49 protein-coding genes and 4 tRNA genes (1 of these 53 running past the window's edge) are annotated in these 57,671 nt (G+C 53.1%); 21 read left to right on the top strand and 32 right to left on the bottom strand.

Annotated elements, in window-relative coordinates; genetic code table 11:
* Positions 1–448, top strand: the 3' portion of a protein-coding gene (locus tag ACFR81_RS09970) for a sensor histidine kinase (RefSeq protein WP_343876361.1). The gene continues 878 nt to the left of window position 1, outside the view; the window shows 448 of its 1,326 coding nt (coding positions 879–1,326); the start codon falls outside the window, past its left edge; its stop codon occupies positions 446–448.
* The gene (locus ACFR81_RS09965) at positions 441–1,460 is read left to right on the top strand and encodes a hypothetical protein (protein ID WP_068169309.1); all 1,020 of its coding nucleotides are present in this window, start codon (positions 441–443) and stop codon (positions 1,458–1,460) included. The genes ACFR81_RS09970 and ACFR81_RS09965 overlap by 8 nt, the downstream gene beginning before the upstream one ends.
* A gap of 410 nt (positions 1,461–1,870) precedes the next feature.
* Here ACFR81_RS09965 and ACFR81_RS09960 read toward each other — a convergent pair whose 3' ends face one another.
* From ACFR81_RS09960 to ACFR81_RS09945, 4 genes are all read right to left on the bottom strand, one after another.
* Positions 1,871–3,418 carry a dihydrolipoamide acetyltransferase family protein gene (locus ACFR81_RS09960; protein ID WP_343876360.1) on the bottom strand — a complete coding sequence of 516 codons (1,548 nt, stop codon included), beginning with the start codon at positions 3,416–3,418 and terminating at the stop codon, positions 1,871–1,873.
* A gap of 27 nt (positions 3,419–3,445) precedes the next feature.
* The gene (locus tag ACFR81_RS09955) at positions 3,446–4,426 is read right to left on the bottom strand and encodes an alpha-ketoacid dehydrogenase subunit beta (RefSeq protein WP_068169314.1); all 981 of its coding nucleotides are present in this window, start codon (positions 4,424–4,426) and stop codon (positions 3,446–3,448) included.
* Positions 4,427–4,429: 3 nt separating this feature from the next.
* Positions 4,430–5,620, bottom strand: coding sequence for a thiamine pyrophosphate-dependent enzyme (locus tag ACFR81_RS09950; RefSeq protein ID WP_343876359.1), 1,191 nt, complete (start codon positions 5,618–5,620; stop codon positions 4,430–4,432).
* Positions 5,621–5,811: 191 nt separating this feature from the next.
* Complete coding sequence (locus tag ACFR81_RS09945; protein ID WP_343876358.1) at positions 5,812–6,966, bottom strand: histidinol-phosphate transaminase; 1,155 nt, start codon at positions 6,964–6,966, stop codon at positions 5,812–5,814.
* A gap of 149 nt (positions 6,967–7,115) precedes the next feature.
* Between ACFR81_RS09945 and ACFR81_RS09940 the strand changes: the two genes are divergently transcribed.
* The 3 genes from ACFR81_RS09940 (at position 7,116) to ACFR81_RS09930 (ending at position 10,148) form a co-directional block, all read left to right on the top strand.
* On the top strand, positions 7,116–7,547 hold the full coding sequence (locus tag ACFR81_RS09940) for a LexA family protein (protein ID WP_190617818.1): 432 nt from the start codon (positions 7,116–7,118) through the stop codon (positions 7,545–7,547).
* Complete coding sequence (locus ACFR81_RS09935) at positions 7,537–8,943, top strand: Y-family DNA polymerase (RefSeq protein ID WP_343876357.1); 1,407 nt, start codon at positions 7,537–7,539, stop codon at positions 8,941–8,943. The genes ACFR81_RS09940 and ACFR81_RS09935 overlap by 11 nt, the downstream gene beginning before the upstream one ends.
* Positions 8,944–9,047: 104 nt before the next feature.
* Complete coding sequence (locus tag ACFR81_RS09930; RefSeq protein WP_343876356.1) at positions 9,048–10,148, top strand: glutathione S-transferase C-terminal domain-containing protein; 1,101 nt, start codon at positions 9,048–9,050, stop codon at positions 10,146–10,148.
* Between the two features lie 3 nt (positions 10,149–10,151).
* Here the strand turns inward: ACFR81_RS09930 and ACFR81_RS09925 are convergent, their stop codons facing one another.
* Entirely contained in the window at positions 10,152–11,984 is a 1,833-nt protein-coding gene (locus ACFR81_RS09925) for an alpha/beta hydrolase (RefSeq protein WP_068172073.1), read from the bottom strand.
* Positions 11,984–12,514: a hypothetical protein gene (locus ACFR81_RS09920; RefSeq protein ID WP_141669426.1), complete on the bottom strand. Its 531-nt coding sequence runs from the start codon at positions 12,512–12,514 to the stop codon at positions 11,984–11,986. Before ACFR81_RS09920 ends, ACFR81_RS09925 begins: the two co-directional genes overlap by 1 nt.
* A 205-nt stretch (positions 12,515–12,719) precedes the next feature.
* Between ACFR81_RS09920 and purB the strand changes: the two genes are divergently transcribed.
* Both purB and ACFR81_RS09910 read left to right on the top strand, forming a co-directional pair.
* Positions 12,720–14,150 (top strand): adenylosuccinate lyase, encoded by a 1,431-nt coding sequence (purB, locus tag ACFR81_RS09915; protein ID WP_068172082.1) that lies wholly within the window; start codon positions 12,720–12,722, stop codon positions 14,148–14,150.
* A gap of 112 nt (positions 14,151–14,262) precedes the next feature.
* Complete coding sequence (locus tag ACFR81_RS09910) at positions 14,263–15,255, top strand: hypothetical protein (protein ID WP_343876355.1); 993 nt, start codon at positions 14,263–14,265, stop codon at positions 15,253–15,255.
* A 230-nt stretch (positions 15,256–15,485) separates the two neighbouring features.
* Here the strand turns inward: ACFR81_RS09910 and ACFR81_RS09905 are convergent, their stop codons facing one another.
* Positions 15,486–16,268: a di- and tripeptidase gene (locus ACFR81_RS09905; protein WP_068172088.1), complete on the bottom strand. Its 783-nt coding sequence runs from the start codon at positions 16,266–16,268 to the stop codon at positions 15,486–15,488.
* Between the two features lie 162 nt (positions 16,269–16,430).
* Here ACFR81_RS09905 and ACFR81_RS09900 point away from each other — a divergent pair, with 162 nt between their 5' ends.
* A complete protein-coding gene (locus ACFR81_RS09900) occupies positions 16,431–17,489 on the top strand; it encodes an EamA family transporter (RefSeq protein ID WP_343876354.1) in 1,059 nt (352 codons plus the stop codon).
* Positions 17,490–17,496: 7 nt separating this feature from the next.
* Here the strand turns inward: ACFR81_RS09900 and ACFR81_RS09895 are convergent, their stop codons facing one another.
* From ACFR81_RS09895 to ACFR81_RS09880, 4 genes are all read right to left on the bottom strand, one after another.
* Positions 17,497–18,288, bottom strand: a complete 792-nt coding sequence (locus ACFR81_RS09895) for a spermidine synthase (protein WP_343876353.1) — start codon at positions 18,286–18,288, stop codon at positions 17,497–17,499.
* A gap of 44 nt (positions 18,289–18,332) precedes the next feature.
* The gene (locus tag ACFR81_RS09890) at positions 18,333–19,250 is read right to left on the bottom strand and encodes a cation diffusion facilitator family transporter (protein ID WP_343876352.1); all 918 of its coding nucleotides are present in this window, start codon (positions 19,248–19,250) and stop codon (positions 18,333–18,335) included.
* Between the two features lie 13 nt (positions 19,251–19,263).
* Complete coding sequence (locus ACFR81_RS09885) at positions 19,264–19,596, bottom strand: acylphosphatase (RefSeq protein ID WP_343876351.1); 333 nt, start codon at positions 19,594–19,596, stop codon at positions 19,264–19,266.
* Positions 19,597–19,759: 163 nt separating this feature from the next.
* Positions 19,760–20,434, bottom strand: a complete 675-nt coding sequence (locus tag ACFR81_RS09880) for an NAD(P)H-binding protein (protein WP_145173915.1) — start codon at positions 20,432–20,434, stop codon at positions 19,760–19,762.
* 123 nt (positions 20,435–20,557) lie between these two features.
* Between ACFR81_RS09880 and ACFR81_RS09875 the strand changes: the two genes are divergently transcribed.
* From ACFR81_RS09875 to ACFR81_RS09865, 3 genes are all read left to right on the top strand, one after another.
* On the top strand, positions 20,558–21,052 hold the full coding sequence (locus tag ACFR81_RS09875) for an HAD family hydrolase (protein ID WP_233126044.1): 495 nt from the start codon (positions 20,558–20,560) through the stop codon (positions 21,050–21,052).
* A 221-nt stretch (positions 21,053–21,273) separates the two neighbouring features.
* Positions 21,274–21,348: transfer RNA gene (locus ACFR81_RS09870), tRNA-Thr, on the top strand.
* 191 nt (positions 21,349–21,539) lie between these two features.
* Positions 21,540–21,779 carry a hypothetical protein gene (locus tag ACFR81_RS09865; protein WP_343876350.1) on the top strand — a complete coding sequence of 80 codons (240 nt, stop codon included), beginning with the start codon at positions 21,540–21,542 and terminating at the stop codon, positions 21,777–21,779.
* 82 nt (positions 21,780–21,861) lie between these two features.
* Here ACFR81_RS09865 and ACFR81_RS09860 read toward each other — a convergent pair whose 3' ends face one another.
* From ACFR81_RS09860 to ACFR81_RS09850, 3 genes are read right to left on the bottom strand one after another with little or no spacing between them, the layout of a single operon-like run.
* Complete coding sequence (locus ACFR81_RS09860; RefSeq protein WP_145173918.1) at positions 21,862–22,713, bottom strand: HpcH/HpaI aldolase/citrate lyase family protein; 852 nt, start codon at positions 22,711–22,713, stop codon at positions 21,862–21,864.
* 51 nt (positions 22,714–22,764) lie between these two features.
* Positions 22,765–23,499: an ABC transporter ATP-binding protein gene (locus ACFR81_RS09855; protein WP_343876348.1), complete on the bottom strand. Its 735-nt coding sequence runs from the start codon at positions 23,497–23,499 to the stop codon at positions 22,765–22,767.
* Positions 23,499–24,632 carry an ABC transporter permease gene (locus ACFR81_RS09850; RefSeq protein ID WP_343876347.1) on the bottom strand — a complete coding sequence of 378 codons (1,134 nt, stop codon included), beginning with the start codon at positions 24,630–24,632 and terminating at the stop codon, positions 23,499–23,501. The genes ACFR81_RS09855 and ACFR81_RS09850 overlap by 1 nt, the downstream gene beginning before the upstream one ends.
* Before the next feature lie 326 nt (positions 24,633–24,958).
* Here ACFR81_RS09850 and ACFR81_RS09845 point away from each other — a divergent pair, with 326 nt between their 5' ends.
* Both ACFR81_RS09845 and ACFR81_RS09840 read left to right on the top strand, forming a co-directional pair.
* The gene (locus ACFR81_RS09845) at positions 24,959–26,254 is read left to right on the top strand and encodes a sensor histidine kinase (RefSeq protein WP_190617797.1); all 1,296 of its coding nucleotides are present in this window, start codon (positions 24,959–24,961) and stop codon (positions 26,252–26,254) included.
* Positions 26,251–26,880 carry a response regulator gene (locus tag ACFR81_RS09840; protein ID WP_151145164.1) on the top strand — a complete coding sequence of 210 codons (630 nt, stop codon included), beginning with the start codon at positions 26,251–26,253 and terminating at the stop codon, positions 26,878–26,880. Before ACFR81_RS09845 ends, ACFR81_RS09840 begins: the two co-directional genes overlap by 4 nt.
* Before the next feature lie 66 nt (positions 26,881–26,946).
* Here the strand turns inward: ACFR81_RS09840 and ACFR81_RS09835 are convergent, their stop codons facing one another.
* The 6 genes from ACFR81_RS09835 to ACFR81_RS09810 all read right to left on the bottom strand — a co-directional run bounded on the left by ACFR81_RS09835 (position 26,947) and on the right by ACFR81_RS09810 (position 33,727).
* Entirely contained in the window at positions 26,947–28,149 is a 1,203-nt protein-coding gene (locus ACFR81_RS09835; RefSeq protein WP_343876346.1) for an acyltransferase family protein, read from the bottom strand.
* A gap of 136 nt (positions 28,150–28,285) precedes the next feature.
* Entirely contained in the window at positions 28,286–29,335 is a 1,050-nt protein-coding gene (locus ACFR81_RS09830) for a chloride channel protein (RefSeq protein WP_346843276.1), read from the bottom strand.
* A 186-nt stretch (positions 29,336–29,521) separates the two neighbouring features.
* Entirely contained in the window at positions 29,522–29,998 is a 477-nt protein-coding gene (locus ACFR81_RS09825) for a dehydrogenase (protein WP_145173934.1), read from the bottom strand.
* A gap of 151 nt (positions 29,999–30,149) precedes the next feature.
* Positions 30,150–30,341 carry a YbdD/YjiX family protein gene (locus ACFR81_RS09820; protein WP_083147317.1) on the bottom strand — a complete coding sequence of 64 codons (192 nt, stop codon included), beginning with the start codon at positions 30,339–30,341 and terminating at the stop codon, positions 30,150–30,152.
* A gap of 13 nt (positions 30,342–30,354) precedes the next feature.
* Positions 30,355–32,634, bottom strand: a complete 2,280-nt coding sequence (locus ACFR81_RS09815; protein ID WP_343876344.1) for a carbon starvation CstA family protein — start codon at positions 32,632–32,634, stop codon at positions 30,355–30,357.
* Between the two features lie 100 nt (positions 32,635–32,734).
* Entirely contained in the window at positions 32,735–33,727 is a 993-nt protein-coding gene (locus tag ACFR81_RS09810) for an NAD(P)H-quinone oxidoreductase (protein ID WP_343876343.1), read from the bottom strand.
* A 141-nt stretch (positions 33,728–33,868) separates the two neighbouring features.
* On the opposite strand from ACFR81_RS09810, the gene ACFR81_RS09805 reads away from it, so the two are divergent.
* The 3 genes from ACFR81_RS09805 to ACFR81_RS09795 all read left to right on the top strand — a co-directional run bounded on the left by ACFR81_RS09805 (position 33,869) and on the right by ACFR81_RS09795 (position 35,637).
* Positions 33,869–33,956: transfer RNA gene (locus ACFR81_RS09805), tRNA-Ser, on the top strand.
* Positions 33,957–34,135: 179 nt separating this feature from the next.
* Positions 34,136–34,227, top strand: a tRNA-Ser gene (locus tag ACFR81_RS09800).
* 306 nt (positions 34,228–34,533) lie between these two features.
* The gene (locus ACFR81_RS09795; RefSeq protein ID WP_343876342.1) at positions 34,534–35,637 is read left to right on the top strand and encodes a type I restriction endonuclease; all 1,104 of its coding nucleotides are present in this window, start codon (positions 34,534–34,536) and stop codon (positions 35,635–35,637) included.
* 238 nt (positions 35,638–35,875) lie between these two features.
* Here ACFR81_RS09795 and ACFR81_RS09790 read toward each other — a convergent pair whose 3' ends face one another.
* The 10 genes from ACFR81_RS09790 to ACFR81_RS09745 all read right to left on the bottom strand — a co-directional run bounded on the left by ACFR81_RS09790 (position 35,876) and on the right by ACFR81_RS09745 (position 46,751).
* Positions 35,876–36,403 (bottom strand): SixA phosphatase family protein, encoded by a 528-nt coding sequence (locus ACFR81_RS09790; protein WP_343876341.1) that lies wholly within the window; start codon positions 36,401–36,403, stop codon positions 35,876–35,878.
* A gap of 9 nt (positions 36,404–36,412) precedes the next feature.
* A complete protein-coding gene (locus ACFR81_RS09785) occupies positions 36,413–37,198 on the bottom strand; it encodes an alpha/beta fold hydrolase (RefSeq protein WP_068172144.1) in 786 nt (261 codons plus the stop codon).
* An 89-nt stretch (positions 37,199–37,287) separates the two neighbouring features.
* Positions 37,288–38,073, bottom strand: coding sequence for a winged helix-turn-helix domain-containing protein (locus ACFR81_RS09780; RefSeq protein WP_068172147.1), 786 nt, complete (start codon positions 38,071–38,073; stop codon positions 37,288–37,290).
* 806 nt (positions 38,074–38,879) lie between these two features.
* Positions 38,880–39,518: a uracil phosphoribosyltransferase gene (gene upp / locus ACFR81_RS09775; protein WP_068172149.1), complete on the bottom strand. Its 639-nt coding sequence runs from the start codon at positions 39,516–39,518 to the stop codon at positions 38,880–38,882.
* A 92-nt stretch (positions 39,519–39,610) separates the two neighbouring features.
* Positions 39,611–39,701 (bottom strand) — tRNA-Ser (locus ACFR81_RS09770).
* 62 nt (positions 39,702–39,763) lie between these two features.
* Positions 39,764–40,420 (bottom strand): TetR/AcrR family transcriptional regulator, encoded by a 657-nt coding sequence (locus ACFR81_RS09765; protein ID WP_343876339.1) that lies wholly within the window; start codon positions 40,418–40,420, stop codon positions 39,764–39,766.
* On the bottom strand, positions 40,420–43,023 hold the full coding sequence (locus ACFR81_RS09760) for a YhgE/Pip domain-containing protein (RefSeq protein WP_068172154.1): 2,604 nt from the start codon (positions 43,021–43,023) through the stop codon (positions 40,420–40,422). Before ACFR81_RS09760 ends, ACFR81_RS09765 begins: the two co-directional genes overlap by 1 nt.
* Positions 43,024–43,866, bottom strand: coding sequence for an ABC transporter ATP-binding protein (locus tag ACFR81_RS09755; RefSeq protein WP_068172157.1), 843 nt, complete (start codon positions 43,864–43,866; stop codon positions 43,024–43,026). It abuts the gene before it with no gap.
* 123 nt (positions 43,867–43,989) lie between these two features.
* On the bottom strand, positions 43,990–44,559 hold the full coding sequence (gene tadA / locus ACFR81_RS09750) for a tRNA adenosine(34) deaminase TadA (protein ID WP_343876338.1): 570 nt from the start codon (positions 44,557–44,559) through the stop codon (positions 43,990–43,992).
* 8 nt (positions 44,560–44,567) lie between these two features.
* Positions 44,568–46,751 (bottom strand): RecQ family ATP-dependent DNA helicase, encoded by a 2,184-nt coding sequence (locus tag ACFR81_RS09745; protein ID WP_068172159.1) that lies wholly within the window; start codon positions 46,749–46,751, stop codon positions 44,568–44,570.
* A gap of 170 nt (positions 46,752–46,921) precedes the next feature.
* Here ACFR81_RS09745 and ACFR81_RS09740 point away from each other — a divergent pair, with 170 nt between their 5' ends.
* From ACFR81_RS09740 to ACFR81_RS09720, 5 genes are all read left to right on the top strand, one after another.
* Positions 46,922–47,611: a DedA family protein gene (locus ACFR81_RS09740; protein ID WP_343876337.1), complete on the top strand. Its 690-nt coding sequence runs from the start codon at positions 46,922–46,924 to the stop codon at positions 47,609–47,611.
* Between the two features lie 247 nt (positions 47,612–47,858).
* Positions 47,859–48,551, top strand: coding sequence for an ABC transporter ATP-binding protein (locus ACFR81_RS09735; RefSeq protein WP_343876336.1), 693 nt, complete (start codon positions 47,859–47,861; stop codon positions 48,549–48,551).
* Between the two features lie 92 nt (positions 48,552–48,643).
* Entirely contained in the window at positions 48,644–49,921 is a 1,278-nt protein-coding gene (locus ACFR81_RS09730) for a hypothetical protein (RefSeq protein ID WP_343876335.1), read from the top strand.
* A gap of 256 nt (positions 49,922–50,177) precedes the next feature.
* Positions 50,178–52,658, top strand: a complete 2,481-nt coding sequence (locus ACFR81_RS09725) for an HAD-IC family P-type ATPase (protein ID WP_343876334.1) — start codon at positions 50,178–50,180, stop codon at positions 52,656–52,658.
* 385 nt (positions 52,659–53,043) lie between these two features.
* Complete coding sequence (locus tag ACFR81_RS09720; protein ID WP_343876333.1) at positions 53,044–55,203, top strand: glucose PTS transporter subunit IIA; 2,160 nt, start codon at positions 53,044–53,046, stop codon at positions 55,201–55,203.
* 91 nt (positions 55,204–55,294) lie between these two features.
* Here the strand turns inward: ACFR81_RS09720 and ACFR81_RS09715 are convergent, their stop codons facing one another.
* Positions 55,295–55,762: a GNAT family N-acetyltransferase gene (locus tag ACFR81_RS09715; RefSeq protein ID WP_343876332.1), complete on the bottom strand. Its 468-nt coding sequence runs from the start codon at positions 55,760–55,762 to the stop codon at positions 55,295–55,297.
* 80 nt (positions 55,763–55,842) lie between these two features.
* Positions 55,843–57,540 (bottom strand): hypothetical protein, encoded by a 1,698-nt coding sequence (locus ACFR81_RS09710; RefSeq protein ID WP_343876331.1) that lies wholly within the window; start codon positions 57,538–57,540, stop codon positions 55,843–55,845.
* Positions 57,541–57,671: the final 131 nt, after the last annotated feature.

Genomic DNA, 57,671 nt, shown 5'->3' with positions numbered 1-57,671 from the left:
GTTAACCGAGCAAATTGCCACCGGCGTGTACCCCTGGAACTCTCGGTTACGTTTCGTCTCCGACGACGTCGAACTTTTCCCAAAAGCCAATCCTTCCTCCCCTATTCCCCCGGAGGTAGCTCGTGCGTTTACCCATGCCGTCACAGAGGCCGTCTCGAACTCTGCCCGGCATTCAGGCACCCGCACCACCCAAATTAGCGTACGCACCGAACGACGTCGCCCCTCAGGTACCGCTCGAACGGCAGATGAAGTCTCATACATCTACTGCACCGTCACAGACCACGGTCAGGGGTTCAACATGAAAAACCTGGATATGCGGCGCATGGGTGTGCGAGTATCTATGATTCGATCGATGGAAGAGGCAGGCGGTCAGGTGACCATCAAGTCAGCGCCTTATCGAGGAACTGAGGTTACCGTACAGTGGCCAGGAGAGCAGGATAATGCTTAATCAGTATTATTCCCACCGCTTGTTCCGTACAGGAGTCGGCGTATTTTTTGCCCTGGGTCTGTTCAGTTTCTATATCTGGTATTCGCAGTTTGCACTCATGTCCCCATTGGCATGGGTTCCTCTTTTGGCGTGCATTATCCTCTCATTCACGCTCGTACTGTTTCCCACGAACACCAAACGGCTTCCATTTTTTATTACGCCGCTAATCCTCTTGATTGCTATGGTCACGCTTCAGATGATGCTCCTTCTTCTGCCGCATAACTTGACCCAGCTCAGTATTTTATTTCCGCTGCTCTACTCGCTCTCGATGTGTAGCACCCTCATCTTGCGTGACCATGCGGTTTCTCCATGGGTTCTCTTTGCCCTATCCATGTTGCTCGTGTTGAAGTGGCATCTTGACGTTTTTATTTCGTCTCTTTCTATCGCTGCAGAATTTTTGGTTCCAACCGCCATTCTGGGAGGCATGCATGTCTTCAAACACCAGATTCAGCAGGCTTCTCACAAGGCCAGGCAGTCACGCATTTTGCTCCAGCATGCAGAATTTGGCAGAGAACACGAAGAGGGTGTAAGTTCCGTAGCTGCGCATCGCGTTCAGGAAGTACGCTCTCTTACTGAGGACATGCTGCACCGGATTGCGTACAACAGGGAACCTGTTACCTCTGATGAGATTAACGAATTTCGTTTTACCGAGGCTCAGTTGCGAGATACTATTCGCGGTCGCCACATTGTGAACAAACAAATTCTTGAGGCGGCGATGGCGGCACGATGCCGGGGCGCCAAGGTAGATATTTTGGACGAACGCGGTGAGCCCCTGCCGCCCCACATCGTGGAGGTTCTGACCCCGTGCGCAGTTGATTTGCTCGATGATGCTTATGGAGGCACCATCACTATCCGTGCCTTCCCTCCCGATGATCCCACCGCAGTTATGTTGGTACACGACGGTAATTCGGAGGACGATGAGCCCTCTGCTGTTGAAATTGCCCAGCATTCCGGCGAAATTGAGAGGTTCTAAGAAACACCCACGAAGAAGCCTGGCTCATCGTATTTGAACTTTGTAGGCATAATAAGAATCTTTGTAACCGAGTATAGGGACATACAAAACCTATTGTTTTTGACAGACTTATAAGTAGTTGAGAAATGCGAGTCGGGGGACTCGTACGTTCTAGTGATGTTGGGGGACGGATCTAGAACACTTCTCAACCTAAGGTATCTAGCTGATTCCTTGCTTTTTGGATTTTATCCAAACGGTTCCTGGGCTTCTTGGGGGAGATAGTCTAGCGAACCGGACTGCAAGGTATGCGCCTTAACGTACTCGAGACCTCAGCTTTTAGCTGAGGTCTCCTACGTTTAAGGTATTTAGATACCTGCTAGGCGTCCCTTCTCATCTGAGGAGGGACGCCTAGCAGTATCTAGAGCTGATATTTACTCATCGAGAAGCAAGGCTGGCTCTTCCATAATTGCCGCTACGTCTGCCATAAAACGAGCGGAAAGATCGCCGTCCACCACACGGTGGTCGAAAGATCCTCCCAAGGTAGTAACCCAGCGGGGAATAACCTCGCCATCCACTACCCACGGTTTCTGCTTGATAGTACCGAAAGCTACGATAGCTACTTCGCCAGGATTAATAATCGGAGTTCCCGTATCAATACCTAGCGCACCAATATTCGTGATGGTTAGCGTTCCATTGCTCATCTCTGCAGGCTGAGTCTTACCTTCGCGTGCTCGCGTGGTGAGTTCATTGAGCGCAATAGCTAGCTCTCGCAGCGAAAGATCCTGGGCATCCTTAATATTAGGAACCATAAGACCGCGCGGGGTTGCCGCGGCAATACCGAGATTCATGAAGTGTTTGAGCAAAATTTCTTGGTCAGTCCAGGTGGCATTCACCTGAGGATTTCGTGCAGCCGCCCAAATAACGGCTTTTGCCAGAATCAAAAGCGGGGTCACTTTAATACCCTCAAAGTGGCGGGACTTCTTGAGGCTACGCACAAATTCCATGGTGCGGGAGGCATCGACGTCCACGAAAATTGAAACGTGGGGGGCATTGAACGCCGACTCCACCATCGCCTTCGCCGTAGCTTTACGGACACCGCGTACCTTGATGCGCTCAATACGGTCTCCCCCGGCACCCTGAGGAATCCAGAATGACTCTGGCAGAGTGTCTTCGTGGTCTTCTTCGCGCAGGTGAGCTACAAAGTTGAGAAGATCGCGCTTAGTCACCTGCCCGTCATCACCGGTAGGAGTAACCTCTGCAAGGTCCACACCCATTTCCTGTGCTGCTTTACGAACTGGCGGTTTAGCCAACGTATGACGACGCGGTATAGAGCCTACCGGCTCATTCGCCACAAGATCTTTTTCAGCAGTATTGGGGAAACGACGCAGGCCGCCCTCAATCAGAGCAGATGCCCGTTCGGTCAATCCACCAATTGACTCACCTAACGAGCCGCGCAACAGCTTACGTTCCTGTTGAACTGCATCCAGATGAGGCGAGGTCTGCTGAGGCGATTGGGAATCGGACGAGGGGGCGGAAGATGCCGCCAGCGGTGCAGGTACCACAGGGCGCTTACGGGCACGACGTTTCACTGGATCCGCTTTAGGACCGGAACCCACGAGATTTTTCGTCTCTCCCGGAGTATCAGCGGCGAGGTTATGGGGGCTAGTTTCTGCGCCTCCGGTTGCGGTGTTTGCTTCTTCAGCGTCGTCGGCAGGAGCATCGGCGTCCGCCTCAGATTGAGCGCTATCGGCAATAGTTACCAACGCCGACTCAACCTCTACCGTTTCCCCCTCTTCAGCGTGGAGAGTCTGCACTACACCTTCAAAAGGAGAGGACAGCTCTACTACTGATTTGGCAGTTTCAACCTCCGCCAAAACATCATTAATCGCGACGATGTCTCCCACCGCCACCTTCCAGCTGAGGATTTCCGCTTCGGTGAGACCTTCGCCCACGTCGGGGAGCCTAAAAATTTGAGACATAGCGTTCCTTCGTATGGTTCTTAGCTATTAGTAAGCGAATGAGCGGTCGATAGCTTCCAGAATACGGTCAATCCCAGGCACATATTCTTCTTCACTCCGAGGTACTGGATAAGGAGTATGGAATGCGCCCACGCGCAGCACCGGAGCTTCCAGCGAGTAGAAACAACGCTCAGTTACCGCCGCAGAGATTTCAGAAGCAACACTCACAAAGTTATATGCCTCCTGAGCTACGACTAACCTGCCCGTTTTAGCTACAGATGCACAGATTGTCTCGATATCCAGCGGCGAGATAGAACGCAGGTCAATCACCTCGACGTCGTGCCCGTCCTCCCGCGCCGCCTCAGCCACAGCAAGAGCGGTAGGGACCATCGGTCCGTAGGAGACCAAGGTGAGATCGCTACCTTCGCGCAATGTAGCAGCGCAGAAAGGATTAAAATCTGTATCGTTAAAATCTACTTCACCCTTAAGCCAGTAGCGGCGCTTAGGTTCCATGAAAATTACAGGATCGGGGTGTTGAATCGATGCACGAAGCATCCAATAAGCATCATGAGCCGACGACGGCGTGACCACCCGCAAACCGGGAGTATGCGCAAAGTACGCTTCAGGTGACTCCGAATGGTGCTCAATAGCTCCCACCGAACCGCCATAGGGCAGGCGAATCGTTACGGGGATTTCGTACTGTCCGTTAGTGCGCCCTCGCAAACGAGCAAGCTGAGTGGTGATTTGGTTAAAAGCGGGGAAGACAAAACCATCAAACTGGATTTCTGGCACAGGGCGGTAACCGCGAAGAGCCATACCCACCGAGGTACCGATAATCCCAGCCTCACCCAGCGGCGTATCCATCACGCGGCGGGGACCAAATTCTTTTTGAAGACCATCGGTCACGCGAAAGACTCCGCCGAGCTTACCGATGTCCTCCCCCAGCGCTAATACCTTCGGATTCTCGGTCATCTCATCATGAAGGGCACGGGTAATTGCTTTTGAAAGAGCAAGGTTCTCTGTGGTCATCTCTTACTCCTCCTCAAATCCCGCGTTGTATTCGCGGTAAAAACGGCGGTCATTTTCAGTTTGGGTGTGGGGTTTTGCGTAGGCGAAGTCGAAATTAGTCTCATACTCGGCTGGCTCTGCAACTAAAGCTACCTGGCGCACTTCGGAGGCAACCTGTTGAGCTTCCTGATCGACACCTTCGAAAAAGCTATCGTCTGCCAGCTTGTTATGACGCAAATATTTTTCCAGCCGAATCAGTGGGTCACGCTGGGCATACTCATTTTCTTCTTCACCCGTACGGTACTTCGTGGGATCGTCGGCGGTAGTGTGAGCGCCTAAGCGGTAAGTTTCCGCCTCAATGAGTACAGGACCTTCTCCCGCGCGAATCTTCTTCATGGCGTAGCGGGTAGCGGCGGCAACCGCCAAAACGTCGTTACCGTCTACACGTAATCCTTCGATACCGTAGCCAGCAGCGCGAGTAGAAAGAGGCACCCGCGACTGAGTTTTAAAGGGCACCGAAATAGCCCACTGGTTATTCTGAACAAAAAAGAGGACGGGCGCGTTATAAGAAGCGGCAAAAACCATCGACTCGTGGATTTCGCCTTCAGTCGAAGAACCATCACCAAAGTAAACCGCTACCGCAGCAGGCTGAGCATTCTCCTCCGAAGCGGAGAACTGACCTTGGCCCATCTGCTTTTCACCGGTTGTTTCCTCTAGCTCCCGGTCGAAGTTGAGCGCCATAGCGTATCCCACTGCGTGGGGAACCTGTGCCGCTAGCACCACGGTATACGGGTGAAAATTATGTTTCTTGATATCCCAAGGGCTGGTCTCGGATCCGCGGAAAAACTTCACTAAGTCGGTGAATTCCACACCGCGAGCGAAAGCCAAAGCATGTTCCCGATAGCTGGGAACCACATAGTCCTGGGGTAACAGACCCATTGCTGAGCCAACTTGGGCAGCTTCCTGCCCGCGGGAGGGCGCCCACAGGGACATCTGCCCCTGGCGCTGCAACGCAGTAGCTTCGTCGTCAAACCGGCGAGTAACCTTCATCTGACGGTAGGCCTCTTTCAGCTCAGCTTCGCCTACGTCTTGAACATAAGGGCTGAAAGTGCCGTCCTCTAAAATAGCTCCTTCTTCATCCATGATGCGAAGAAGCGGTAAAACGCCGGGATAGATTTTGCCCGAACTTTGCTCAGGTGTCAGCTCTGCTGACATGTGGCCTCCCTACTGTGTTTCTATTAGCTCTGCATTAACCCTATTCCTGTTTTCTCCTAAAGAACCCTAAATATGGTCACAGAATAATTTTCTGAGAGGCAGGGCACCCTAGTTGCCTCGGGATTAGGAGCCCTCAGTACAAATAAGATGCCCTTATGCCTCATCAGAACTTACTTTTAGCCCATATAGAGTTACGGTTTCTTCGGTCCATGTTCGAAGTTCTGGCACAGTGAAATGAAGCGGGTATTCGCTTCGTCTTCACCAATACTGACGCGTACACCCTCGGTACCAAAAGCTCGCACAGACAGTGCGACTTCCTCGGCTCGTCGAGCAAACTCAGGAGAGTGCTCGCCCAATGCCAGCCACACGAAATTAGCGCGGGTCTCAGGAATCCACCAACCTAAATCTTCAAGCGCTTTTTTGACTCGCTCTCTCTCAGAAACTAAGTGCCGCACCCGATCCATCACTACATCGTGGTGCTTTACCGAGGCGATAGCAGCCTCTTCCGCCAGAGAAGTCACTGCAAAAGGAGTAGCGGCAACGCGAAGATACTGGGTTATCTCCGGGTGAGAAATTGAATAGCCCACACGCAACCCAGCCAAGCCCTGGGCTTTAGAGAAAGTACGCAACACTACGACGTTGGTGTAGTCGGGGTAAATGTCCAAACCGTTGACCGGAGGTTCTTCACCCTCTGGAATTTCTGAGGCGGAGCAGAACTCGAAGTAAGCCTCATCAATTACTACCACCACGTGGGAAGGAACTTTCTCTAGGAAATCCCGTACCTGGGTTTCGGTAAGCGCCGGACCAGTAGGGTTGTTAGGAGTACAGAGAAGAATGACGCGGGTGTGCTCAGTGATAGCCGCCAGCATTGCTTCTAAATCATGTGAACCGTCAGCTTTATTGGGAACCTGGATACTTTCAGCACCGGCTAGCCCCACACAAATAGGATATGCCTCGAACGAGCGCCACGCGTAGATAACCTCGTCTTTCTTACCGTCGTCCTGGGCGCCAGCGAAAGTAGAAAGAATCTGGATGAGCGCGCCCAAGCTCCCACCACCAGTCACAATATCCTCTGGATCAACACCTAGCTGTTCGCCCAGAACCCCACGCAAACGAGTGGAGAGGGGATCCGGGTAGCGATGCACAGTATCAAACTGGGAAAGAATGTCAGCAACTTCTGGTACAGGTCCCCAGGGGTTCTCATTCGAAGAAAGTTTGAACTGCTCCAGCCCCTCTACCGCTACAGGAGGCTTGCCCGCTGCGTATTTAGGCAGCCGGTCAAAAACCGGGCGGGGAGAAGGATTCAGCTTACTTTCCGTTTCAAGATATGCATTTACATCAGTCATGGTTCTCATCATAGTTGTTCTAGCTCACACAGTCTCTACCCTTATATGAGTTCTCGCTTGTTGCTTTCAGTATGGCATTTCTCTTAATTTTTAGAAGCTATATTCTAATACTGATACATATTTTAGAATTTATGTTCTATTCTTAAGGCATGAAAGCAGTGATTCTCGCGCGCCTCACTTCCCCAGCGCCCGCAACTTACCCCACCGCCGACGTCCGCGTGCCCGCAGGGTTCCCCTCCCCCGCCCAGGACTATTCAGCAACCACCTTGGATTTAAACGAGGTTCTCATTCATGATCGAGCAGCAACTTTCATTCTGCGCGTTTACGGAGATTCCATGGTGGATGCAGGAATCTCAGATGGGGACGAAATTATCGTAGATCGATCCCTTGAACCTCATGAGGGCGCCATCGTCGTCGCAGCATTAGACGGGGAATTCACCGTCAAAAGATTCCGCCGCAGCCCCGACGGTCAAGGCTGGCTACTTCCCGAAAATCCCGCCTACCCCGCTATCCCCATCTCTGAATACGCAGATTTTATGATTTTTGGAGTAGTAACGAGGTGCCTTCACCATGTGGGCTAAAGCCCTCTCTGCTAAGGATTTTCAAAACCACCCTCCGCCCGCCATCCTTCACGCCCAGAACCAGAGTTCGATATCCTGCCAACCCAGCAGTCCTCCATCCTTGGTTCTCCCCGAACATAAGCCTCAGCTACTCTACTTCCACGTCGACATCAACTCTTGCTATGCCTCCTGCGAGCGCATTCTCGACCCTTCATTGAACGGCAAGCCTGTAGTAGTGCTCTCTAATAACGACGGTTGCATGGTGGCGCTCTCAGCAGAGGCAAAAGCAATGGGTTACCGGCTGGGGGAACCCTGGTTCAAGGTAAAAGAAGGAGCTGAAGCGCGAGGGGTTATTGCCCGGTCGTCGAATTATGAGTTATACGGCGACATTAGTAACCGGGTAATGGAGGTTTTGCGCGAGTATGCCCAGGGGTTTGAGCAATATAGCATTGACGAGGCGTTTCTGACGGTTCGTCTATCTACTCGCCAAGCCGCGCATATTGCCCGGTGCATCAAGGACGATATTGCAAGACGCATCGGCGTGCCGGTGTGTGTAGGGGTTGCTGCTACTAAAACTTTGGCCAAACTCAGCAATAAGACCGCTAAGAATGTTCCCCGCCTGGGCGGGGTATGTGTGTGGAATCTACTGCCCTCTGGACGCCGTGCCCATCTTTTCCACCATTTACCGGTGGATCAGCTATGGGGAGTTGCCTCAAGGACTCGCAAGAAATTAGCCAGCATGGGAATTATTTCTATCGGAGATTTAGCGACCGCCGATCTTTCTACTATTCGTAAACGGTTCTCTATAGTGCTCATGCGCACGGTATTAGAGTTGCGGGGGACGTCCTGCATCCCCTTAGAACCAGTGCGGAAATTTAAAGATCAGTTGATTTATTCAAGATCGTTCTCTTACCCCATTGTTGATCGAGAAGATATGGCTCAGGTAATGAGTGTTTATGCGCAAAGGGCTTCTAAGAGATTAGTTCGCGATGGACAGCAGGCGAAACTTTTGACTGCTTTTTGCGCTACAAGTTTTTACGGGAAGAACATGGTTTTCCCTACCTCCGCGGTCACGTTACAGGCACGAACCGCTGACCCCGCAGTGCTGACTAAAGCAGCGCTTACTCTATTAGATCGTACCGATTTTGATGGTCCCCGTTATGCAAGGGCGGGGATTATGCTGACGGATCTCGCTCCGGAGGATTCCTCTATTGCATTTGAGATGTTTCAGTACAGTCATGAAAGAAGAAACGTTGCCTCTCTGATTTCTCAGGTGGAAGAAAAATGCGGGGAGGGATCACTCGGCTTAGGCAGAGCGGGCTTCACTCGTAAACCGGTGTGGGAGATGAAGAGAGAGCTTCTCTCGCGCCGAGGAACGACACACTGGGATGAACTAGTGAGAGCTTCCGTACGCTAGCGGGGATTTCATCAACGCATCGACCTGCCAGATACCAAGAAATTACTTTTATTCGAAAGAATTTTTACTTTACACCAAAACTTTTTCAGGGAATAATGAACACCATGACATCTCAACAGAAAAAGTACGACGAACACTCCACCGCTGGTGCCTACGTACATTCTGGCGAAGAATTCGACCGCGATACTAACTACATCGAAGATCGCATCGTTGCTCATTCTGGCATGGGCCCCGGTGAAGATGACCGTGAACATGGCATCTGGCCAGTAGAGAAGAACCGCTACCGACTCGTGGCTGCACGCGCTTGCCCCTGGGCTAACCGCACTCTCATTGTGCGCCGTCTGTTAGGTCTGGAAGACGCCATTTCTGTAGGATTGCCCGGTCCTACTCACGACGCGCGCTCCTGGACTTTTGATTTAGACGAAGACGGAAAAGACCCTGTATTGGATATCGAGCGCTTGCAAGAAGCATTCTTCAACCGCTTTGCAGATTATCCACGCGGAATTACCGTTCCTGCCATTGTTGAGATTGACTCTAAAGCGGTCGTCACCAATAATTTCCCTCAGATTACAGAGGACTTTGCGAAAGAATGGAAGGAATTCCACCGCGAGGGCGCACCTGATTTATGGCCTGCTGAGCTCGAAGATGAGATGCGTCAGGTCATGCAGTACATCTACACCGAGATTAATAACGGAGTCTACCGCTGCGGGTTCGCCGGTTCGCAAGCTGCCTACAAGAGAGCTTATGACCGACTATGGTCTGCCCTGGACTGTGTAGAGGAACGACTTTCCACCCGTCGTTATCTCATGGGAGATTACATCACTGAGGCAGATGTCCGCCTGTTCACCACACTGGTACGGTTCGACGCCGTCTACTACTCCCATTTCAAGTGCAATCGTCAGCCGCTCTTTAGTATGCCGAACCTCTGGGGCTATGCCCGCGATCTTTTCCAGACCCCGGGCTTCGGAGACACAGTAGATTTTGAGCAGATTAAGCGCCATTACTACTACGTTCACGAAGACATCAATCCCACCCAAATTGTGCCCGTTGGTCCTCGTACCGACGGATGGTTGACTGCCCACGACCGCGAAGAATTAGGGGGCTCCCCTTTCGATGAGGTTACAGGAGCGACCCCTCCCGCAGAGGTACGCGACAGCGAACGTGTAGAAGCTGGTCACAACCCTCTTTACCCCGTAGCCAACTAGGCTTTAAAGAGCCGGTTTGAGTGCCGGAGTAAAAGTCGAGAACCGCTCCGCCTGGGAAGAAGCCTGGAGAGGTTCAGAATACTGGGCGGAGGGGTTTAAGACCCATGCAAGAGCAGGGCTTTCTACCCCTGTATAAAGAAAAGCCTTGGGAGACTCCCCCAGCGGATCCACATATTTATCGTAGAATTCTGTGGATGAGTAGTCTTCTGGGAGCCCTGGTAATTTTGCCCCTTTGGATGCCGTATTGTTCAAAATTTTTTCTGTGACATCGTAGGCTCCTGACCCAATTCCCAGAGCGCGGTTCAAAGAAATATCCTGCTGGGAAGTCCCCGGTGCAAACGAAGAACCGCTGACTTCATAGTTTTCAGTACTCGCCATATGATCCCGTATATCCAACAAAGATTGTTCCGGGATATGTGATTGAGGGATAGCTTCAGTAGCAGTGGTGTACTCATCATACCCGTGAACAGGCATACTCGTGACTAACTTGATGTGTTCATCGTTTTGCTCAAGATGGTCTACATCCCGTTCCTTGAATTTTTCTATGCCGTCGGGAGTGATGTCATAGTTCGTCTCGATAGTCCGAACATTTTTGCCTCGGTCTGGGTAAGTGGAAGAGCCTTGCAGATGGGGTACGGGGTCGTTCCTGTCTGCCACAATCATGGTGGGAATATTGGGGGAAACTTTCATATCGCCCGTCGGTCCGCCCTGCATATAGAGGTAATTGAGCTTGTATTTCTTCACGAATTCCTTATTCGTAGATAAGGCGCTAACGGTCGCTGCTCCTTGGCTAAAACCACCCAGGTTAACAGGCACGTCCGAAGATATGCCGGCGTCCGAAAGAGCTCGATCTACCAGCTGCATCATGGCTGTGCTTTCTTCAAGGGTATCGAGGTTATCGGCATTGATAGAGGCAACGTTCGTGCTCCAGGTGCTGATCCCACCGCTGTAGGCAGGCGAATCTGGGTCCGTTCCCGGCACATAAACATTGGCAGCAATCGTGTTACCCTCACCATCTCGGACTACTTGTACCCGTAGTCCGTCGTATTCGATGATTTCTCCATCACCGCCATCGAGTGCGTCCATCGCGTCCTCGCCTTTACCGACCAACTCCAGGTTATGAGCCCACTGATAGGGGGTTACTGGAACAGCGAACATAGGCTGGGTAGCATCTTCATACTCTTTTTTCCCCTCAAGCTTCTCCACGCGCACGCTTGAGTCATTGAGGTCTCTGACAACCCCGGTCTTGACGCCGAACTCTTTGAGGTACTTCCCCACGTCACGTCGCCATGAAGCGCTCATGCCCAGCTCACCCATTCGTTCGTCCCGGCGTTTACGAGCGAAAGATTCACCGTTCATTTTCAAATCGGCATAGTATCCCATGCCGAAAAGAGCTCGCGCTACTAGAGGGGAAACTATGCTGGCGAACGGCACTTTGTCGGCTATCTTTTCGCCTAAGACGCCGCCCGTCGCCACGCTTTTGCCTGCCAGATAGAGTAGCCCGGGCACATACCCCTCAGGACCTTGGAGAATCTCAGTGGCAAGGCGCTCTGCATCAATATAGTTATTCCGCGCAGTTTCTACCTTGGCTGAAAGGGTTTTATGCCCCTGGGAGAGAAGGAAGAATTTCGCGCCGGTGGCGGTCAGAATAGCACCGGCATGTAGGCCCTCCCCTGTGGGATCAAAAGAAAGCAGGGCTGTCACTTGGGCGGCAATCAAAGAGACGTCCACCGCTAAATCTTGGTTCGTTTCCCCCGCGGTTTTGAGTTGCTCTACAACTTCAGTCAGGCTGTCAGTATCTACTTCGATACGTGCCATGCACATGTTTTGGCTCATCAGCGTGCTCCCGCGGTTAAGGTATTTTGTACAGAGGAAATCAGAGGGCTGTGAATCAGCGATTCCAAATGAGCCTGGGCGGAACTCACCAGAGGGTTGGTCAGAATATCGGGAAGATGATCTGTTGCCCCCTCTAAGCTGCGCAATCCCTGGTCTACCGCAGCCCCAGCGCTAGTAATATTCGCCGCCAACGTTTCTAACTCTTGAGCAAGCGCCTCGCCCCCTATACGAGTTTTCGCAGCGGCGTCAGCCAGCGAACGCTGAGTGTCGCACTGTTCTTCATTAGAGGTATCCAGCGAATCCCGAAACTGAGTAGCGGCGTCCGATACCCACTTGACCGCGTACATTCCATCAAGTTGAGCTGAGACCTGCTCGCTCTCTGCCTGAAATGCTTCGATATTTTGCGCCAAAGTCTGCGAATATATACGAACTTCTTGCGCTAACGTCCATACCTCAGCAGACACCGGCCCGCTCACGCCGCTTCCTATACCCGCCGACCATGCCACGCTCATGACGGATTCCACACTCAACTGATTCCCTCCTCGAACTGTTTATTTCAGGCTAGGGTAAGGGTTCCTGAAGGAGGAGAGCATGAAAGAAATCTGTGGATAAACCCCCTCAAAAATGTCTTATAAAGTTATCCACACCCTGCTGGTACCTTATTTGCCGGCGTCGCCGTCTTCATCTTTGATATTCGACCAGGTTTCTACCGCCGCTTCGTGTCAAAATAGGACTATGTCTCATCGTGATAATTGCACCACCTTGCCCAACGGCCGCCATTCACTGACCGGCGCCGGTCTCGCCCTTGGTCCTCTCGACGGCCGATACAAATCAGCAACCGAACCATTGGTTGATTACCTTTCTGAAGCCGCGCTGAACCGCGACCGCGTGCACGTAGAGGTCGAATGGTTTATTTACCTCTGCGATCACAAGGTCCTGCCCGGTCTTGAACCCCTCACCGAAGATCAGAAAAAGGGTCTGCGTGAAATCGTCACCGAGTTCACCGAGGAATCCACTGCAGAACTGGCTGAAATCGAAGCGGTTACCGTGCACGATGTCAAAGCCGTTGAGTACTTCATCGGCCGCCGCTTAGAGAAGCTCGGATTAGAACGCCTCAAGCCCCTGGTTCACTTTGGGTGCACCTCCGAAGACATCAACAACCTCTCCTACGCGCTAGGCATCAAGGACGCCGTCAACAATGTGTGGCTGCCAGCAGCTCGCGATCTGGTAGCTCAGATTAACGAGATGGCAGAAAACGCTAAAGACATTCCCATGCTTTCTCGTACCCACGGTCAGCCCGCCACACCCTCCACTTTGGGCAAAGAATTAGCAGTATTTGCCTACCGTTTGGGCCGCCAGGTTAAGCACGTGGAAAATGCTGAGTTCTTGGGCAAAATCAACGGTGCTACCGGCACTTTCTCTGCACATGTCGCATCTGTTCCCGGTGCCGATTGGCTGAAAGTTTCTGAAGAATTCGTGACCGGACTGGGTCTGGACTGGAACCCACTCACCACTCAGATCGAGAACCACGACTGGCAGGCAGAGCTGTATTCTTCTATCGCGCATTTCAACCAGATTCTGCATAACCTGTGCACCGATATTTGGAATTACATTTCTATCCGTTTCTTCCGCCAAATTCCTGTGGAAGGTGCGACTGGCTCATCGACTATGCCGCATAAGGTGAACCCGATTCGGTTTGAGAACGCTGAGGCTAACCTAGAAATCTCTAATGCCCTGTTGAACACTTTGGGCTCCACCCTGATTCAGTCGCGCTGGCAGCGGGACCTCACCGACTCGTCGTCCCAGCGTAATATCGGTGTGGCTTTTGGTCACTCCATTCTGGCGATCTCGAACGTGGCGAAGGGTCTGGCTCGATTGGACGTCGCAGAGGACGTCATCGCTGAGGATCTCGACCAAAACTGGGAAGTTCTCGCCGAAGCTATTCAGATGGTCATGCGCGCCGAGGCAATCGCCGGGGTCGAGGGTATGGAAGATCCTTACGAACGTTTGAAGGAACTGACCCGAGGACAGCGCGTTGACGCTACCCGTTTGAAGGAATTCGTCGCGGGGCTAGGTCTTTCTGCCGATGCCGAAAAGCGCCTCTCAGAGCTCACCCCCAACACCTACATTGGTATTGCGCCCGAGCTCTTGAAATTCGCCCAGTAAATAGCGCATTCGCTGAAAGCGACCAGGGAAGTGCTCTTTTGACCAGTATTTGCTGGTCAAAAGAGCATCTTCCTGGTCGCTTTTAAAGCAGTTGCCTCCCTAGACTAGAGACATGACAGAACTCGACGACGAACGCCAGCGCACCCCCGACCAGCTCCGGACGGAGACGTCCTCCCCCGCCGCGCGTCCGCACGTCGGTGCATCCGGCTCGAACGATGCGCGCCCCGCTGCCGATGCTAAAGAACCACTTGCCATTCGTCGCATTCTCAAGCTACGCCGCAAAAACCCCGAAGCTACACCGGCGGAAATTTCTGATGCGCTCGATCAACTTTTTATTCGCGATTTTACGCTTGTGGGCGGCGCAGAAGCAGGTGTCAATAACTTGGTGCCCGGCGCTGTAACTGCCGTTACCCGCAACAGCAAGGTTGCTGGTCTCACCCGAGCAGCTACCCAAATCGGCGCGGTACAGGGTATCTCCACCTACACTCAAAAAACCGCCCAGGGAGTGAGCACAGCGGCACACGTCGGTTCCTCCCAGGCTATCAAGACCTATCTTTTTGCCCAGGCGCTTCTGCACCACCTTCCCGTGGATAACGCCGACGATGCCGCCGCCCAAATTCTCGGCGGGGACATCCACCAGTTACTCACCACGTTAGAACAACCTATTGCACGCCAGCCCCACCAATCAGGAGCTTCGCCGTTGAACGTGATCACGGCAATTTCACAGATCGGTTTGCGCAATCCGCAGATGTTTTTGCTGGTCAAGAGCGGTGAACAGTTGGTGAGATCCGGCGGCTCGGTAGTGGAAAGCTCTAAGGCTCGGAAGGAGTTTGCTCAGCAGCTAATAGCGCAGGCGAAAGAGGTACTCGGGGAAACGCCTGCCGCTTTCCCCGATCGGTTCATCCAGGTCATTGAGCCTGAGGTAGATAAGGCTCCGGAGAATATCGAGGCAACTCCCGCCGAGGAGGTTGCGGCAACCTCTGCGGAAGAACTCGAACGTATTGCCACGCAAAACTCTGCCTCGGTCAAGGGCGCTCGCTTAGCTGCCAAGATGTTTGCTAAGGGCTCTGAAAAGACCGGACTGTTTGGTTTCGGAAAAAAGTAAAATCACATCAAAATGCCTCCGCTCTCGAAGAAGAGCGGAGGCATTTTTTGTGGGATGAGAGGCTTATTCAAGCGGTTAAGTCGCCATGCAAGCACAGCAACGGTGAACTAACCTTCTCGCCTGCCTCGCTGGCGCTCGCAAAGGCGATTCATGCCAGACCCAGCCAGTTCACCTTACTGCCGTGCTTGCATGGCTTTTACCCTTCAGAGTGCCTCTCCCACCACGCTCAATTACTTGGTGATTTCTTCGGCAGAGTCTTTTTTCTCTGCTTTTTTGTCTTCGAATTTTGGTGCACGTTCGTTAATCTGCAGTGCGGCGGGGAAAGTCGCAGGAGCTTCACCGAAGGCTTTCTGAGTGGACTTGATAACCTGTTTACCCAGGGCGAGGTTTGCACCGCCACCCACTACCGCGCCGATGCCGAAGGGTAGCGCGCGTCCGAGCAGTGCGCCGGACCGGCGGGGGAGGAAGCGCTTCACAAACATGTTGCGGATGGTGCGCTCCACGCTGAATGCCTTGCCGGAGTCTTTTTTGCCCATCATCAGACCCCATTTGCTGGTGATTCCTGAAGCGGAGCCGCTTTGAGCTACCAGCGAGTTCATCAGGCTGGCGCCGTCTTCGCCGAGCATAATACCCATGACCATGGTGCGGGCTTCTTCTTCGCTCAGGTTATCTACGCCGTTCAGCTCAGCAATTGCCTGGGCGAACAGGGCCGTGCGTTCCAAATAGCCACCTACGGTTAGCACTGAAAGCCCTACCGAGGTTGCGGTGCCGATACCTGGCACAAAAGCCGAAGCACCGATAGCTCCGCCGCCCACGGTGACGTCGCGAAGGTACTGCTGCTCCAGGCGCTTAGCAATCTGGGAAGGGGTTTCGTTGGGGTGCTTCTCCCGCATCTTCTTCACCATGGAAAGCACAAGGGGGCGCTGGATGCGCAGCACAGTGTCAAGTGTTTTAGTGAGAGCCGGCTTGGGATTGCCGTCTTTATCAAAAGCATTCTTCGTAGGATTAAACATGATTAAAGTAAATCATCTCCCTACTTACTTTTCTTGCAATCCACCCAAAAATTTGCCCACAGCTCACTCCCGCCTACCCGTTCTAGGCAGATGGGCTTTAAGTTGCCCCCTTTGCCCAGATGACTAAACTAGGTGAGGGCCAAAAAGCACAGAGGGAGTTTTATGAAGAACAGAGCATATCCAGGGTCCGCAAGATCAGGCATCAGTGCAGGCGTTGGATTAGTGCTTCTCTCCGCCACTTCTATTCAATTTGGTGCAGCTTTCGCAGTTTACCTTTTCCCTCATATGGGTGCGTGGGGAGTTACTGCTTTCCGTCTCGCCGTTGCCGCATTTTTTATGGTACTAGCGATTCGCCCCCGGATTCGGGCGTGGACGTGGATTCAATGGCGGGCAGTTCTTCTCTTCGGAGTATCTATTGCCGGTATGAATGCGGCTTTTTATCAAGCTCTTTCTCGGATTCCGCTCGGTTTGGCGGTCGCCGTAGAATTCGCTGGGCCGCTTCTGCTCTCGATGGCGCTTTCCCGGCGTCGCATCGACCTCCTCTGGTCAGCAATAGCAGCACTTGGCCTAGGAATTCTGGGGGTAGAAGCTCTCTCCGGTGCTGATGCGGTGAATCCCCTGGGTGTTTTGTACGCTTTCATAGCCGGACTTTTTTGGGCAGGATATATTCTCTGCAGTGCTCGGGTAGGTGAAGTTATCGACGGCGCTAGTGGGCTTGCAGCCAGCCTTGTGATTGCCGCTTTGTTGGTTCTTCCCTTTGGCGTCTCGGGAGCAGCTGTGGCTTTCTGGGATCCTCAGCTCATTCTTTTCGGCGTGCTCACCGGTATTTTGTCATCGCTTGCCCCCGCAATTTTTGAGTTTATGGCGCTGCGAAGGGTGCCGCGAAATATCTTCAGTATTTTGCTAAGTCTTGAACCTGCCATCGCCGCTCTTGGCGGCTGGCTTCTCTTACAGCAGGAAACGGGACCGGTGCGGTGGTGCGCTATTGCCCTATTGATTTGTGCCAGCATCGGCATTACCCGCACCAAACCTATTGAAGTATCTGTTGCCACCACTGAGCTTGAGCTCTTGGGCTACGACGAATCTACGGCAACCGGCGCTCTACCTACCCTCGTCGGATTCCAAACTCCTGTAGATTTAGAAGACCCCGAACGCCCCAGCCCGCTCACACAATCTATCCGAAAAATTGAACTCCCCGACGACTACCGCCCTGAGAACTAAGCCCGTTCTAAAGAGTTGCCACGAACTCGCTGAGCTCATGCGTATCGAGCACGACGCCGGGGTGAGGGCCTGCGGCGCTCAACGTAGCCCGGATATCGGCGGACAGGGGCTGGTCTGTACCCACCAGGATAAGGTTTCCCGGGTACTTAGCGGTCAGCAGTGACTGCTCGGTCAAACACCATACATGGTTGAAAATCCCTAGCATAGTACGAGCTTGGGCGGCAAAGAAGGTGAGCCCCGGGTCATCACCCACGTTCACCACCAGTACTCCCCCACCAGAAAGCTCGTTCTGCAGTTCCCCATAAAATTCAGGGTCGGTCAGGTGCTCAGGAGCCTGCCAGCCGGAGAAAATATCGAGGACTATCGCATCGATTCCCTGCTCAGTTTTGAGCAAGGAGGCCAGGCGGGGAACCGCCGACCGCGCGTCGTCAATCAGAATTTCTAAGGAGCTACCTGCGGGTAAGGGCAACTCATCCAATACCAATGTGGGTAATTCCCGCTCAATATCCACCGCGACCTGCACAGATTCGGGGCGGGTTACCTGAATATAGCGTGCCAGAGTGAGCGCCCCAGCGCCTAAATGTGCTGCCGAAATAGGTTCCTGGGTAGGGCGAAAAACATCAATCACATGAGCGATACGGCGTAAATATTCATAGAAAATGTGGCTCTGATCAGCCATATCAACGTGCGACTGCTCAGCACCGCCGATTTCAAGGATATAACCGGAGTCGCTCAGCCCGTCGGGAATAATGCGCGCGCCAAGACCTGAAAAGGAGAGCTGAACTGTACGAGACTTCATGCTCTCATCGTAGAGGATGCGCCAAGCTTTCCCCGCGCCGATGGCTAATGCAGATGAGCGTAATGTTCGCTCTCCTTCAAAGATTCAGGTTCCAGCTGGAAGGTGGAGTGGCGAATGCTCACCTCAAAATGCTCATTCACACAATTCTGCAAGGCTTTGAGAATTTCAACGGTGTGCCCGGTTTCAAAACATTCATCGCGCAACACCACGTGCGCGGTTAGCACCGGCAAATCCGAAGAAATTTGAGATGCATGCAGGTCATGGACCGCCAAAACGTGTTCCTGGGATTCCAAGTGGTTCTGTAATTTCTGCAAATCAAGGTGAGGTGGAGTCGATTCCAGCAGAACATTGATAGTTTCAAACAGGAGTTTGAGGGTGCGGGGAATAATCAAAATACCAATGAAGAGCGCCACTACGGCGTCTGCCTGATACCAGCCCCACACACCAATCACCAGCGCAGAAACAATCACCGCGACCGAGCCCAGAGCATCGTTGAGTACTTCGAGGAAAGCCGCTCGCATATTAAAGTTTTGACGGTTTCCCCCTACCAAAATGGCTATCATAACAAGGTTGCCCACCAGCCCGATTGCACCAAAAATGAGTACTTCAAACCCTGGAATCTCTGCCGGATTGAAGAACCGCTTAATCGCCTCAACGACGACGAACGCTCCCACGCCCAGCAAAAACGCTGCTTGGAACATGGCGCTGATAACCTCAATACGTTTCCACCCCCATGTGCGTTTCAACGACGACGGGCGCGCAGCAAGATGCGCAGCTACCAGGGCGACAGTAACGCTCAAAGCATCGGTGAAAACATGAACCGTGTCAAAGAGAAGCGCCAGTGACCCGGTAATCCAAGCCCCTGCCAGCTGAAAGGCGAAGAGAAGCCAGGCGATAGCAACAACGAGGGTGAGGCGCTTGGAATCGGCTCCTGTGCCGTGGGAATGGTGGTCATGGCCCATAAGTGAAATGCTCCTAGTAGGTTCCGAAATCGCGGTAGGAACCCTGGGGGTCTCCAATTTCGGCGTCTACGTGATCTACGTGCCCTGCGGTGTTCCCCGAGTTGAGCGAATCCAGAAGTTTCTGGCAATTTTCACGGCTGCCTTGAGCCACGATTTCTACCGAACCGTCGTCCAAATTCTTGGCGTAACCCACCAGCCCTAGAGGATTTGCTTCGCCCTTTGCCCACCAGCGGAATCCCACGCCCTGAACACGGCCGGTAACGTTGGCATTCAGCTGAGCTTCAGCAGGTTCCCCGGAGCCTTGCTGAGCGGATTTTTCTCGGTCAAATACGTTAAAGAAACTCATAGAGTAAGCCTACTACACCAGGCGAGGAGGGGTCAGGGGCGTTGGAAATAAGCGGGGGGAGTTTGTACCAGAAAAGCGCCTGTGTACCACGAAAAGCGCGGTACACAGGCGGAAATCTGATACAAACGGGAGGGCGACGAGCCGACGAGCGAAGTAAGAGTTCTTACTTGAAGTCGCGCTTAGCTGGCGCAGCAGCCACAGCCGCGCTCACTTCATTTGATCCTGCCGAGAACGGAATCGCCTTGCCAATAGTGGAGTCGTCAGCAATGACCGCCACCATCACATCAGCAACTAGCTCCCGCGGAGTCTCTGCGTTCTCAGGCTTGAGATTTACCTCGATGCCGGCAGCGGCGTCCTCCGTCAACATACCTGGACCCAAGATAGTGAAGTCCAAATCGGAGTCTCTCAGGTAAGCATCTGCTACAGCTTTCGCTGTCTCGTAGGCGTAGAAACCGTTGTCTTCACCAACCGTATGTGCGTTGCCGGAGCCAAGGTAAGAAACCATAACGTAGCGCTTTACCCCGGTGTGCTCTGCGGCTTCGATGGTTCGAATCGCTGCGTCCTGGTCAATAGCGTAGGTGCGCGAAGTATCGCCGCCGCCCGCGCCGGCACTCCACACCAGAACGTCAGTTTCTGTCTCCTGGAGCATCTTCTCAATCTCGGTAGTAGAAGCATTCTGGATATCCAGGACGACGGCGTTCGCGCCCTTGCTCTCGATGTCCGAACTCTGATCGGCGTTACGAATCACTGCGTTAACGGTGTGCCCTGCCTGAACCAGTTTGGGCTCTGCCAATAAAGCAACCTTGCCGTGGCCACCAATAATCGTTACGTTTGCCATGAGAATCTCCTTTCGAGTTTACGAAGAGTTTTAACCTCTTCTTTCAACAAAACTATCACTGCTTAGTTTTTATTCCCCGTAGTAGATTAGATTTCAACGTTCTTGCCCCACCGAAAGACTCCCATGCAACCCGGACTTTTCATCTTTGACTGCGACGGTGTTCTCGTTGATAGTGAAGTTCTTGCGGTTGAGATTGACCGTATGGTTCTTGAAGAACACGGATGGTCGCTCACTCGCGAACAGGTCATTGAGCATTTTCTGGGGATCCCCATGACTAAGGTGCAGGAAGGTCTCGAAGAGCATCTGGGCCGCCCACTGGGTGCTGACTGGATTGATTCGCTCGAAGCCCGCTATAAAGAGTCGTTTGAGAAAGACCTCAGGCCCGTTCCGGGAATCATCGAAGCATTGGAGCAGCTCGAGGGCCCACGGCGTGTGGCGTCCAGCGGTACTCACGAGCGTATCCGCCATTCTCTCACTTTGTGCAAAATGTTGGGTTATTTTGAAGATTCCCATATTTTTAGTGCCCAGGACGTGCACCACGGAAAATCTGCTCCCGATTTGTTCTTGCACGCGGCGTCGTCGATGGGGGTTTCGTCCGAAGGACTGCCTGGTCATTGAAGATAGCGCCCACGGTGTAACCGCAGCACGCGCAGCCGGTATGAAAGTTCTTGGATACGCCGGCTCAAAAGTTGGAGGATGCCGGTGCCCAGATTTTTGAGGACATGGCAGAGTTGCCGCGTCTGGTTGCCGAAGGCTTTTAGATAACCGAGTGGAGAGAAATAGTGGGTTTCTGGTACAGTGGCATTCGTTCAAGACGTGCGCGAGCGCCGAAAGAGCAGGCCTCCATAGCTCAGGGGTAGAGCATTTCCCTCGTAAAGAAAAGGTCGTCGGTTCAAATCCGACTGGGGGCTCCATGTAAGTCCGCTACTTATCTAAGTAGCGGACTTTTTTGTATTACCCGGCAGTAATGAGAACCGCACGTCATAAAAGAAAATATTTCTATTAATTTTGTTATCGAACCGTGACACTCTTTATTTCGTGTATATCAAACCGTTATGATTGGAAGACACTCGTACATTCCCCCTTGAAATTCTGGAGGTTCTCCATGTTAAAAGAGCTCTTTAGCTCTGTTGGAGGATCAAGGAACCGTTCCGCACGCGGCTTCTTGCTCCTCGTTATTCTTCTATTCATTCCTTCTGCAGCGATTTGGTTCTTTTATCGTTCGCTTTTCCAGGCAGATGCTTCTATTGCAGGAATGATTGCTCTTTCCGCTATTACTGCGTGGCTGTGGGCTTATCTCATTGGCTATGGCGAAGATCAGCACACCGCTGAGATTACCGAATAATTTCAGCTCATCAAAAGGGGCGGTTTCAACCGATGAAGGTTGAAACCGCCCCTTTTCTTTAAGGCTTATGCCTCAGCGAGACTTAGCTACGCCACAAACCGTACGTTTTCGCCAGTTCTGACACTTTGCGAGCGCGCGCCAGGCGCGGCAGGTAGGAGCCGTCTTTAGGTACGTTGCCGCCGCCGGCTTCGTTGAGCATCTCTTGTGCCCATTGAATTTCTTCGTCGCTGGGCGCGAGGGTGAGGTTGATGGTTTCTGCTTGGCGCGGGTCCAGCAAGAGTTTACCTGTCATCCCGTGCATGGTGGTGTAGTGGCATTCTTTCATGAGATCTCCACCGTATTTGCCGACTGAGGGGCCGTCGATGGGGCCGGGTAGTTCTCCTGCACGGGACGCCAGAACTAGCTGAGAGCGCGCGTAGGACAGGGCAATCGGATCTGCGGAGACGCCGGTATCGCGGCGGTAGTCACCTACGCCAAAGGCGAGGCGGAACGTACCGGGCGCGCGGGCGATATCGACGACGTTGAGCATGCCAACTGCCGATTCGATGAGCGCAATAACGGGGGTGCCTGCAGCGAGCATCATGGCAGTGCGGGTTACTTGGTCAGGATGTTCGGTGGTTGCCAGCATCACGCCGCGCAGACCTCTGACGCCGTTGAGTGCTTGAACGTCTTTCTTCCAGTGCTCGGTGCCCATGGTGTTAATACGCACCCAAGCGGTCATGGAATTTTCCAGGAGCTGAACGATTTTTTCGCGGGATGCGTCTTTGAGATTCTCGGGACAACCGTCTTCCAGGTCTAACAGGATGGAGTCCGCTTCTGATTCGAGAGCGGCGGCGATAGTTTCTTCGTCGGCTGCTGCAGAAACTAACAGCCATGTACGAGAAACTCGTGCAGGTAGGGCTGCTGCTCGGTCATTTCGGTGAAAGTGGGGCACGGTCATCCTTCATGCAGAATCGAGTATTTACTTTGATTCTACTTGGGTTCGTCAGGCGGCGTCTGCACTCTTTGCCGTTGAGGGTATCATGTACCCACGCCCGTCTTTCATTTCAAAGACAGCGTCGATTGCTGAGGATGTAATGGAATCGTGAGTGACCATGACGGTGGCGAGCTGGAATTCGCTGGTCAGTTGGGCAAGAAGCGCAACAATAGATGCTGATCGTTCGTGGTCGAGGGCCGAGGTGGGTTCATCGGCGAGCAGGAGGGAGGGGTTCCCCATGAGTGCTCGGGCGATGTTGACGCGCTGGCGTTGTCCGCCGGAGAGCTGGTGGGGGCGACGGTTGCGCATATCCGCCAGCCCAACAACGTCGAGCAATTCGGCGGCGCGGGCTCGGGCATCTTTAAGCTCTTTGCCGCGTGCCCCAGCGAGGTGTGCCATCGCAACGAGTTGTTCTTCTGAAGTGAGGGCGGGGAGCAAATTGGGTTGCTGAAAAATGATGCCGATGTCGTTGCCACGCAGGCGAGTACGTTCGGAATCTTTGAGACCAGAGGTTTCTTGCCCGTTGAGGAACACCTTGCCAGAGGTAGGTTGAATCAGCGTGGCAGCCACAGAAAGGAGCGATGATTTACCCGAGCCCGAGGTACCAACAACAGCGGTGAAACTTCCTTTATCTGCTTGAAACGTGATGGAGTCAAGAGCTTTGAGCATTTGGGGCTGACCGTTGGAATCTACGCCGTCGGGGTATTCGAGAGTAACGTTCTCTAGGGAAAGTACGGTGGTCATTAGTTGCCTCCTAAAGCAATCATGGGGTCAATTTTGGTAATGCGGGCGGTGGCGATAAGCGACCCGGCTAGCCCAATTGCCCAGATTCCTACTGCTGGGCCCAGAACGGTGAGGGGATCAAGCTGGAAGGGAAGAGCATTCTGGGCAAGCGCGCCAAGAACCCAGCCTAAGAGAGCACCCAGTGCAGCTCCTCCAAAGAGGATGATGACGGCTTGAATCATCGCATCGCGCAGAAGGTACCCCGTGGAAGCTCCTAGAGCGCGCAAGACAGCTAAATCGCGAGTGCGCTGGATGGTCCACACGGTCAGGAAAGAGAGAGTCACTAGCGCCGAAATTCCATAGAGGAACCCCTGCATGGCTTGCAGTGATCCGCGTTCTGACTGAAAGGCGGCTAGCCCCTGGAACGATTCTTTGGTGGTGACTGCTTTGGTTCCTGACTGGTCGGCGGCGGAAGTCAGCGCGGCGTCATCTGCATGAGGAGCAGAGATGGCTAACACAGTGCCTACGATCTCTTGATCCGCCGGCTGTTGCGAAGCGCCAGCGTTCACATGCCCGATTTTCTGCCAAGCGGCAGTATCAGCCCACATCACCGGAGTATGCGAGTAGTAGGTGTCAGCAACAATCCCACCGACTGTAAACGTATTTCCGCTGATCGTGACCTTATCCCCCACTTTCGCGCCCGAATCCTGGGCGATAGTTTCTCCCAAAACCACCGTAGAATCGGAAAGATCAGTGGAGCCTTCTAACGCCTGCCCTACCGAATCGTGTAGTAGTGAACTTCCCGCAGGAATACCGAAGACTGCAATCGACGGCGACGCCGCAGACCCCTCTAACACCGTCTGGCTGATACCCACCGGGGTAGCAGAGTCCACGCCGTCCTGGTTCGCCCAGATCTTTTGTTCGCCGGCAGTCACGCTGGAGGAGGTGAATGAAATCTCCGGTTCCTGCGAACCTGCAGAACCAAACACCAAGCGATCTGCCTTGAACGATTCCAGCCCCGCCGTATTCTGCTGACCCAAACCCCCGGTGAGACCGGTGAGCATCACCAAGAGCAGGGTCAGCAACCCTACCACTGCCGCGATAAGAGCAAACCGCCCTCGCGCAGAGAATATTTCTCTTATTCCTAAAAACACTGGATTCCTTTCACCCGTATAGGCTTCTTGCGCCTCTTGCCCGCCACCGCGTCGGCAAGCGGTCCCTATCGCATGGCTCGCTAGCGCTCGCAAATGCGATTCACGCCAGACCCAGCCAGCTTGCCGACCTCGGCACCGGGCTGACAGGCGCAACCCATCTATAAACCTCGACTTCTCTTCTTCTATTCTGGAAAAATCTGGTTTCTAGCACATCACGTGAACGGTTGAACCTCTTATCAACCATTTGGTTGATAGGGCAGGCAGGCGGAATATCTTCACAGTGGGTACCTTAGAATTATCAGAACCTCTTTGCTGAAAGTAGACCCATGAATCCAGCCCCCGAAGAATCATCTGTTCTGCAGATTTTGCGCATCAGTTTGCACGTGATGTTCGCTTTTTTGCTGGCAGTAGGTTTTATTTCGGCGCTTCAGGACGACGCCGCCCCCGGCAGACTGACGGTGGGCTCGCTCGCACTGGCGCTGACGTATATGGCTGGCACTATCGTGGAGAACCGGTTTGCCCGGGGAAAGTTCGGCGGAGTTCGCGGAGCTAATCTGGTGCGTTCCCGCCCTGCGCTAGCGAGAACCTGGCTAGCGATTGTCGTGATGCTGTGGCTTGTGTTGCTGTACCATCACAGTAGTTTCACCTGGATGATGTTCCCTCTCGTCTTCCTGTGTATGCATCTGCTACCGGTTATTCCGGCATTGGGGGCGGTGGCTCTTCTTACCGGCATTTCTATCGGGCTTCCCGCGATTCAGACACAGCACGAAAGCGCTCACGAACTCAGTGCCGGTGCCATCATTGGGCCCAGCCTGGGCGCGCTGTTAGCCATCATTATTTCGCTTGCATACCGTCAACTTCACCGAGATTCCCTAGCGCATCAGCGTACCGCCGAGAAACTTCGCGCAACCCAAGCTGAACTTGCTCAAAAAGAGCACGAATCGGGGAGGCTGGAAGAACGGGAAAGGCTCGCCCGTGAAATACATGACACGCTCGCCCAGGGGCTCTCTTCTATCGTGCTGATTTCCAGAGCAGCAGCAGCAAAACCCACCGCCCCAGAGGTAGGAGAACAGCTCAGCGTAATCAACCGCGTCGCCGCAGATAACCTTGCAGAAGCCCGCCGCTTCATCCGAGACCTTTCCTCTCCCTCTCTCACTACATCGCTCGTCCCAGCTTTAGAGCGCCTTTGTGCCGAGACTCAGAGAATGGTATCTGCCCGAGGCGATTCGCTCTCTTGCACGGTGCACCTTGATGGGGATCAGTCTCCGCTGAGTGCCGCAGAGCTTCCCGAACCTATCCAAGAGGCTCTCATACGCATTACCCAGGGAGCTTTAGCCAACGTTGCAGCTCATGCCCATGCCCAGCACGCCGTCGTTACCCTGGGGCTATGGGAGCACACCACCACTTTAGATATTTTTGACGACGGCCGCGGTTTCATCCCCACGCTTGCTGCCGAGGCTCACCCGACCCACCCCGCTGATGGCTCAGGCTACGGGCTAGTATCCCTCCGAGCTCGCGCCGTCGAAATCGGCGCAGAGCTGGCCGTAGAATCTACTCCGGGTGAAGGTACAGTAGTGACTCTTTCCCTACCTCATTCATCGCTTACCCAAGGACGCTCATGACCGTATCTATTATGTTGGTTGACGATCATCCCATCGTGCGTGCCGGGTTGAAAGCAGTCTTCACTTCCTTCGAAGATATTGAGGTTATCGCAGAAGCCTCAGACGGCGCAGAGGCACTAGATGTTTTACAGCAGGTCACCCAGAACGGCACAGCGCCTGACGCTGTCATCATGGATCTACAGATGAAACCCATGAACGGGATAGAAGCTTGCCGGGCTATTACCCAGGCAGGCGGGCCGCCGGTGCTGGTGCTAACAACTTTTGATACCCAATCGGATATTGTGGCAGCGGTCGAAGCCGGAGCGCTAGGCTACCTCCTCAAAGATGCCCCGCCCCAGCAAGTGCACGATGCTGTTTTAGCTACGGCGGCAGGCCGCAGAACTCTTTCTCCACATATCACTGAGGTATTGCTTGACCGGATGCGCACCCCCGCTCCCGATTTGAGCCCGCGAGAAATTGAACTTCTCCAAGCACTTGCCACTGGAGCCACTAACAAGCAACTGGCCAAGCAACTTTTTATCTCTGAGGCGACTGTAAAAACCCACCTCGTCCATATCTATTCCAAGCTGGGAGTGGATAATAGGACGGCGGCAATCGGCGTCGCGCGGGAAATGCGGCTTATTTAAAGAGAATCGCCGCCGGTTCATGGTGAACCGGCGGCGATTCTTTTTTCAATAATTCGACGGCGGAACTTAGTCCTGTGCCTGACGGATTTCCTGCCCCTGAACGTCAGAGGTATTATTCGCCGCAGCAATCATGCGGGCTTCTTGCTCAGCTTTGTAATTAGCTGAAGCGAAGTGGCGATCTTTGTACGCCAGCGCGGGAACTTCCACGAACTTATACATGGCAATTCCTACCACCAGGCCGAGAGCGACCATGAGAAGGACCATCACGGGACGGGGCAAGAATTCCAGGTGGGGTTCAACCAGGCGGTAAATAACATCATGAGAGAGGTAGATGGAGTAGCTGGAAAGTCCCAACAGCTGCAGGAATCGCCACTGGAGTAGTTTCATGAGCTTAGTGCCCAGCGGCTGGCGTCGAGCTACCTGACCCCACAGCACCATCAGTGCGGCAGCAATAGCCTGGAGGGAATAGCGTGCGGTATCGCGGAAGAAATCATCACGAATTACGAGTGAGAAAAGGTAGATTCCTACAGCTACCACAATCACCCAGTTACGGCCCAGCAAGGGAATGCTACGCCCGGCACCAGTAAGAGAAGAATCGGCAAACCGAGACCCACGGATGGAGCGGCCCTGAACCATGTCGGTATTTCGGTATTTAAAGAACCAGACAGCCACGAGAGTGCCTACAGCGATAGCTTCAACGCGGGTATCGGTACCGAAGTAAATACGGTCAGAACTTGCGCCGTTGAGGAACAGGAAGAATCGTGAGAGATTCGACCATACAATGGCAAAAATAGCGAGGCTCACTACGATTTTGAGGTAGTGCTTGCTCTTGACGGCAAAGAGCCAAATCAGCGCGAAGACCAGGTAGAACTGTTCTTCAATCGCTAGGGACCAGGTGACATGAGAGCCGGGGAGAACGGTGACTTGGGAATCAAGATAGCGCCAGTTAAAGAAGAAGAAAATCTGCCCGAGGAAATCACCAATATTGACGGCGCCACCGAAAGCCATATAGATCAGGGTTGGGATGATTAGCGCGAGAAAGAGGGGCGGGGCGATTTTGATGAGGCGTCGCATATAGAAGCCACCGAGGTCGAACCCTCCAGTTTTATCTCGTTCTCGCAGGAGCAAGAACGTAATGATAAAGCCTGAAATGACAAAAAAGATGGTGACGCCGGATCCGCCGGGTACAAAGGTCAGTCCTGCATGCGAAAAAACGACGAGCAAAACTGCAAATGCACGCATTGCATCGATGTGAGCGTAGCGATTCAAGGGGGTCCTTCTGGTGTTTCTAAATGGTACAAGCGAGTGCGAACGGTACATTTTGAGCAAAATGCACCATAACAGCAAAACCTACCACCACTTAGCTGGGATTGTTAGCCGCCTTAATGGGGATAGTTCTGTCATATTACCTCTGGTCGGAGTGCTTGTATTTGCGCTGAACCAGCTGAACAAGAGAGACGCTCCCCCAGGTAGCTACACCGACTGCACCCCACAACGGCGGTGGAGCGTGCACCAGTTCCAACGCAAATAACAGGCCAAATGCAATGGAATTTTCTGAAACTGCTAGCAAAGCGCCAGCGCCAACCACCATGAACGGCAGTAAACTCTCGCTGTTTCCAGTCACTATTGCACAGGCTCCGCCCAGCGCACCGCCCAGGGCAAGCGCAGGAGTAAGCACCCCGCCTTTGGCTCCTGCAGCCAAGGTGAGAAACGTAAAAAATGGTTTCAGAAGAATCAGTAGGAGGAAACCTAGGAGACTAATGTTTCCCGCAAAACCGTTCTGAAGAATGAGGACGCCGTTACCCGAAATATCCGGGGCAACCAGCATCACTAGACCGGTTAGCGCCAGCACCACACCGATGGTGAGCGGCAGAAAAGCCCCTTGTACGGTGGAAGATTTCTTGTTGGCGTGCTGCGCTATCTGACGAAATACAAAGCCAGCTACAGCGATAAGAGGGATAGAGACAACTGCCCAGACCCATACTTCCCAGCGCACCGCAGAAAAAGTCAGGGGGTAAAAGGCGTTGTTACCTAAGAAGATATGGGAGAGTAACACCGCGCCCCAACTAGTCACCGATGCCACTGCAAGAGAGAACCAGTTGCACCTACCCATCATTACGCACACCGTATATGCGATTCCCGCCCAAGGCGTGTTGTACACTGTTGCCAAAGCCGCCCCTGCCGCCGACGCCGTCACTAGCGCTCGATCAGGGTCCTGTACTTTGAGCAACGTACTCAAGTGAAAAGAATAGACACCCGCTAGCTGTCGGGGTGCTCCTTCTCGACCGATCGAAGCTCCTGCCCCGACCACCGTAAGCTGTAAAGTGGCATCGAGAGTGTTTCGTGCGAGAGGAAAGGTGGAGAGTTTTTGCCCCAAGGCCTCGCTTATCGATCCCAGGGGTTTAGCTCGAACGAACCACCAGAGAAGCCCTACCGTAACCCCTGTGCACGTCATGGCAAGCAATAGAACCCACCGGGGGTAAGCGCTTAAATGATGAAAGATATTTTCAACTGCGTGCAGAAAATAAGTAGAGAGAACACCTGCGAGAGCCGCGCAGACGATAGCAACAGCAGTGGCACAAAAAAGGGGGAAATAACGTTTCGCTAGAAGAGACCCACGCACGCGATTAGCCTCGTTCGCCTAGTTAGTAGATTCGCGATGCGCCTGCGCAAGTTTAGCTTCGGCATCTTCAATATGCTCAATTACTGTTTGTAGACGCCGGCTCACTGCAACTTTCCGGGAACACGAAAGCTGGCAGTCGCCCTGGCAACGCACCATGGCGAGAGCCTCGGCACACAGGGCAACGGCATTGCCAGCGCGCGAGAGACTGCGGTGAAGATCCGAATACGTACCGTGGGGTGACGCCGGTATATCGGTTCCCTGACTAGGTGCAAGAAGCTGTGCTTGGCGGGCAATATCTCGCACACGGGGCAAAAGATCTGCTAATGCGTTTGCCTCTGGAATAAGAAGTTCAAAATTTTGGTCGTGAGGAAGCTTCTCTAAAATCTGGTGGAAACGGTCAATTCCACGACGAAAACGGTCATGGGCACGCCGCCAGACTCCGCGCCCCAACTCGGCGTCGTCTCTGCGGCTTTGCAGCATGTCTCTGATTCCCATAGAGCCTCCTCCCGTTTGTTCCATACTGAGGTTACCCTAAATTGTTGAGGGACGATTCGTCACCTAAATAAAAGTATAAAAACTCGCTCCGCCCACTTCATGGACAGTGAGCGGAGCGAGCGGTACACGGTTTATCCAACCGACAGAGGGGTCAGCAACAGCGAGCGCCAGGGTTCTCGTCTAGTCGACGGTGATAATCACGCCAGAATTCTCGCTCGCTCATCGGAGCGTGATCGCACCCCGTTTGGCGGTGGTGGGCAAGATATTTTTGGTATTTATCTCCACCCAGCATGCCAGAGGTAAACCACTCTATCGCTGAGATAATCTCTTTGATCTTATTCATAGAACGCCCTCGCTTAGTGAGCCGAATGACCCGCAGAACCGGCGATTTCCTGAGGATGTTTCCGGTAGAACTCTGCCCATTCTTTCTCAAGTTTCTTCTCTGCATCGGTGGCAGTGAGCCCTGCCGGTGCAAAGATTCGAGATTCGATATAGGGGTTCTCGCGGGTTTCCTTCTGCTGACCCTTGGCAGCGCGCATGACTTCAAGAACTGCCATAAGAACCACGATTAGAGTAAGCACCACGAAAATGATGGAGAGCGTTCCCTGCACCATGGTATTGCGAAGAACCGCTTCCATTGCCGCGGGAGTTTTCGCCGCGCCAAAGGAGGAAGCACCGGATTCCAGGGCGTCCTTGAAAGCAAAATGATTCGCCCAGTAACCCACCTTGGGGTTTGAACTAAAGATTTTCTGCCAAGAACCAACCACGGTAACTACTAGGTCAAAGGCGAGAGGTAGAGCAATAATCCACAGGTACTTGAATTTGCCCTTATTTGCTGCGATGGCAAGGCAAACCGCGAGCGCCACGGCAGCAAGCAGCTGGTTGGCGATGCCGAAGAGCGGGTAGAAAGTATTGATACCGCCCAAAGGATCGGTGACGCCAAGAATCAGGATGCTACCCCAGCCAGCAACCATGATGGCGGTGGTCAGCCATGCGCCCAAGCGCCAGTTGTGGTCATTAAACCGGGGGAAGAAGTTGCCCAGCGTATCCTGCAACATGAATCGGGCTACACGCGTTCCGGCGTCCACCGCGGTGAGGATGAAGAGTGCTTCGAACATGATGGCGAAGTGGTACCAGAAGCTCATGAGGTCGAAGGCGGGCATCATCTGATGCAGAATGGTTGCCATACCGACGGCGAGGGTGGGTGCGCCGCCTGTACGCGAAACGATGCTTTGTTCGCCTACATGCTGGGCGGTTTCGCCGAGGAGTTCAGGGGTTACGTGGACTCCGGTAAGCCCCAGCGAATTCACGAACGCCGCTGCGCCTTCGATTGTGCCTCCGGTAGCGCCCGCAGCTGAGTTCATCGCAAAGTAGATTCCGCGGTCTACGGTCACAGCAGCTACGAGAGCCATGATTGCCACGAATGATTCCATGAGCATACCGCCGTAGCCGATAAAACGAACCTGGCGTTCTTTTTCCACCATCTTAGGAGTGGTGCCCGAAGCAATCAGCGCGTGGAAGCCCGAAAGTGCACCACAGGCGATGGTGACGAAGAGGAAGGGGAAGAGCGAACCGGACCATACGGGGCCATCGGAACGGGAAGCGAATTCGGAGAAGGCAGGTACAGAGATCTCTGGGCGGACAACGATAATGCCCACTGCCAGTAAAATGATGGTTCCCACCTTCATAAAGGTAGAGAGGTAATCGCGCGGGGCGAGCAGGAGCCAAACAGGCAAGATAGCGGCAACGAAACCGTAGATAATAACTGCCCATGCGAGGGTAACGCGGTCGAGAGTCAGATATTGTGCACCCCAGGATGTCTCAGCCACCCAGCCGCCGGCAATAATTGCGACCATCAGCAAAATGAATCCGATGAGGGATACTTCGCCCACTTTGCCCGGGCGCAGATAGCGCAGATAGACACCCATAAAGAGTGCAATGGGAATGGTCATACCCACGGAGAACACGCCCCAGGGTGATTCGCCCAGTGCGTTGACAACCACCAGCGCCAAGATGGCGGTAATGATAATCATGATGGTGAGCGTGGCAAGGATGGCTGCGTAACCGCCTACGGTACCCAGCTCTTCCTTGGCCATCTGCCCCAGCGAGCGTCCGCCACGGCGCATCGAGAAAAAGAGTACCAAGTAGTCCTGCACAGCACCGGCAAAAATTACGCCGACAATAATCCAGATAGTTCCGGGAAGAAAACCCATTTGCGCAGCGAGCACAGGGCCGACGAGCGGGCCGGCACCGGCGATAGCGGCAAAGTGGTGGCCGTAGAGAACACGACGATCGGTAGCTGCGTAGTCTTTGCCGTCGGCATCATACTCAGCGGGGGTTGCCCGGCGGTCGTCGGGATTAGCCAGTTTCGCCTCAACATAACGGGCATAGAAACGGTAAGCGATGAGGTACGAGCAGACCGCGGCAAAGACGAACCAAATACCGTTGACGGTCTCGCCCCGCACGATGGCGAGCATAAACCAGCTGATGGCACCTACCAGAGAGATAGCTACCCAGAGGGCTATCTTCTTAGGGGTCCATTTCTTTTCTTCTGCCGCAATAATCTCGGGATCCACATAGGCCGGTGGCCGTTCATGCTCCAAGAGGTCGGTGGAGGACGCAGAATTTTCACGCATGGAAAGTCCTTCGGGGATAGAAAGTGTGTGTAATTTAAACCATATACCTGAGTTATCTACAGCACAATCTGCCCCGGCGTCCTCCGTCTGCCGTCAAAAATTAGCTCATGGTGAGCACAATTTTTCCGCGATGATTGCCCGAGTCAAAGTATTCATGTGCTTCTTGCACCTGTTCAAAAGGGAAGGAGCGGTCGAGGCCAGGGCCAATGTAGCCCTTTTCAATCAGTGGCCACACTACTTCACCCACACCTTTCACGATTTCAGCTTTTTGCTGGGCCGGTCGCCCTCGCAAAGTCGTACCGTGGATATTGAGGCGGCGCGACATCATCAGCCCCAAATTAGCTTCAGCCTTTGCCCCACCCTGCAAGGCAATAATGCACAGGTGACCGTCCTTTGCCAGCGACGAAAGGTTATCAGCAAGGTACTTTCCGCCGACGACGTCGAGGATATAGTCCACGCCATCTTCGGTTTCATCGGCGATTACTTCCCTGAAATTTTGTTTCTTATAGTTGATGGCTTCTACACCCTGCCCTTGAAGATAGGCACATTTTTCAGGCTCTCCTGCAGTAGCAAACACTTTTACGCCCAGGTACTTCAACAGCTGGGTGGCGTGCATACCGATTCCGCCCGTTCCGCCGTGAACGAGCGCGGTCTTGCCCTGGTTTTGTGCAAGCTCCGCAGAGAGACCTGCTGCCAACACCAGGTTGGAATAGACGGTCGCGGCAACCTCAATCAGTCCTGCAGCTTCTTCTATACTCACGTTCTTGGGCACGGGTAGCGTGTGTTCGGCATTCACCGCAACAAATTCGGCATATCCACCGCTCCCTAAAAGCGCAACTCGCGATTGACCTACCAAAGAAGAATCGATACCCTCGCCAACTTCTACAATTTCTCCGGCAACTTCTAGCCCATAGATTGCCGACTCGCCGGCAGGGACAGGGTACATATTGCGACGCTGCATGGCGTCGGCGCGGTTGATACCTGCAGCCATGACCTTGAGGAGAACCTGACCTCGCTGAGGTTGAGGCTGGGGTTCGTCGGTGATTTCTAGAACATCTGGACCGCCATGCTCATTTTCAACTACAGCTTTCATGTCTCCTCTTTCTCTGAGCGTCTTTTCTATCCACCGTACGCATCATTACCCACTCTTTCCAGAGAAAACCTATGCTTTCTACCACTTTGAGCGGTTCATATTTTGCAATCGCCCACGGCATCCATTAGAGTTTTTCCTCAGGGATGGTTGTCCGAGCGGCCGAAGGAGCTGGTCTTGAAAACCAGTAGGCGGCAACCCCGTCTCAAGGGTTCAAATCCCTTACCATCCGCGAGATAAGTCTCGGGTTCGAAAGAACCCGAGACTTTTTTGTTTCTCCGTAGTTTTCATCCACCCCTCAGGCTTGCCCACTGAAGCAGCATTTTGACCGGTTCTGAGAAAGCAGTTAGTATAGTGAATACTGTGTTGCAATGTAGCGCTATGTTGACGAGCTACAAGCGATGCGGTGTTGGAGACGTGCCAGAGCGGCCGAATGGACTTCACTGCTAATGAAGGGTCGGGCTTAAACTCGACCGGGGGTTCAAATCCCCCCGTCTCCGCCAGAAAGAAAGCCCCTGTTCCCTTGAGAAATCAAGGAAACAGGGGCTTTTGGTGCCCGCTGGCAGGAGTTACACCAACGCTTTGATAACCCTCGATTTCTGGCTGAAAAATGGTTTTGATTAATGAGTTACCTTTGAGTAATCACGAGTAACTCTATAATTCTCTTGAACGTCTCAAGGGTTCCTTATACCTGCCCGATCCAACAAATGTAGTTCAGCGGATTTTTCGTGAACTAGCGGACATTTTGTGCATGATTCTTATATTGTTTAATTACTCTTACTCGTCATCATTAGAAGAAAGACTCACTCGTGTCATTCGAATCAGGTATCAACGAACTAACCCAGAAACTTCGAGAGCAACAAGACTCCATCCAAACAGAGGAAGCCACGAAGAACGCTTTCATCATGCCTTTCATTTCCAGGGTATTAGGGTATGACGTGTTTAATCCTCTTGAAGTCGTCCCGGAATTTACTGCTGACCACGGTACCAAAAAGGGTGAAAAAGTGGACTACGCCATCATGCAGGACGGTGAAGTCCAAATTTTGATTGAATGTAAACGAATCGGTGACGATCTTAACATCAACCATGCATCACAGCTCTTCCGATATTTCTCAGTTACTAACGCACGCATCGGCGTCCTGACCAATGGGCGCGTATTTAATTTCTTCACTGATTTAGATTCACCCAACATCATGGACAAGCGCCCGTTCTTGGTCTTAGATTTGCTAGAAATCGATGAATCAATTCTTCCTGAGTTAAAGAAAATTACTAAGGAAACCTTCGATTTAGATTCCATCGTATCGGCGGCGGAAGAACTCAAGTATGTAGGAGCTCTCAAACGAGAGATTGGCGCAGAGTTCAAAGAGCCAACCAACGACTTTATCAAGATGCTAATGAGTAGAGTCTCTGACAAAAGAGGCACTGCTGATAATCTTGCCCTGTTCCGTAGCTTGGTAGAAAAAGCCACTAAACAATATCTAAAAGAACAAGTGAATGAGCGCCTCAAAACTGCGCTCGGAGACTCTGATATCTCTGTTTCTATATCTGAAACAGATTCTTCAGCAACAGATGAGTCCAGTGTTAATAAGCCAGCCACAGAGGAAGCGCATGATAACGGAGTAGTCACTACAGAAGAAGAACTAGCAGGATACCAAATCGTTAAGGCAATTGCCTGCTCAGAAGTAAAACCTCATCGAATTGCTCACCGCGATGCCAAAAGCTACTTTGCAATTCTGTTGGATGATAATAACCGTAAGCCCGTTGCCCGACTGCACTTTAACGCAAAATCACAGAAATATATCGGCATTTTTGACGAAAATAAGGTGGAGACTCGCCACCCAATTAGCGATTTGGATGATATTTACCAATTTGCAGAACAGATACGCTTCACCATAAATTCTCTTTCAAAGTAGCTTACTTGCAAGGAGTTTGGTGAGTTGATGCGTCCGAATTAGCAAAGCGCGTACCGGCGAATGCGACTTGCGAGTTTTGCGAAGCGAAGCGAGCAATGTTTGAGCTGGAGCCGTTTTGACGGTACGGCGCGAAGGTAATTTAACCAAGGAATTCATCCAAGCAGAAAGCCCCTGTTCCCTTGAGAAATCAAGGAAACAGGGGTTTTTGGCATTCGTTTGTGTAAAACGCGCCCAGCCTCTAACTGAACGTCCGAAAAGCAATAAGCTTAGCCTCACCCGGCGCCAGCTCGTTCCAATTTCCCAGCACCTCAAAAACGACAACCGAAGCAGGCGGGAACCCATAAGAAATCTCCGTGGATGCCTCCACCGCCGAATCTGAGCGCATGAGTTCCATCGCGGCATCCTGCACACCCGGTAAATGCGCCACCAGCATCAGCGAATTGACGGCAGAAGGGGCATGGTTAATCGCCCCGATGAGAGCCGACGACGGCGCGTTATACAGGCGTTCGTCCAAAGACGCCGTAGGAGCTTTCTCCCCCAGCGCGTCCTCAATCCACGTAGTGGTCTGCCGGGTGCGCAAAGCCGCCGATGAAATAATCATCTCGGGAATCGTCCCAGTTTCCTGTAACCACTGCCCTGCCTCAGATGCCTGACCATGACCGCGCTGAGTAAGAGGGCGGTTGAAATCGTCCAGCCCCCAGTCCGCCTCTGCATGGCGCATAATGATGAGCATTTTAGAATCGTGACGCTTTGAAAATTCAGGCATACCTAGAGTCTATTGACCCAATAGAAAAGTCTGCAACATATAGACAATTTCATCAGGCTTATCAGCATGAACCCAGTGGCCAGCGCCCTTGAGCGTCACTTTTCGCACGCGCGGAAACAATTCACGCATAGGGGCAGAGTCTTCGGGGCGAATATATCCCGACTGTTCCCCAGCCACCCACAGAACCTCTCCCTCGAACTGCGCAACGGGCTGCTCCCATCCCATAATTTTTTCCAGATTGTTATAGAGCATCTGCAGGTTAGGCTCCCACACGAACTCGCCGTTGCGGCGCGTCAGGTTTTGAAGCAGAAATCCCCGCGTGCCGTCCTGTGGAACCGCCGGCTCTAGCGCCTGGCTCGCCTGCCCGCGTGTCGAAAAGTCTTTCAACGAAAGAGCTAGCATGCTTCCCAGCAGGTGATCGAAATTTCCGCTCGATGCCGACGGCGCGATATCGAGAACAGCCAGCTTCTTGACCAGGTGAGGATAGCGAAGCGCCAACCGCATGGCGATTTTTCCACCCATAGAATGCCCGACGACATCCACGGCGCAATCTTTCGCAAAGTCAGCGGAGAGAAATTCGGCAACAAGATCTGCCATCTCGTCATAATCAAAATCTTCAGTCCAAGGTGAAGCTCCATGGTTAGGCAAATCTACCAATAATACGGTGAAGTCATCCCCCAGACGCTTTGCGATAGTTGTAAAGTTCTTTCCTCGGCCCATCAGCCCGTGCAGAAAAACCACCCGATGAGCACCATTTCCTACAATCTCGTGCGCTAGTTCCCGACCCTGTTGCATCTATCTACACTCCTTGAACGATTTCCCTCCATACTAAAGAATCCGCCGGCACTGAGCGACTCAGTACCGGCGGATTCAAGAAAATCAGATTAGATGGAGTATTCGGGAGCTGCCCAGACTACAACTTCTGGGTGCTCATAGAAGCGATAGCCCTGGCCGCGTACAGTGCGCACGGTATTTGCCAAACGCCCTAGTTTAGAACGCAACCGGCGGATGTGAACGTCAATGGTTCGCTCATTAGGAATTTCTTCGGCTTCCCGCCAAAGACTGTTGAGCAATTCATCGCGACCCACGGTACGCGCAGCGTTTTCTACCAGGTAGTTCAATAGCTCAAACTCTTTATAGGTGAGGTTGAGAATCTCACCGTCCAGGAATACTTCGCGGCGGGAAAGGTCAATCAAGACGCCGACGTTGTGCCCGGGCGCGTTGTCCTGACTGGACTGCTGAACCATGAGGTGCGACTCTGGCTGATGGTGCACTGCAGTAGGGTCGCCCAAAGCGTTGCGCACTACCTCTAGATCCGAACCTTCGGCATCCGATGGGGCAAGCGCAACGGCTGCGTAAGATTCAGCTTCAGGAGCCAAGTTATGGGCGTATGCACGTAGATCTTGCACAATACGAACCAGTGAAGTGCCGTTTGAGGCAGCGGTTTCTTCGGACAGACCAACGTAAATCACAAACCCCCGAGCCTCATTCTCAGCCTGCTGCTGAGGACGCGCGGCGGTTTGTTCTATTTGGCTTGTTGCCATGGGGCGCAAATTGGCAGGTGACAGATGGGCTCGACCCTCCCCCATGTAGTAGGGTTGAGCTCCAGCGCGCTGAGCATTATTACGACCGCGCTGGGAAATATGCACGTATCCGGGAGCACCTGACATGAGATTACCTGCTTCGTTGAAGTGGGATGCGGCAATCTTGAAATCGTTCCCTTAAAACCCACAGTGGAGTGTAGAAGTTCTTCGACGATGCCTCATCGCTTTACTTCTTCAATCGTGGTCTGAATCTCTCAATAAATCAAGTAATAAATGTGTCTTTTTTGAAGGAAACAGCTATTTAAGGGGGATTCCCTCCCCGCCAAAGGCCTAAGTAAACTTCATAAAATGTGAATAGAAATACAAAAATTCTTTATTTATACATCTAGATACTTAGTTTTAGGCACGGCTCAAATCTGGTAAATTTATATTTTCCTGAACAACACCTGAGTTAGACTGCTTGTCAAGAGGCTTGACGAAAAAACTGATTTTACTCCTCAGATATTTTATAGCGAAAGTAGCTTGTCTCGAATCCTAGACCTTCAGGCACATCGTTTTCCCACACAAAACAACACTGTGGCAACCACCTAAAACCACCCGCTCTTCAACTCGCTCCCCCATCAATCAACCCGTCACTAGTAGTAAGCGTTCGGAAAGTCTTAAGATCTATCCCCTCCCACCGGGAACCTAGGGGCAAAAACCAGATACCCCACATGAAAACAGCACGTGGAATCGCAAGGATTGACCACCGCAAGCAGCAACCCGCCTACTCCTCCAAGATGCATCGACACTCCAGAAACGTCGCCTCACTAACACCTTGAAACTTCCCAGGTAAAGGTTAGGTAACAAACTGCATATATACAGTGATGAAAAGCGCCGTAAGTAAAGCAAAGCTTCACTTACGGCGTTTAGTGATTTACATTACTTCTCGATTATTCGGCCAGCCCATACAGGCGGTCGCCGGCGTCACCCAGCCCCGGCACAATATAAGCTTTCTCGTTCAATCGCTCGTCCTGAGTCGCCAAGAAAAGATTAACGTTCTCCATGCCTGCCACTCCCTGCTGAAGCGCCTCGATACCCTCAGGAGCACCAATAATGCACAAGCAGGTAATGTGGTCGGCTCCGCGTTCACGCAGAAATTTAATGGTTTCAATCAAGGTGCCACCAGTTGCCAGCATGGGATCCAAGACGTAAACCTGACGACCGGTTAAGTCCTCAGGCAGGCGCTCCGCGTAGGTCACGATATCTAGAGTTTCCTCATTACGCGCCATGCCTAAGAAACCCACCTCAGCGGTAGGTAGCAACTTGGTCATACCCTCCAGCATGCCCAACCCCGCGCGAAGGATGGGAACCACCAGCGGACGGGGGCTCGCCAACATACGCCCCACGGTCTTTGCCACGGGAGTTTCAATCTCACGTTCTTCTGTACGAATACCGCGAGTTGCTTCATAAGCCAGCAAAGCAACTAGCTCTTCTACCAGCTGACGAAAAATGGGCGAAGGAGTGTTCTTATCACGAAGAACTGAAATTTTATGGTCTACAAGAGGGTGATTAAGAATGGTAATCTGCATACCTTCAAGCTACCACTTTTCCAAGTTCCCATGCGTCAGAAAAAGGGGCAAAAGAAAAGCCCCCGAGTAAGAGAGAACTCGGGAGCTTTCGCTGGCGGTGACGGAGGGATTTGAACCCTCGGTACGGGGTTACCGTACACAACATTTCGAGTGTTGCACCTTCGGCCGCTCGGACACGTCACCAACTGTGGATACTTTACTCGCAGTTTGCTAACTTCTCAAACTTTTAACTCTCTGTACGGTGTTTAGTGAGAAATATAAGCATCAATAGTTAACATGACGGCGCGAGTGGCGTCCTCAGCGGTTCGCGAAGCGTTGTGAATCTCATGATCCATGGAGAGCATAAAAGTTGAGCCAAAAATAGCTACCGCGATAGCCTCGGGATCTTGTGCTTTATCTACCGTGTAACGGGTGGAAATACTCCGTACGAGGTCTTCAAGCACGCTCATCAATTCAGCACGAATTTGAATCATAGTTTCAGACCACGACGCCTTGCCCTTCCAAACTTCTGCAATCCACAGGCGCGCAAAGCCCGGATGATTCTCCAAGTAGAGAAACGCTGACTTTACTGCCCCTCGTATTGCCTCACGCGGATCATTCTTTTGAGCACCCAGCAAGATTTCTTCTTTGAGAAGATTTGCTCCATACTGCAACAGCTGTTCGACCATGGTCTTCTTAGAACCGAAGTTATAGTAAACCGTTCCTTTAGAGACACCTGCCTTCAGAGCGACCTCTTCCACTGTGGTAGAGGAAGGGCCTTTTTCGCTCATAATTTCCAAAGCTGCTTGAAACAGCTTGAGCTGAGTACGGTGGGTACGCCCGGGACGTCGAGAATCAGCGTTCACTACCGGGACTGGGTACTGAAATTCCTGCGTAGAGGGTCGTTGAATAGAAGAATTCATTAGACCGCGATCTCCGGGTTAAGTGTCTTGAGGGTCCAGGTACGGTTCTTTCGGGTTCCTAAATAACCTAAGAATAGCCCAATGAATCCCCACAAAAGCAACATTGCGATGATGACCGGCAGAGCCCCGAGGTCAATTCCATAGGCAAGTCTACGTACACCGCCAAGGGCGTATCCCATCGGCAGTACAAAGTGAAGCCATCTGATGGGATCAGGCAGGGTCTGATAGGGCATCATACCGCCCGCAGTAACCAGCTGGATAATCAAAATAATCAGACCCAATAGTTTACCTGGGGCATCGAGCAAAGCGACTAGGCCATAAATCACAGCGGTGTAGACCAGGGATACCAGAAGCAAGAAGAAGAACACCATGACGGGGTGTGCAAAGTTAAACCCTAGTACCTTATCAACGACCAGGTAGAGCAGGAATGCCTGCAAAATACCTACCACGCCAAAGGGTCCCCATGCGCCTATTGCAATGCGAACGGAGTTCGCGTTAGAAGCAAGGGCGCGGGTATTTTTAGGGCGCATAGTCTGCACCAGCATCAGAGCACCAATCCACAATGCAAGAACCATAAAGAAGGGTCCCATGCCCTCACCGTAGTTCTCTCCTGATGCCAAGGACGTCCGGTTGAGATCTACCGGGTTAGACATGGTTTCTGCAGTATCTCGTTGCTGGCTATCGGTCAGAGAAGGAATCTTTTTAACACCATCAGAGAGTCCAGTTGCCAATTCTCCTGAACCGTCCTGAAGATCGCCAGCACCCGACTGCGCTTGCCCGATTCCTGAATCCAGTTCAGAGGCGCCATCTTTCAGGCTGGTAGCGCCGTCGTCGAGTTTAGTAGCGCCAGAATTGAGATCCTTCTGACCTTCTAAAGCTGTCTGTTCGCCGTCAGCAAGTTGATGAGCGGAGGCTGCCAAGGTAGATGAACCATCGGCAAGTTTCTGCGTGCCGTCTGCAAGAGTAGACGCGCCTTCGGAGAGCTTGCCGGTGTTATCTTCTACCTCCTGCGCGCCATCAGCGAGTTGCTTCGCGCCGTCTCGTGCAGAATCTGCACCCTGCGAGAGTTTCTGTGCACCATCGTTGAGCTGCGTAGAACCATCAGAGAGTTTCTGGGCTCCATCATGGGCATCGCTGGCTCCCTGAGCAACAGACTGAGCGCCCTCATTAATTTGAGAAACAGCGCCAGTGAGGTCAGTAATCTTGGTGGCAACGGATGAAGTCCCGTCAGTAGCACACGAACTTCCCAGCTGTTCCAACCGCGCATCGACGTCGTCAATCACCTTATTATTGACGGCGGTAACATCGTCTTTCGTCTGCTGCGACGTCAAGGTAGCTACCAACTGATCTGCCTGTTGTTGAGTAAGCGTGCCATCAGCAACGAGCGGCTGAACCTGCTGCTTGAACTGCTGAGCAATTTGAGTGGTTACCTGATCAGTGAGCTTGGCTCCGGCATTACCTGTGCTCTTATTCTGTGAAATATCAGTGCAGACCTGATTTAGATCAGAGGCAACGGTATTCAAACCAGACTCGTTCAATTTCTGATTCAGTTCACTAGTTCCGGCAGCGAGTTGCCCTGCCCCGTCAGAGAGGTCTTTGGTTCCGCTGGCAAGAGCACCAGCGCCGGTAGATAGATCTTGAGTACCTGTTGCTAAGGTGCTCGCACCGTCAGCTAAATCGGACGTACCGTCGGCCAGGGAATCAGCTCCATCCGAAAGTTTTTTTGTGCCATCGTAGAGTTGGCTGGAACCATCAGCTAGCTTCTTCGCACCATCATTAGCATCGGAAGCACCTTGGCTAAGCTGGTCTGCACCGCTGGCAAGCTGGCTCGATCCATCTGCCAATTTTTGCTGGCCATCCACCAGCTGACCAGATCCATCTCGCAACTGAACTGTGCCGTCTTTGAGCGTGATAGTGCCTTCAGAAAGCTGGGAGGAGCCGTCTTTGAGCTGGTCTATACCGTCTTTCAACTTGATAGAACCGGCGTTAAGCTGATCCGCGCCATCTGCTGCATCTGAAATATTCGAGTGAATCTGCGTGAAGCTTGCCAGCATTGTATCTGCGGTTTTGTCGCCCACCTGTTGTGCTACGGAATTACGAATGGTGGTGCCGGCAGTTTTGACGATATTAGTCAAAATATAGTTATTGGCATCATTGGTAATAACTTCAATTCCAGCAGATTCCGGATTAAGGTTAGTCACCTTGCCGTCTGCATCGGGCTTAATCTCAGAAGTAGATTGCAGATTTTTCGTGAAATCCTGAGGAATAACCAAGGCAAACTGTAGGTCACCATCGGTAACTTTTTGCACGGCTTCATCTCGGGTAGCTACATCTTGCCATTGGAAATCAGCTGAGTCTTTGAGGTTTTTTTCAACGTCTTGACCCACCTTTTGGTAGTTTCCATTGGCATCAGTTGAACCACTATCGAGCATCACAATAGCCGCCGGAACATCGTCCATCGAGCCATAAGGGTCCCAGTTAGCGTAAAGGTAGATTCCGCCGTAGAGCAGCGGAATACAAGCCATTGAAAGCAGTACCAGTTTGGGCAGAATGCCGCCGCTTAACCGCTTCAGTTCGGAAAGTGTTACTCGTACGATACCCATTTATTTGGTTCCTTCTGTATCTGCAGAATAATTTTCCGCCTCTGTTGGCACAGGCAGATGATGTTCGTGCAAAGTTTCATCGTTAGCCACGCTCCCGTTCAAAGACTGAGGTTCAGTGGAAGAGAGCTGATTTTCAGAAGAATCTTCTATTACCTCATGCCATATCACCGGAGAATGTCGGATTGAAGCCTCGTCAAATTCTTCGTGCGCGTTACCCACTACAGCTCGTTTACCGGTCCATTCGCTAGAAATATGTGGCACCACGGCAATCACGATGCGAGGGTGTTCGGGATCCTCTGCAAGTTCCTGCAGGTAGGGCAACCACATATACGTATGGTTGAGGTGGCGGCTTGGTGTGTCAAAAACTAGCAAGTCAGCTTTATCGTAGCTACGTGCCAAGGCGCTCATGAGACGAATGTTTTGTTCACCGCTGACTTGCTCAATCCATAGGTTATCGAGCTCTTCAAGACCATTTTCTTCAAGCCACTGTTTACTACGAGGTCTGCTAAATGCCGAAAGTTGGTAGCTGAGCATTTCCGAAACGTAATCGTGCACGCGCATGAAGTTTTCGGGTTCGTTGACATCGGGAGAATCGATTAGTTCCGAGCGCTTGCGCAACTGCTTGCGACGAATTTCTTTTCTTACTGAGTGCTTGCCTTCTGCGCGGCTAATGCTTCCACCTGATGGTTTCATTCGACCGGTCAAGGTCAAAGAGAGCGCCGTTCGCTCCAGCTGGCTATCGGCCTGGATAATGATAACTTCACCGGCTTCAACCTCAAAGCTTGTCGGCCCAAAGAGAGCGTTATGGCGTCCCTTTGCCCAAATATTGTTGATGATCAGCATGCGCCCACTTTCAAAATATATATTGCAGTTACCACAAAATTCTAACTTGAACCGACCAGTCAGTTTACAGAAAGGAGGTGTGAAATATTAGACCGCCCTCTGCGGCGTATTTCACAAAGGTGGCTAGGGGCGATGCTCTTTAAAGAACACACGTAAAATTTCAGCGCATTCTTGCTCCCGCACCCCAGAAATTACTTCAACGGTGTGTGGGTATCGCCTATCCCGCAGAACATCGTACTGGCTTCCAGCTGCGCCCATCTTTTCTTCCCATGCCCCCATCACGACGCGCGGGATCCGCGCCAACAAAATAGAACCCGCGCACATGAGACAGGGCTCAAGGGTGACTACCAGCGTGCAATCCTCCAATCGCCAGCTTCCCCGCTGGCGAGCTGCCTGGCGGATTGCCACCACTTCAGCATGAGCGGTGGGATCATGGTCTACTTCGCGGCGGTTATACCCTTGCCCGATTACCTCACCGGCGACGTCCAGAACTATTGCACCAATCGGAACATCGCCGTTTGCTGCCGCTTCTCCGGCCAAGATGAGCGCCCGATCCATCCACTGTTCATACTGTGGATTCGTTACTCCCCGGGCACGAACAAAATCACCGGGGGCGGAGGGAGCCAACTCACCCGAGACATTCTGGGAGGGAACTGAGGCACCCGAAGAAGCCCTAGTTTTTGAACTCTTCATCCCGACTCCTAATGGGTCGAAGCCAACGCAAACGGCAACACTGTTGAAGCCCCCGCTTGCAGGAGCTGGCGTGCTACTACAGTGAACGTCCAGCGTGAATCCACCACGTCCGTCACCAACAAAACTGAAACCGGATTCTCGCGCAAGAACTCTTCCACCTCCTGAGGAATCTCAAAAGAGTGGAAAACACCGGCACACCGAAAAACCGAGTTACCGCCGAAGTGTTCCGAGGGCGCAACAGGTTGCACGCTGCCCAAATCTTTGAGTTTTCCCACCGCGCCCAGCCCGCGCGCCAGCGAATCAGCCAGCTGGGGGCGCGTGGGGGATGGAATGGAAATCACCGCAGCCGGACGCTCGGGCCAGTCCCACTCCCCCAGAACCTTGACCGCCGCGCGTCCAAGATCAGCAGGAACCGGGCCGTCCACAGCAACGCCTGCGGCATCAGTGATAAAGATTTCTCGCAGCCGGTTACCCCAGCCTAAATCGGAAAGGCGGGCCACAGACCTCCCTGCTTCAGCCCGCAAAGCTGGGGGAATTCTGCCCTTCACCGGGTTTCCGTTTTCTGAAATATTCAACCGGTCCATTCCAGTGGGCCACATGCCCCGCGGCTCAATGACCACGCCTACCCTTTTGAGGTTATTTTGAGCTACCTGAGCGGCTTGTTCGCTTGTGGTTTGCGAATACCAGGGACCTGCGCACACGTCGCACTGTCCGCATGGCTGAGCCGACATGTCGTCGAGCTCACGAGCAAGAAACACCATGCGGCATACATCGGTGTGCTCATAGTCCAGCATCGCCTGCTGTTCCTGCTGGCGGGTAGCTGCCACGCGGTCATAACGCGCCTGGTCATAGACCCAGGGTTGACCGGTCGATACCCAACCGCGGCCCGCCCGTTCTACTGCCCCTTCTACTGCCAAGACTTTCAAGAGCAAATCAATGGAGCTTCTTCGCACGTCAACCCGGGTTTCTAACGCAGGAACAGAAAGCGTCTGCCCCGCCGCTGTAGACTCAGCGAGCGCATTCAAAAGCCGTGTGGTGTTTTCTTCAGTAGGCATCGATGCGGTAGCGAAATACTTCCAGATTTCTGTGTCTTCGCTGCCGGGAAGAAGCAGAACATCGGCGTTGATGGCTCCGCGGCCGGCGCGTCCAACCTGCTGGCAGTAGGCAACTGCCGACGACGGCGCCCCCAAATGCACCACGAAGCCAAGATCGGGTTTATCGAAGCCCATGCCCAAGGCGCTGGTGGCCACAAGAGCCTTGACGCGGTTGTCCTTCAAAGCGCTCTCGGCTTCAAGACGCTCATCGGGGTCTGTCTTACCCGTGTACGCGAGTACCTCGTAGCCAGCTTCACGCAGAGCTGCAGCGGTGTCTTCGGCGGCAGACACAGTCAATACGTAAATAATGCCCGAACCTTCGAGCATTCCTAAGTGTTCAACCAACCAGGCAACGCGCTCAGATGAATGCTTGAGCTGAAGAACGCCCAGACGCAGGGAATCGCGTGAGAGGGGGCCGCGCAGAATGAAGACCTCCTGAGAAAAATCTGGCGTCTGTTCTCCTCCCCCGTGCACGTTCAGCTGCTCAGCGACGTCCTGCACCACTCGCTGGTTAGCAGTAGCGGTAGTGGCCAGCACCGGAACGCTCGCCGGTAATTCAGCAATGAGATGGCGGATACGTCGGTAGTCGGGGCGGAAATCATGCCCCCAGTCAGAGATGCAGTGCGCTTCATCAATAACCAACAAACCCATACGCGCTTGGATACGCGGCAGCCATTCGGTGCGGAAGTCTGGGTTATTTAGACGCTCCGGGCCGATGAGGAGCACATCCAGCTCACCCGCTTCTAGTGCCGAGCGGATCTCTTCCCACTCCGTCACATTCGATGAATTCACCATCGCCGCACGCACACCCGCGCGCGATGCCGCCTCTACCTGATCGCGCATCAGTGCCAAAAGCGGCGAAACAATTAACGCAGGCCCCGCCCCACGACGGCGCATCAGCAACGCAGCAATAAAATACACTGCCGATTTACCCCAGCCGGTTCGCTGAATCACCAACGCCCGACGGCGTTCAGCAACCAGCGCCTCAATTGCCTCAAACTGCCCATCGTGGAATATTGCCTCAGGGTTACCGGTCAGCTTACGCAACAGCTCCAATGCTTCGGAGTGCAGGGCAGAATGGTTCTGGTCGAAAGTCATACCCTCAGTCTAAAGGCGCACCTCGATTCAAAGCTATCGAGTTATCCACAGGCGATTTTTGCAGCTCGTAGTAGAAACCACAGCAGACCCACAGCCCGGGCACACCTCCTCGCACAGGGAGCAGAGTAAGATTTCACCTCAGATAGACCCTTATTCTGAAAGAGTTGCCTGTGTCCACTTTGCTTGCTGCGGCGTCGTCGTCCCTTGACGTTGCCCACGCCCCCGTTGCCCTCCTGGGTATCGATATTGAACAAATCCTTGAAAATTCTGGCCCTTGGGCTTTGGCTGTTGTTGCGCTCATCGTGTTTGTTGAATCGGGTGTTCTCTTCCCTTTTCTTCCTGGCGATTCGCTGTTGTTCACCCTCGGTTTGCTCCACACGCAGCTTGGCCTCAATATTTGGCTGACTTTGGGTGTTTTGCTGGTAGCAGCTATTGCTGGCGGTCAGATTGGCTACTTCCTAGGGCACAAGTTTGGACGCCGCCTTTTCAAGCCTGGCGCGCGCATTCTGAACACGAAAAACCTTGCGGCGTCGGAAAATTTCTTTGCTAAGTACGGCGGTAAGGCACTGGTTCTGGCACGTTTTGTGCCCGTTGTTCGCACCTTCGTGCCGCTGGCTGCCGGTGTTGCTAACTACCGCTACCGCGACTTCCTCAAATGGAACGTAATCGGCTCGGTGCTGTGGGTGGTTCTGCTGACCGTTGCCGGCGTTCTGCTCGGTGGTATTTCGTTCATCCGCGACCACATCGATGTTATTGCCATCATCATCGTTGTCGTCTCGCTGCTGCCGATAGTAATTGAGTTCATGGTTGAGCGCCACAAGGGCAAGACAACAGTTGAGGTTCTCGAGGAAGAACTCTAAACCTCGCCACTTCATTTTTTACAGAACCCGCCGACTTGTCCTAGAACGAGACGGCGGGTTTTGTCGCTTATGAAGTTGTACCTCAAAAGCGAATTTCATGCACCCTAGGGCTTATAAAATTGACCTTGAGACACCTCTTTGGTTCAGAGCTGAGGCCACCACTTGGGTGAATGAGTATTTCTTGTAAATGTTACTCACTTATACTCATAGTGACTGGCACAACTTCTAGTTGCCCCGAGGAGCTCCTTTGAACCTGACGTCTACAGACAGCGCAACCATCGCCGTCCACGACGGAACTAAAAAATATGGCAACAATACCGTCTTTGAACACGTGACGTTAGAGCTCCGACCTGGCACCTACACCACTTTTACCGGCCCAAACGGTTCGGGAAAATCCACTCTGATGAGTTGTATTTTAAGGCAGGAACTTCTCACCGGGGGCAAGATTTTTCTCAGCGGCGCAGAGATACGTCCGGGAAATACTACCTATGCCCAGCAGGTTTTTGGGCTCAATGATTCCATCGGCTGGCTCCCCGGCCTGACCGTAGGGCAACACCTAGAATTGCTGTCTCGCAATAGCGCGCATATTCCTCAGCAAACTAATTCTTCTCTTCTCTCTGCCCGCGAAGCTCTGGAAGAACTCAACATTTCCCAAGCATGGGATTGTGAACCTTATACGTTGAGTTCTGGGCAAGAACAACGCGCTAGATTAGCATCGCTTCTCCTGCGCGACGCTACTTATTATTTCTTGGACGAACCCGAGAAACGCCTCGATTCCAGCGGCGTTGAGTGGATTGCTCGCTGGGTTCAGAAACGGGTGGACGACGGCGCCCTGGTCTGCATCGCCACTCACGACGACGTCCTCAATTCTCTACCGGGCACAAAGAAGGTGCAGTTCCCTTTATTAAATAGTTATTCTTCTGCGGAACCGCAGCTATGATGCGCTCTGCTAAAAGGTCTTTATCTGAGCAATTTACCGACCTGTATACCTACGCGCTAGCCTTCCTGTGCTTTATAGCAATCGCTACTTCTATGAGTTTTAGCTTTCGTAGCGTTCGAGGTTCCTACGGCGGTTTTACCTTAGATAATTCCAACGCCGTATTTTTCTTCATGGGAGCGCTACTTATTTGCTGCTCTCTTTTGTGCGCCGTTATCCGTGCATTAGGTCCCGTGGGGTATTCCGCTGGTGAACTTTTTTGGCGGTTCCCTGGTGTTGGAAGATTACCTAAAAATCCGTGGAAAGCTTTGCCAATCTGGGGAGCGGTCATCACCTGGGCGTTACTTGCCGTTTTACTGGCGACTATTTTTGCTCCACTTTCTACAGCGTGGCTTATCGGAACCGCCGTGGGAGCTATCCTCTATGGTCTAATACTTATTCTTGGGTTACTCGGTGCACAAGTTTTGAATGCAACCCGACTTTTTGCCGTATGGGCTGTACTTTGTTCTCTTTCTGGCACTTTCATTACATTTTGTGCAACCACCACAATCTCGTCCCCGGCGCAAGCGCTCGCCATCACCATGAGCGCAAGCCTTCTGCTGGGTTCAGGTGCTCTTTTAAGCATCGTCTTTGCAGGGGTTGCTCTTCGCCGCCCGCTCAGCGTACCCGCTGTCTTGAGTGCTAATGGACGACGAACGGTTTTTCTCGCCGCTCTTACCAACCTTGGAACTCCTCAGGGATACACCTATTTCGGTTCACCATGGCGTTTCTTGCGCAGGCGTCTCACCTCTTCTTGCCCAGTAGTGATATCTCTTGCGGGCGCAGCAGACAGCTGGGGAATCCTGGGAGGTATTTTCGTTTTTGCTCTGCCTTTGGGCATCTTTCTCAGTGTCGCGTGGGGGTCAATGGGCGCAGTATTGATAGTTATCGTGGGATGCTGGTTTACAGCCACGCTGATGCGCTGGTTGTGCCGGGAGTGGACGGCGCAACGTAGTCTCCGCTCATGGATAGGTGGATCTTATGTTGCCCAGTTAATGGGATTTTCGGTAGGCCCTGCCGCCGCGTGCGCCCTCTTGACTTTCGTTTGGGTGCTGGTATTTAGCTTGCCTCTTTATACGATTCTCATTGCCTTTTTGATGGGAGCGGCAGTTGCGTGGGGAGATTCGAATCCGTCGAAATCTGTTAACTACGATTTGACGATTACGACGGCGGAGGGCATCCTCATTCCCTTTGAACTCATGGCAGTCGTTTTAGGTTTTGTGCTCCACGTGGGGTTGTATACGGCAGCTGTTCTGATGGGCCCGGTGGTTGGAACCTTGCTTGCAGTTGCTCTTTTGGTGATTTCGCTGTGGCAACATCACCGGGCAAGGTAGCTAGGGGCGCTAACGAGCCAGACGAGAAGAATCGCTTGCCGACGCTGTACCGGGCGACGAACACAGAGCCCGCGAATAAAACAACCTCTTAAAAGCAAACGAATCCCAGTTTTCCTCCTCCGGTATGAGGTTTTAGTAAGTAACCCCTATTAGGCTAGAGCGTGCGGGCTCTTTGACCCCGCGCTGCCGCCACCTGCGCTTCTCCCCGGTGGCAACCTTAACGAACCGCACAGATGAGATAGTCGGAGCCGCCCTCGTGAACACCCTCGGCAATTCAACCGCTGACACTTCTACTTCCCGTCTCTCCCCCGAGGGCCTCACTAGCGCGGAGGTTCAGCAACGTCGCGATGCCGGGCTCACTAATACGCAGGATCATTCGTCTTCTCGTAGCACTTTCACCATCATTCGTTCCCATCTCTTCACCCTGTTCAATCTGATTTTGGGGTTGTGCGGTCTCGCGGTGGTCATGTTGGGTCGCTGGCTCGATACCCTATTTTTGTTGGCAGCTATCGCAAACGTTGTCGTCGGATTTGTGCAAGAGTTCTCTGCTAAACGCAAACTTGATCAGATTGCGCTGTTGCGCCGCGACCCTGTAGTGGTTTTGCGCGACGGAACCCGCCAAAAAGTTGGTATGGAGGAGTTGGTACAGGACGACGTCGTGGTGCTTTCCCGCGGCGATCAGGTGCCCGCCGATGCCGAGGTGCTAACCTCCGACGGCCTGGATCTTGATGAATCTATGCTGACCGGCGAGAACGATCCAGTGGCGAAACGTCCCGGCGACAAGGTACTGTCTGCTTCGGCGGTCGTCGGTGGAACCGGGCGCGTGCGCGTCTATGCGGTGGGCGAGAAATCCCACGCCGCTAAGCTCGCCCGAGAAGCTAAAAAATTTACCGCTATCAACTCTGAACTACGCGCCGGTATGGATCGTGTGGTCAAGTGGATTACGTGGGCGATTATTCCGATTATCGCGATTGTGCTCAATGGCCAGATGGTTGCCGCTGGCGGTTGGTCTCATGCGTTAGAAAGTGGGGCGTGGCAGGACGCTCTGATTGTGGCGGTTTCTTCTATTGCCTCGATGATTCCTCAGGGTCTTGCGCTGATGACCACTATTTCGTTTGCTACGGCGGCGGTAAAGCTTGCGCAAGATGATGTTCTGATTCAGGAGCAACCTGCGGTCGAGGTACTAGCCCGAGTGGACGTCGTCTGCTTCGACAAAACCGGAACCCTTACTGAAGGCGGCGTCCGGTTCAACAAGACTCTCTCTCTTTCCGCAACCGCCGAAAATGACGACGCTGCGCCCCTAGATTCCTCGGCGCAGGCAGCTCTTGCCTGGTTTGGCGCGGATGAAAACGCTAACCCCACGGCAGCGGCGCTGTCAGAAGGTTTCTCTGAGCCTCCTGCGGCAGAACCGACCGGTCAGGTAGCGTTCAATTCAGCTAAACGGTTCTCCGCCGTCGAGTTTGAAGAATCTGGTGCGTGGATATTGGGGGCACCGGAGGCTTTGCTATCTGCAGATTCCCCCGAACGCGAGCGAGCAAAAGACCTTGCCGCAGGGGGATTACGTACCATGGTGCTTTCCCATGCAACCAAGCTCATGCGTGATGCCAAGGGGCAGCCGGCGGCAGAGATTCCCGCAGGCACAGAACCGGTTTGCTTTGTAACCTTCCGCGAACAGGTACGCAAAGAAGCCCCTGCTACTCTCGAATATTTCCGCTCCCAAGGTATCGATTTGAAGGTGCTTTCTGGCGATAACCCGCACACGGTCGCCGCCGCTGCTCAACAGGCCGGTATGGATATTTCTGCCGGCGCGGTTGATACTTCGCAGTTGCCCGACGATGGTACTGAGCTCGAACGCGCCGTCATGGACCACGCCGTTTTTGGTCGCGTGAATCCCCAGCAGAAAAAGAACATGGTGTTGGCTCTGCAACGCAACGGTAAGACGGTTGCAATGACGGGCGACGGCATCAACGATGCCCTGGCGCTCAAACACGCTGACCTCGGCATCGCCATGGGAAACGCGGCCCCCGCTACTAAGGCAGTCTCGCGCATGGTTCTGTTGGACGGGCGCTTTGACCGTCTGCCCAGTGTTCTTGGCGAGGGTCGCAAAATTATTGCCAATATCGAGCGAGTCACGAACCTCTTCTTGTCCAAGACGGGTTTTGCGATTCTTCTCGGCCTCGTACTGGGTATTCTGTGCTGGGAGTTCCCATTCTTGCCACGCCAGTACTCCACCGCCGACCTACTTATGGTGGGCGGCCCAGCATTCTTTATTACGCTCTTCCCCAATACTCGCAAGTATGTTTCGGGGTTCCTATCCCGTTCTTTACACTATGCGATTCCCACCGCGTTCATTATCACGGCCATGCTGGTTGGAGTGAATTTTGTAGGACGCTCGCTCGGTAGCGCGGTGAGCTTGCAGCAGGTTCAGACCGCCACCTTTATAACGCTAGTGCTGATGGGCGTTTACAACATCACCACGGTCATTCGCCCGCTCAAACCCTACCGGCTCGCTCTGATTGTGCTGATGTATGCGGGTATGGTCGTGGCTATTCACCTACCGATTTTGGCGGCTTACCACCAATTTGAGATTCCCTCCGGCTCATTACGCCTTTGGGCATGGGGCTTAGGTTTGCTGGGTATCGTACTCATCGAAATTAATCTGCAGTTGCACCAGCGCTGGCTGCGCCGCAAACACCCAGAGACCGTGCGGGCCCTTAAAAATGCTCAGGCATCCTAGGAAATTCTCATAAGGCAGAACATACCGCTAGCCGACACAGCATCGACAAGCGGTCCTTCTCACTTCCAGCGGGGTAAATATCTGCTGTTGCGCCAGCGATTACCCCGGGTGTAGAGTAAATTTCAAATGCGTTGAAAAACGTACACATATCAGGATTGTTACTGATTGTGCAGGCAAGACCTGAGTTGTATCAACTCGTGAAGCAGCGGAGCGAAAGCCCCTCATGCATAACACTCGCGAGTTCCCGTTGACCACTTTGGTGGTGTACTTGCGGCTCCCATGCCCGCAGTGTATCCCAACGGAGAATCATCGATACAGCTCGGGTCTTTTTTGTATTCTCAGGCAGCTATGCACCGGCAATCCCCGTATTCAGAAATGGATCAGCATGAACAACTCCCAGATGGGTGAGCAGATTCTCGAAGGCCTCGGCGGCCCTGAGAACATCTCGCACTTCACCCACTGCGCCACCCGCTTGCGCGTTACCCCCAAGTCTCACGGCGCTATCGATAAAGACAAAATTGAGAGCACTCCCGGCGTTCTTTCCATCCTTGAACAATCTGGCCAAACCCAGGTTGTGCTGGGCGATAAGGTTGAGGGCGTTTACAACGAAATGCTCAAACTTCCCGGCATGAAAAACGTAGGCGAAGGCACCGTTGACGCCGACGACAACGACGAAAAGAAAGCGGGCCTTTTGACCCGCGTCTTCGACGTCCTCTCCGACGCTTTCCGCCCCATCCTGTGGGCGCTGCTGGGTACCTCGATGATTCTGACCCTCATCGTGTTCTTGCAGCAGCTAGGCTTCTTCGGAACCTACACCGACCTCACCGGTCAGGTAGTGAACATCGACATCGTGAATGGCCCACGCCTTTCAGACCCAGATGCCGCAGCTTCTATGCTCAACGAATGGCGTTTGAAGTTCCCCTTCTGGTTCATTCTTCTGGCAGCGTCACTGTCGGTTCTGCAGTTCATGCCCATCATGATTGGTGCAACCGCAGCTAAGCGTTTGGGCGCCAACATGTGGGTTGGTGCAGCAATCCCCGCAGCGTTGATGACCGGCACCTTCCAGGGTTTCGCCGACGTCGCTACTGACGGCGTCGTTCAGGTCCCCTTCCTCGGCCTCACCATCCCGCTGTACGTTATGAACTACACCGGTCAGATCTTCCCGCCGTTGTTCGCAGCGGCGCTGCTGGCACCGCTGGAACGCTTCCTCAAGAAGGTCATTCCAACCATGCTCCACATGGTTTTCGTGCCTATGCTATCCGTCCTGATTTTGGTTCCGCTCACCGCGTTCCTCATCGGACCTTTCGGCATCAAGTTCGCACTTTTGATCTCTGACTTCATTGGCAACATCAACGAAATTGCTCCCTGGTTGGTAGGCGCGCTCATCGCTGGTCTGTATCTCTTCATGGTTCCCTTGGGTCTGCACTGGCCTTTGAACGCTGTCATGATTAACAACCTGCAGACCAATGGTTTCGACTTCATTCAGTCCCCCATGGGCGCTTACAACTTCGCTGTCTTCGGCGTAGTTACCGGTGTTGCGATCCGTGCTCGCCACAATAAGCTGCTTCGTCAGACCGCAACCGGTGCCGCTGTTTCCGGTCTGCTCGGTGGTATTTCTGAGCCTTCGCTCTACGGTGTGGTTCTGCGTTACAAGCGTGTCTTCCCGCTCATTCTTGTTCCCGCTGTCATCGGTGGCGCACTGATTTCTATGCTGGGTGTCAAGTCCTACGCTTTCGCGTTCACCTCTCTACTTTCGATTCCTGCAATGCAGCCTGCGCCTCTCTACATGATTGGTTTGGCTGTTGCTTACTTCGGTGCTCTCGTAGGTGTTTTGATCTTCGGTTACGACTCCAAGACCTCCAAGAAGGCGCTGGAAGATGATGCTACCGAGGGTGAAACCGTAGCCGATCGCGTGGAAGAGAATAAAACTTCTTCTGTAGCTGCCGGTCTTGCCGGTGCAGGTGTAGCGGGTGCGGCTACCGCATCTGCTGGTGCGCACCGATTGGCAGACCAGGCATCCGGTACTACCACTGCGGCATCGTCCTCAGATTCTGCAGCATCCGCAGATCTGCCTTGGGCTGGCTCAAACAACTCTGGTCTGGATGTTCCTGCTCCTCTTGCAGGACGCGCGATTCCTCTCGCGGAAGTTCCTGACCCCATCTTCGCGGGCGAAAAGCTCGGCAAGGGTGCGGCAATCGAGCCTTCGGGTAACACCGTGTATGCACCCGCTGCGGGCAAGGTTATTGCGACTTTCCCCTCCGGACACGCGGTTGGTCTACGCCTGGATAACGGTGCAGAGCTCCTGATTCACGTGGGTATCGACACCGTAAGCCTCAACGGTCAGGGATTTGATGTCAAGGTAACTAAGGGTCAGCAGGTTGAAGCTGGTCAGGCACTCCTCAGCTTTGATCGCAAGGTCATTGAGGACGCCGGATTCCCGCTCGTCACCCCCGTTTTGGTGACCAACACCGTGAAGTTCTCCGAGGTTTCGGCGAAGACCGGTGAAGTTGCTCCCGGCGATGATCTGATTCAGATTACTGCTTAAATCGCGGGCTTCCTAAGCGACTGACCGCCGTAGCGTGTTTTGACCAGGTATATCTGGTCAAAACACGCTACGGCGGTCAATTGTTTTAAATCTAGCGTTCTAACTCTAGAACCATATGCACATGATCAATCCCCGCTTCAAGGTACACGTCCCCCACCTGGGCAAACCCCGCAGCTGCATAGAGAGTGCCCGCGAGGTACTGCTGGGCCGAAATTTCGATGCGCTGGGCATCGGTATTTTCGCTAATCCAGCGGATACCTTCGGCAACAATCGCTTTACCCAGCCCGGTTCCACGGGTTTCGGGCAGGACGGCGACTCGTCCAATCGTCCACGCGCCAGGAGTGATTTCGTGGGAATCGTCGGTGACGGTCTCCAAATCAAACATGCGCAGGTAAGCGATGACGCGTCCATCGTTAGCTTTGACGAAAAGGTGCATGCAATCAAGATCTGCGTCGTCCGGTTCCTGCTCGGTAATTTTTTGGCCCACAGTAAAGACGAGCGCACGCATCACGTAAATGCTGTGTAGTTCTCGCAGGGTCAGCTCATCAAATGTTTTCACGTGAAACTGTGGGTTTTTCATGGTGAAAAGCGTATCACCGGGTAGCACATACGCTGCCCGGTGATATCACATAGTGGGGTTTAGCCGTAGATTGCTTTGCGCTGTGCATCTGCCGCTGCCACACGTTCCTGACCAACAGCGTTGAGGGTAATCTGAGCGTCCCCGGCGTTTGCTGCTGCGGCAGCACCAGGAATAGCCCACTTGACGGTGCCGCCAGAGTACTCCTGGACCTCGTACGTTACGCCGTTTTCAACAACGGTCTTTGCCGCAGCTACCGGCAAACCGATTGCCGAAACCTTGCTGTGCAAACCTAACTCTCCCTGGCTCCATTCTTTGTACTGGTTGGTATCAGAGTATGAATCCCAGGCATCAGATTTCATTTGGGCAAGGTTATAACCGAGCCAGCGCGATGAAAAGACGGGCGACCCGGCAACTGCATGGTAATCGCTACCGGCGGCGATGGTGTATGCAACGTTATCGCCTTCGTGGAGGTAGATTCGAGCGCTCTGTATCAAGCTGTAATCGGTGTAATCCCAATTGATAGCGGCCGGATCAACAGTTGCCGGTTCGTTATTGATGGTGAAGATATCGCCCTCTGCTGGGTCCACTACTACAGAAGCAGTATCGGCACCCCATACAGTAGTTATGCGCCCCGCGGCGTCGGTAAACATGGTGGTGAGGTACTGGCTGCTACCGTGGCCGTCGGCACCTGCCCAACGCCAACCTGCCGGAGCGCCAAAGCGGTCAGGGTTCTTCAAATACTCGTTATACACCCGCTGATCCATCACAGTGGCGTGCCCGGTCTGTGCATCATAAACAAATACAGAATTTCCATATTCTTTGATGGTCAAACGTTCATTGACCGTCTTGTATTCCCCGGAGATTTTAGGCGTAAAATTCAGGCTTTCTTCCAGAGTCTTCAAACCCTCGGTGTTGAGCTGGGTCTTCACCGTGGTGTTGTCGCGCGAGAAAGTCAGGGTTCCGTGCTCGAAATTCTGCTGAGCAGTAGTGCCATTCCACACGGGGTTGCTGGTTGGCAGACCCAGGGCCTGGATAGCGGACCCCTCTGACCAGGTGCTTTTACCTGTCCAGTCGTTGAGCGCGGCGGTGTTTGTCTTGAGCCAGGGAACTTCGACGACGGCGGAGCCGGGAACCCGCGCGCCGTTGGCATCTGCGGCAGTTACGTAAGCTGTGGTATCGGTGATGGAGAGGAGAGCTCGCTGCGCTGGAATGAACTGTGCGGCGGTCCAGTTGATATTTTCTGGGCCTTTCACAACGGGAGCGGTGTTTGCGGTGAAGCAGGCACGAGTTTTGGCACGTTGTGCCATCCAGGTCTTAGCTTCAGAGCTCTGCAGATCGATTTTGGATCCAGGCTGGGTGGCCTGGTCAACTACGACTAGCCATCGAGTCTTACCGGAGGTAGTGGTGACGATTTGACCGCAGTAAGAGCTCTTCCAAGAGGAGCTCTCCAGTGCGCCTAACTGCGCAGGGCCACCAGCCTGTTTGAAACTCTGAATCTCGGCGGAGTTAGTGAGGGCTTTGGCACCGGTGGAAGGACGCCAGGTGACGATACCTGTTTTAAATTCCTGGGCGCATGTGCCGTTAGAAAAGCATTCTTCTGCACTGGTGGGTGCACCTAATTGTTTGGCGTGGGAGGTAGCGAATGTTGAGATTGCGCCCTGTGAGGAGGTGGGGGCAGCATGAGCCATTGTGGGCGCTATTCCAAACAACATGGTTGCTGAAATAAATGCTGAACCGATTTTGAGGGTGTTCTTCACGAAAGGGGTCTCCTGATAAGACATATAAAAAGTTTTTTACTGTGGTTGCGATTGAAGATACTGAGGCTTATTCAAAAGTCCTCCCAGCCGCATAAAACACCAACCCCCGAACCACCGCAAACACCCGCAAA

The sequence above is a fragment of the Rothia amarae genome, assembly GCF_042677725.1.
GTDB classification, from domain to species: domain Bacteria; phylum Actinomycetota; class Actinomycetes; order Actinomycetales; family Micrococcaceae; genus Rothia; species Rothia amarae.
This window is presented reverse-complemented; position numbering and strand designations above follow the sequence as displayed.

Excerpts from the sequence above, each read along its gene's own strand:
- ACFR81_RS09965 (WP_068169309.1), top strand. The coding sequence starts at position 441 with ATGCTTAATCAGTATTATTCCCACCGCTTGTTCCGTACAGGAGTCGGC.
- ACFR81_RS09960 (WP_343876360.1), bottom strand. The coding sequence starts at position 3,418 with ATGTCTCAAATTTTTAGGCTCCCCGACGTGGGCGAAGGTCTCACCGAA.
- ACFR81_RS09955 (WP_068169314.1), bottom strand. The coding sequence starts at position 4,426 with ATGACCACAGAGAACCTTGCTCTTTCAAAAGCAATTACCCGTGCCCTT.
- ACFR81_RS09950 (WP_343876359.1), bottom strand. The coding sequence starts at position 5,620 with ATGTCAGCAGAGCTGACACCTGAGCAAAGTTCGGGCAAAATCTATCCC.
- ACFR81_RS09945 (WP_343876358.1), bottom strand. The coding sequence starts at position 6,966 with ATGACTGATGTAAATGCATATCTTGAAACGGAAAGTAAGCTGAATCCT.
- ACFR81_RS09940 (WP_190617818.1), top strand. The coding sequence starts at position 7,116 with ATGAAAGCAGTGATTCTCGCGCGCCTCACTTCCCCAGCGCCCGCAACT.
- ACFR81_RS09935 (WP_343876357.1), top strand. The coding sequence starts at position 7,537 with ATGTGGGCTAAAGCCCTCTCTGCTAAGGATTTTCAAAACCACCCTCCG.
- ACFR81_RS09930 (WP_343876356.1), top strand. The coding sequence starts at position 9,048 with ATGACATCTCAACAGAAAAAGTACGACGAACACTCCACCGCTGGTGCC.
- ACFR81_RS09925 (WP_068172073.1), bottom strand. The coding sequence starts at position 11,984 with ATGAGCCAAAACATGTGCATGGCACGTATCGAAGTAGATACTGACAGC.
- purB (WP_068172082.1), top strand. The coding sequence starts at position 12,720 with ATGTCTCATCGTGATAATTGCACCACCTTGCCCAACGGCCGCCATTCA.
- ACFR81_RS09910 (WP_343876355.1), top strand. The coding sequence starts at position 14,263 with ATGACAGAACTCGACGACGAACGCCAGCGCACCCCCGACCAGCTCCGG.
- ACFR81_RS09905 (WP_068172088.1), bottom strand. The coding sequence starts at position 16,268 with ATGTTTAATCCTACGAAGAATGCTTTTGATAAAGACGGCAATCCCAAG.
- ACFR81_RS09900 (WP_343876354.1), top strand. The coding sequence starts at position 16,431 with ATGAAGAACAGAGCATATCCAGGGTCCGCAAGATCAGGCATCAGTGCA.
- ACFR81_RS09895 (WP_343876353.1), bottom strand. The coding sequence starts at position 18,288 with ATGAAGTCTCGTACAGTTCAGCTCTCCTTTTCAGGTCTTGGCGCGCGC.
- ACFR81_RS09890 (WP_343876352.1), bottom strand. The coding sequence starts at position 19,250 with ATGGGCCATGACCACCATTCCCACGGCACAGGAGCCGATTCCAAGCGC.
- ACFR81_RS09885 (WP_343876351.1), bottom strand. The coding sequence starts at position 19,596 with ATGAGTTTCTTTAACGTATTTGACCGAGAAAAATCCGCTCAGCAAGGC.
- ACFR81_RS09880 (WP_145173915.1), bottom strand. The coding sequence starts at position 20,434 with ATGGCAAACGTAACGATTATTGGTGGCCACGGCAAGGTTGCTTTATTG.
- ACFR81_RS09875 (WP_233126044.1), top strand. The coding sequence starts at position 20,558 with ATGCAACCCGGACTTTTCATCTTTGACTGCGACGGTGTTCTCGTTGAT.
- ACFR81_RS09865 (WP_343876350.1), top strand. The coding sequence starts at position 21,540 with ATGTTAAAAGAGCTCTTTAGCTCTGTTGGAGGATCAAGGAACCGTTCC.
- ACFR81_RS09855 (WP_343876348.1), bottom strand. The coding sequence starts at position 23,499 with ATGACCACCGTACTTTCCCTAGAGAACGTTACTCTCGAATACCCCGAC.
- ACFR81_RS09845 (WP_190617797.1), top strand. The coding sequence starts at position 24,959 with ATGAATCCAGCCCCCGAAGAATCATCTGTTCTGCAGATTTTGCGCATC.
- ACFR81_RS09840 (WP_151145164.1), top strand. The coding sequence starts at position 26,251 with ATGACCGTATCTATTATGTTGGTTGACGATCATCCCATCGTGCGTGCC.
- ACFR81_RS09830 (WP_346843276.1), bottom strand. The coding sequence starts at position 29,335 with ATGACGTGCACAGGGGTTACGGTAGGGCTTCTCTGGTGGTTCGTTCGA.
- ACFR81_RS09825 (WP_145173934.1), bottom strand. The coding sequence starts at position 29,998 with ATGGGAATCAGAGACATGCTGCAAAGCCGCAGAGACGACGCCGAGTTG.
- ACFR81_RS09820 (WP_083147317.1), bottom strand. The coding sequence starts at position 30,341 with ATGAATAAGATCAAAGAGATTATCTCAGCGATAGAGTGGTTTACCTCT.
- ACFR81_RS09815 (WP_343876344.1), bottom strand. The coding sequence starts at position 32,634 with ATGCGTGAAAATTCTGCGTCCTCCACCGACCTCTTGGAGCATGAACGG.
- ACFR81_RS09810 (WP_343876343.1), bottom strand. The coding sequence starts at position 33,727 with ATGAAAGCTGTAGTTGAAAATGAGCATGGCGGTCCAGATGTTCTAGAA.
- ACFR81_RS09790 (WP_343876341.1), bottom strand. The coding sequence starts at position 36,403 with ATGCCTGAATTTTCAAAGCGTCACGATTCTAAAATGCTCATCATTATG.
- ACFR81_RS09785 (WP_068172144.1), bottom strand. The coding sequence starts at position 37,198 with ATGCAACAGGGTCGGGAACTAGCGCACGAGATTGTAGGAAATGGTGCT.
- ACFR81_RS09780 (WP_068172147.1), bottom strand. The coding sequence starts at position 38,073 with ATGTCAGGTGCTCCCGGATACGTGCATATTTCCCAGCGCGGTCGTAAT.
- upp (WP_068172149.1), bottom strand. The coding sequence starts at position 39,518 with ATGCAGATTACCATTCTTAATCACCCTCTTGTAGACCATAAAATTTCA.
- ACFR81_RS09765 (WP_343876339.1), bottom strand. The coding sequence starts at position 40,420 with ATGAATTCTTCTATTCAACGACCCTCTACGCAGGAATTTCAGTACCCA.
- ACFR81_RS09760 (WP_068172154.1), bottom strand. The coding sequence starts at position 43,023 with ATGGGTATCGTACGAGTAACACTTTCCGAACTGAAGCGGTTAAGCGGC.
- ACFR81_RS09755 (WP_068172157.1), bottom strand. The coding sequence starts at position 43,866 with ATGCTGATCATCAACAATATTTGGGCAAAGGGACGCCATAACGCTCTC.
- tadA (WP_343876338.1), bottom strand. The coding sequence starts at position 44,559 with ATGAAGAGTTCAAAAACTAGGGCTTCTTCGGGTGCCTCAGTTCCCTCC.
- ACFR81_RS09745 (WP_068172159.1), bottom strand. The coding sequence starts at position 46,751 with ATGACTTTCGACCAGAACCATTCTGCCCTGCACTCCGAAGCATTGGAG.
- ACFR81_RS09730 (WP_343876335.1), top strand. The coding sequence starts at position 48,644 with ATGAGTTTTAGCTTTCGTAGCGTTCGAGGTTCCTACGGCGGTTTTACC.
- ACFR81_RS09720 (WP_343876333.1), top strand. The coding sequence starts at position 53,044 with ATGAACAACTCCCAGATGGGTGAGCAGATTCTCGAAGGCCTCGGCGGC.